Source organism: Spirillospora albida (assembly GCF_000718255.1).
GTDB classification, from domain to species: Bacteria; Actinomycetota; Actinomycetes; order Streptosporangiales; family Streptosporangiaceae; genus Spirillospora; species Spirillospora albida.
Genome location: NZ_JOFJ01000012.1, coordinates 171044 through 227157, shown reverse-complemented (window position 1 = coordinate 227157; position 56114 = coordinate 171044). Strand labels below are relative to the sequence as shown.

General features: G+C 72.2%; 51 protein-coding genes (2 of these 51 running past the window's edge). 25 read left to right on the top strand and 26 right to left on the bottom strand.

Annotated features, from left to right (window positions below):
* Positions 1 to 92 carry the 5' end (the start) of a DUF6153 family protein gene (locus IE99_RS0117295; RefSeq protein ID WP_030171355.1) on the bottom strand. The gene continues 265 nt to the left of window position 1, outside the view, so 92 of the gene's 357 nt are visible here — the first part of the coding sequence; its start codon is at positions 90 to 92; the stop codon falls past the left edge of the window.
* A gap of 103 nt (positions 93 to 195) precedes the next feature.
* Here IE99_RS0117295 and IE99_RS0117290 point away from each other — a divergent pair, with 103 nt between their 5' ends.
* Entirely contained in the window at positions 196 to 684 is a 489-nt protein-coding gene (locus IE99_RS0117290; RefSeq protein ID WP_030171353.1) for a DUF4396 domain-containing protein, read from the top strand.
* 21 nt (positions 685 to 705) lie between these two features.
* Here the strand turns inward: IE99_RS0117290 and IE99_RS0117285 are convergent, their stop codons facing one another.
* Entirely contained in the window at positions 706 to 2295 is a 1590-nt protein-coding gene (locus IE99_RS0117285; RefSeq protein WP_030171351.1) for an ABC transporter permease, read from the bottom strand.
* Complete coding sequence (locus IE99_RS0117280) at positions 2292 to 3176, bottom strand: ABC transporter ATP-binding protein (protein ID WP_211258832.1); 885 nt, start codon at positions 3174 to 3176, stop codon at positions 2292 to 2294. Before IE99_RS0117280 ends, IE99_RS0117285 begins: the two co-directional genes overlap by 4 nt.
* Positions 3177 to 3362: 186 nt before the next feature.
* On the opposite strand from IE99_RS0117280, the gene IE99_RS0117275 reads away from it, so the two are divergent.
* A complete protein-coding gene (locus tag IE99_RS0117275; RefSeq protein WP_030171347.1) occupies positions 3363 to 4589 on the top strand; it encodes a hypothetical protein in 1227 nt (408 codons plus the stop codon).
* 10 nt (positions 4590 to 4599) lie between these two features.
* Here the strand turns inward: IE99_RS0117275 and IE99_RS29325 are convergent, their stop codons facing one another.
* From IE99_RS29325 to IE99_RS0117250, 5 genes are all read right to left on the bottom strand, one after another.
* Complete coding sequence (locus tag IE99_RS29325) at positions 4600 to 5286, bottom strand: alpha/beta fold hydrolase (protein ID WP_051712602.1); 687 nt, start codon at positions 5284 to 5286, stop codon at positions 4600 to 4602.
* Positions 5287 to 5556: 270 nt separating this feature from the next.
* Positions 5557 to 6171 carry a hypothetical protein gene (locus IE99_RS29320; RefSeq protein WP_030171346.1) on the bottom strand — a complete coding sequence of 205 codons (615 nt, stop codon included), beginning with the start codon at positions 6169 to 6171 and terminating at the stop codon, positions 5557 to 5559.
* A 235-nt stretch (positions 6172 to 6406) separates the two neighbouring features.
* Complete coding sequence (locus IE99_RS0117260) at positions 6407 to 6955, bottom strand: carboxymuconolactone decarboxylase family protein (RefSeq protein ID WP_030171344.1); 549 nt, start codon at positions 6953 to 6955, stop codon at positions 6407 to 6409.
* A gap of 49 nt (positions 6956 to 7004) precedes the next feature.
* Positions 7005 to 7793, bottom strand: coding sequence for an SAM-dependent methyltransferase (locus tag IE99_RS0117255; protein WP_030171342.1), 789 nt, complete (start codon positions 7791 to 7793; stop codon positions 7005 to 7007).
* A gap of 61 nt (positions 7794 to 7854) precedes the next feature.
* Positions 7855 to 8592: a cellulose binding domain-containing protein gene (locus tag IE99_RS0117250; protein ID WP_030171339.1), complete on the bottom strand. Its 738-nt coding sequence runs from the start codon at positions 8590 to 8592 to the stop codon at positions 7855 to 7857.
* A 183-nt stretch (positions 8593 to 8775) separates the two neighbouring features.
* Here IE99_RS0117250 and IE99_RS0117245 point away from each other — a divergent pair, with 183 nt between their 5' ends.
* Together IE99_RS0117245 and IE99_RS0117240 are read left to right on the top strand one after the other, a co-directional pair.
* Positions 8776 to 9924 carry an acyl-CoA dehydrogenase family protein gene (locus IE99_RS0117245; protein ID WP_051712601.1) on the top strand — a complete coding sequence of 383 codons (1149 nt, stop codon included), beginning with the start codon at positions 8776 to 8778 and terminating at the stop codon, positions 9922 to 9924.
* Between the two features lie 2 nt (positions 9925 to 9926).
* Positions 9927 to 10475, top strand: coding sequence for a TetR/AcrR family transcriptional regulator (locus IE99_RS0117240; protein ID WP_169744444.1), 549 nt, complete (start codon positions 9927 to 9929; stop codon positions 10473 to 10475).
* Positions 10476 to 10478: 3 nt separating this feature from the next.
* On the opposite strand, the gene IE99_RS0117235 is transcribed toward IE99_RS0117240, so the two are convergent.
* Together IE99_RS0117235 and IE99_RS0117230 are read right to left on the bottom strand one after the other, a co-directional pair.
* Entirely contained in the window at positions 10479 to 11120 is a 642-nt protein-coding gene (locus IE99_RS0117235; protein WP_030171334.1) for a response regulator transcription factor, read from the bottom strand.
* A complete protein-coding gene (locus IE99_RS0117230) occupies positions 11111 to 12367 on the bottom strand; it encodes a sensor histidine kinase (RefSeq protein ID WP_030171332.1) in 1257 nt (418 codons plus the stop codon). The genes IE99_RS0117235 and IE99_RS0117230 overlap by 10 nt, the downstream gene beginning before the upstream one ends.
* 91 nt (positions 12368 to 12458) lie before the next feature.
* On the opposite strand from IE99_RS0117230, the gene IE99_RS0117225 reads away from it, so the two are divergent.
* Entirely contained in the window at positions 12459 to 12884 is a 426-nt protein-coding gene (locus IE99_RS0117225) for an MmcQ/YjbR family DNA-binding protein (RefSeq protein ID WP_030171331.1), read from the top strand.
* A gap of 247 nt (positions 12885 to 13131) precedes the next feature.
* A complete protein-coding gene (locus IE99_RS0117220; protein WP_051712599.1) occupies positions 13132 to 14964 on the top strand; it encodes an ABC transporter permease in 1833 nt (610 codons plus the stop codon).
* Here IE99_RS0117220 and IE99_RS0117215 read toward each other — a convergent pair.
* The 4 genes from IE99_RS0117215 to IE99_RS0117200 form a co-directional block, all read right to left on the bottom strand.
* Positions 14961 to 15257, bottom strand: coding sequence for a MoaD/ThiS family protein (locus IE99_RS0117215; RefSeq protein ID WP_030171328.1), 297 nt, complete (start codon positions 15255 to 15257; stop codon positions 14961 to 14963). The two genes, IE99_RS0117220 and IE99_RS0117215, sit on opposite strands and share 4 nt — an antisense overlap.
* On the bottom strand, positions 15254 to 16369 hold the full coding sequence (locus tag IE99_RS0117210; RefSeq protein WP_030171326.1) for a WD40/YVTN/BNR-like repeat-containing protein: 1116 nt from the start codon (positions 16367 to 16369) through the stop codon (positions 15254 to 15256). The genes IE99_RS0117215 and IE99_RS0117210 overlap by 4 nt, the downstream gene beginning before the upstream one ends.
* Before the next feature lie 114 nt (positions 16370 to 16483).
* Positions 16484 to 17875 carry an FAD-binding oxidoreductase gene (locus IE99_RS0117205; RefSeq protein ID WP_030171324.1) on the bottom strand — a complete coding sequence of 464 codons (1392 nt, stop codon included), beginning with the start codon at positions 17873 to 17875 and terminating at the stop codon, positions 16484 to 16486.
* A 185-nt stretch (positions 17876 to 18060) separates the two neighbouring features.
* Entirely contained in the window at positions 18061 to 18471 is a 411-nt protein-coding gene (locus tag IE99_RS0117200) for an organic hydroperoxide resistance protein (RefSeq protein ID WP_030171323.1), read from the bottom strand.
* Positions 18472 to 18549: 78 nt separating this feature from the next.
* Here IE99_RS0117200 and IE99_RS0117195 point away from each other — a divergent pair, with 78 nt between their 5' ends.
* The 4 genes from IE99_RS0117195 to IE99_RS0117180 all read left to right on the top strand — a co-directional run bounded on the left by IE99_RS0117195 (position 18550) and on the right by IE99_RS0117180 (position 22398).
* On the top strand, positions 18550 to 19119 hold the full coding sequence (locus tag IE99_RS0117195) for a TetR/AcrR family transcriptional regulator (RefSeq protein ID WP_030171321.1): 570 nt from the start codon (positions 18550 to 18552) through the stop codon (positions 19117 to 19119).
* A gap of 46 nt (positions 19120 to 19165) precedes the next feature.
* On the top strand, positions 19166 to 20098 hold the full coding sequence (locus tag IE99_RS0117190; protein WP_157610353.1) for a sulfotransferase family protein: 933 nt from the start codon (positions 19166 to 19168) through the stop codon (positions 20096 to 20098).
* A 144-nt stretch (positions 20099 to 20242) separates the two neighbouring features.
* Entirely contained in the window at positions 20243 to 20812 is a 570-nt protein-coding gene (locus IE99_RS0117185; protein ID WP_030171318.1) for a TerD family protein, read from the top strand.
* 5 nt (positions 20813 to 20817) lie between these two features.
* On the top strand, positions 20818 to 22398 hold the full coding sequence (locus IE99_RS0117180) for a TerD family protein (protein WP_030171316.1): 1581 nt from the start codon (positions 20818 to 20820) through the stop codon (positions 22396 to 22398).
* A gap of 39 nt (positions 22399 to 22437) precedes the next feature.
* On the opposite strand, the gene IE99_RS0117175 is transcribed toward IE99_RS0117180, so the two are convergent.
* Positions 22438 to 23238, bottom strand: a complete 801-nt coding sequence (locus IE99_RS0117175) for an SAM-dependent methyltransferase (RefSeq protein WP_030171312.1) — start codon at positions 23236 to 23238, stop codon at positions 22438 to 22440.
* A gap of 124 nt (positions 23239 to 23362) precedes the next feature.
* On the opposite strand from IE99_RS0117175, the gene IE99_RS0117170 reads away from it, so the two are divergent.
* The 4 genes from IE99_RS0117170 to IE99_RS0117155 all read left to right on the top strand — a co-directional run bounded on the left by IE99_RS0117170 (position 23363) and on the right by IE99_RS0117155 (position 28924).
* Entirely contained in the window at positions 23363 to 25888 is a 2526-nt protein-coding gene (locus IE99_RS0117170; RefSeq protein ID WP_030171306.1) for a molybdopterin-dependent oxidoreductase, read from the top strand.
* On the top strand, positions 25885 to 26814 hold the full coding sequence (locus IE99_RS0117165) for an FAD binding domain-containing protein (protein WP_030171287.1): 930 nt from the start codon (positions 25885 to 25887) through the stop codon (positions 26812 to 26814). Before IE99_RS0117170 ends, IE99_RS0117165 begins: the two co-directional genes overlap by 4 nt.
* A gap of 54 nt (positions 26815 to 26868) precedes the next feature.
* The gene (locus IE99_RS0117160) at positions 26869 to 27666 is read left to right on the top strand and encodes a maleylpyruvate isomerase family mycothiol-dependent enzyme (RefSeq protein ID WP_030171280.1); all 798 of its coding nucleotides are present in this window, start codon (positions 26869 to 26871) and stop codon (positions 27664 to 27666) included.
* Between the two features lie 82 nt (positions 27667 to 27748).
* Positions 27749 to 28924: a thiolase family protein gene (locus IE99_RS0117155; protein ID WP_030171278.1), complete on the top strand. Its 1176-nt coding sequence runs from the start codon at positions 27749 to 27751 to the stop codon at positions 28922 to 28924.
* Positions 28925 to 28948: 24 nt separating this feature from the next.
* Here IE99_RS0117155 and IE99_RS0117150 read toward each other — a convergent pair whose 3' ends face one another.
* Together IE99_RS0117150 and IE99_RS0117145 are read right to left on the bottom strand one after the other, a co-directional pair.
* Positions 28949 to 29608 carry a response regulator gene (locus IE99_RS0117150; protein WP_030171276.1) on the bottom strand — a complete coding sequence of 220 codons (660 nt, stop codon included), beginning with the start codon at positions 29606 to 29608 and terminating at the stop codon, positions 28949 to 28951.
* Positions 29605 to 30735 carry a sensor histidine kinase gene (locus tag IE99_RS0117145; protein WP_030171275.1) on the bottom strand — a complete coding sequence of 377 codons (1131 nt, stop codon included), beginning with the start codon at positions 30733 to 30735 and terminating at the stop codon, positions 29605 to 29607. Before IE99_RS0117145 ends, IE99_RS0117150 begins: the two co-directional genes overlap by 4 nt.
* Positions 30736 to 31013: 278 nt before the next feature.
* Between IE99_RS0117145 and IE99_RS0117140 the strand changes: the two genes are divergently transcribed.
* From IE99_RS0117140 to IE99_RS0117130, 3 genes are read left to right on the top strand one after another with little or no spacing between them, the layout of a single operon-like run.
* Positions 31014 to 32459, top strand: coding sequence for an MFS transporter (locus IE99_RS0117140; RefSeq protein WP_051712598.1), 1446 nt, complete (start codon positions 31014 to 31016; stop codon positions 32457 to 32459).
* Complete coding sequence (locus IE99_RS0117135) at positions 32456 to 34240, top strand: ABC transporter ATP-binding protein (RefSeq protein WP_030171270.1); 1785 nt, start codon at positions 32456 to 32458, stop codon at positions 34238 to 34240. Before IE99_RS0117140 ends, IE99_RS0117135 begins: the two co-directional genes overlap by 4 nt.
* Positions 34237 to 35967, top strand: coding sequence for an ABC transporter ATP-binding protein (locus IE99_RS0117130; protein ID WP_030171268.1), 1731 nt, complete (start codon positions 34237 to 34239; stop codon positions 35965 to 35967). Before IE99_RS0117135 ends, IE99_RS0117130 begins: the two co-directional genes overlap by 4 nt.
* A gap of 77 nt (positions 35968 to 36044) precedes the next feature.
* On the opposite strand, the gene ppk2 is transcribed toward IE99_RS0117130, so the two are convergent.
* On the bottom strand, positions 36045 to 36848 hold the full coding sequence (gene ppk2 / locus IE99_RS0117125; RefSeq protein ID WP_030171265.1) for a polyphosphate kinase 2: 804 nt from the start codon (positions 36846 to 36848) through the stop codon (positions 36045 to 36047).
* Between the two features lie 173 nt (positions 36849 to 37021).
* Here ppk2 and IE99_RS0117120 point away from each other — a divergent pair, with 173 nt between their 5' ends.
* The 5 genes from IE99_RS0117120 (at position 37022) to IE99_RS30400 (ending at position 42447) form a co-directional block, all read left to right on the top strand.
* On the top strand, positions 37022 to 38137 hold the full coding sequence (locus IE99_RS0117120) for a glycerate kinase (protein ID WP_030171261.1): 1116 nt from the start codon (positions 37022 to 37024) through the stop codon (positions 38135 to 38137).
* Between the two features lie 147 nt (positions 38138 to 38284).
* Positions 38285 to 39826 (top strand): polysaccharide deacetylase family protein, encoded by a 1542-nt coding sequence (locus IE99_RS30405; protein ID WP_157610351.1) that lies wholly within the window; start codon positions 38285 to 38287, stop codon positions 39824 to 39826.
* A 59-nt stretch (positions 39827 to 39885) separates the two neighbouring features.
* Positions 39886 to 40662, top strand: a complete 777-nt coding sequence (locus IE99_RS0117105; RefSeq protein ID WP_211258831.1) for an aldo/keto reductase — start codon at positions 39886 to 39888, stop codon at positions 40660 to 40662.
* 139 nt (positions 40663 to 40801) lie between these two features.
* Complete coding sequence (locus tag IE99_RS0117100; RefSeq protein WP_030171251.1) at positions 40802 to 41314, top strand: DUF4365 domain-containing protein; 513 nt, start codon at positions 40802 to 40804, stop codon at positions 41312 to 41314.
* Positions 41311 to 42447 (top strand): hypothetical protein, encoded by a 1137-nt coding sequence (locus tag IE99_RS30400; protein WP_051712595.1) that lies wholly within the window; start codon positions 41311 to 41313, stop codon positions 42445 to 42447. Before IE99_RS0117100 ends, IE99_RS30400 begins: the two co-directional genes overlap by 4 nt.
* Here the strand turns inward: IE99_RS30400 and drmC are convergent.
* The 5 genes from drmC to IE99_RS30390 all read right to left on the bottom strand — a co-directional run bounded on the left by drmC (position 42444) and on the right by IE99_RS30390 (position 49714).
* Positions 42444 to 43088 (bottom strand): DISARM system phospholipase D-like protein DrmC, encoded by a 645-nt coding sequence (gene drmC / locus IE99_RS0117090; protein WP_051712594.1) that lies wholly within the window; start codon positions 43086 to 43088, stop codon positions 42444 to 42446. The two genes, IE99_RS30400 and drmC, sit on opposite strands and share 4 nt — an antisense overlap.
* 156 nt (positions 43089 to 43244) lie before the next feature.
* Positions 43245 to 45083 (bottom strand): DUF1998 domain-containing protein, encoded by a 1839-nt coding sequence (gene drmB / locus IE99_RS0117085; RefSeq protein WP_030171242.1) that lies wholly within the window; start codon positions 45081 to 45083, stop codon positions 43245 to 43247.
* On the bottom strand, positions 45080 to 48484 hold the full coding sequence (gene drmA / locus IE99_RS0117080; protein WP_281176552.1) for a DISARM system helicase DrmA: 3405 nt from the start codon (positions 48482 to 48484) through the stop codon (positions 45080 to 45082). The genes drmB and drmA overlap by 4 nt, the downstream gene beginning before the upstream one ends.
* 85 nt (positions 48485 to 48569) lie before the next feature.
* Entirely contained in the window at positions 48570 to 48779 is a 210-nt protein-coding gene (locus IE99_RS0117070) for a DUF397 domain-containing protein (protein WP_030171236.1), read from the bottom strand.
* Positions 48776 to 49714, bottom strand: a complete 939-nt coding sequence (locus tag IE99_RS30390) for a helix-turn-helix domain-containing protein (RefSeq protein WP_169744443.1) — start codon at positions 49712 to 49714, stop codon at positions 48776 to 48778. The genes IE99_RS0117070 and IE99_RS30390 overlap by 4 nt, the downstream gene beginning before the upstream one ends.
* 312 nt (positions 49715 to 50026) lie before the next feature.
* Between IE99_RS30390 and IE99_RS0117060 the strand changes: the two genes are divergently transcribed.
* Complete coding sequence (locus tag IE99_RS0117060) at positions 50027 to 50623, top strand: hypothetical protein (protein ID WP_030171231.1); 597 nt, start codon at positions 50027 to 50029, stop codon at positions 50621 to 50623.
* 231 nt (positions 50624 to 50854) lie between these two features.
* Here IE99_RS0117060 and IE99_RS0117055 read toward each other — a convergent pair whose 3' ends face one another.
* Complete coding sequence (locus IE99_RS0117055) at positions 50855 to 51064, bottom strand: DUF397 domain-containing protein (protein WP_030171228.1); 210 nt, start codon at positions 51062 to 51064, stop codon at positions 50855 to 50857.
* The gene (locus IE99_RS0117050; protein WP_030171225.1) at positions 51061 to 51888 is read right to left on the bottom strand and encodes a helix-turn-helix domain-containing protein; all 828 of its coding nucleotides are present in this window, start codon (positions 51886 to 51888) and stop codon (positions 51061 to 51063) included. Before IE99_RS0117050 ends, IE99_RS0117055 begins: the two co-directional genes overlap by 4 nt.
* Before the next feature lie 161 nt (positions 51889 to 52049).
* Here IE99_RS0117050 and IE99_RS0117045 point away from each other — a divergent pair, with 161 nt between their 5' ends.
* Both IE99_RS0117045 and IE99_RS31930 read left to right on the top strand, forming a co-directional pair.
* Complete coding sequence (locus IE99_RS0117045; RefSeq protein WP_030171222.1) at positions 52050 to 52289, top strand: hypothetical protein; 240 nt, start codon at positions 52050 to 52052, stop codon at positions 52287 to 52289.
* Between the two features lie 107 nt (positions 52290 to 52396).
* Positions 52397 to 52696, top strand: coding sequence for a hypothetical protein (locus IE99_RS31930; protein ID WP_157610350.1), 300 nt, complete (start codon positions 52397 to 52399; stop codon positions 52694 to 52696).
* Positions 52697 to 52740: 44 nt separating this feature from the next.
* Here the strand turns inward: IE99_RS31930 and IE99_RS0117035 are convergent, their stop codons facing one another.
* Positions 52741 to 56114, bottom strand: the 3' portion of a protein-coding gene (locus tag IE99_RS0117035) for an Eco57I restriction-modification methylase domain-containing protein (protein WP_030171217.1). It continues 901 nt past the right edge of the window; 3374 of the gene's 4275 nt are visible here — the last part of the coding sequence; its start codon lies off the right edge, out of view — the gene reads right to left on this strand; the stop codon is at positions 52741 to 52743.

Here is a 56114-nt window from a genome sequence, read left to right as displayed (position 1 = left end):
ACGGGAACGCCGATCATCTCGACCGGGCTGGGCGCGGCCTGGAATCCGTGCATGACCAGCACGCAGAAGAGCAGCACCCATCCGAAGGGCATCGGCGTTCTCCCGGCCTGTGTGCGTCCCGGTCTCCGAGCTTAGAAGAAGCGAGGGGGCGCCGTGCCGGGCATACTCTGATCTTTAAGCGGCAGGGAGCGAGAGATGACCACGGACCACCCTGGAGACCACGGCGAGCACCACGGGCCGCCCCCCGCCGTTTCGTGGGCGATGGCGGCGCAGGCGACGCTGCACTGCCTGACCGGCTGCGCGATCGGCGAGGTCCTCGGCATGGTGATCGGGACGGCCCTCGGCTGGCCCGACCTGCCCACGATCGTCCTCGCGGTCGTCCTGGCGTTCGTGTTCGGCTACGCCCTGACGATGCGCGGCGTCCTGAAGGCGGGGCTGGCGTTCCGCGCCGCGCTCGGCGTCGCCCTGGCGGCGGACACCGTGTCGATCACCGTGATGGAGATCCTCGACAACGCCGTGATGGTCCTCGTCCCGGGCGCGATGGACGCGGGCCTGGCCGACCCCCTGTTCTGGGGCGCGCTCGCCTTCGCCTTCCTGGTCGCGTTCCTCCTCACCACGCCCCTGAACCGGTGGATGATCGGCCGGGGCAAGGGTCACGCGGTCGTCCACCGGTACCACCGCTGAGCCCCGGCCCGTCGCGGCCGGTCAGTCGCCGGTGAGGTCCCGGCGGGTGAAGAGGGCGTGTCCCACCAGGATGAAGGCCAGGGCCACGGCCGTCATCACGGCCGCCGCGACGGGCCGGTAAGGGGCGGCGGGAACGCTGGCCAGATGGTGGAACGGGGAGATCGACAGGATGGCGTCCGGCCAGTTGAGGCCGGGGCCGACCATCTCGATCAGGTAGGCGGTGACGGCGACGGCGGCCGACCCGGGGACGGTCAGGCGGGGGAAGGCGCCGTACAGCAGGACGGCCACTCCGCAGGCCAGCGCCACCACCGGGAGCGGGTTGAGGTTCGCGGCGAGAGTGTCGGCGAGGGAGACGTCCGCGCCGGAGGAGGCGGCGCCCGCCCACATCGCGACGGCCGCCGAGGTGGCGATCAGGACCGCCGCGGCCGCCGTGATCAGCAGGTGCCCGGACAGCCAGCGGCTTCGGGTGACCGGGCGCGCCAGGACGTGGTCCAGGCGTCCCGTCCCCTCCTCGTTCTGGGCCGCGCCGATCCGCCAGCACGTGAACAGGGCGATGAGCAGGCCGATGAGGATGCCCATGAGGCCGATGAAGCCGCCGGCGGCGTCGGCCTCGTCCCAGCCGATCGCCTCCAGGGTCTTCTGGTAGTTCGGGTCGTCCCTGATCAGGTCCAGGACGGTCGCGACCAGCGCGCCCGTCACGTAGGCGTAGGCGGCGACGCCCAGCAGCCAGCCGAGCAGCAGGCCGCGCGTGGTGCGCCACGCGAAGCCCGTCGGGCCGCCCAGGTACCGGAGCCGGGCACGGGCGTGGTCGGTGCCGGCGATCAGCGCGCCGCCGGTGTCGCGCAGGCGCCGCAGCCGGACGGCGGTCCCGAACAGGATCACCGGGGCGAGCAGCAGCACCAGCAGCGCCGGCCAGTTCGGGTCCCGGTAGGCGTGCAGTTCGTCCAGCCAGCCGAAGGGGGTCGCCCAGCGCAGCCCGCCGCGGGCGTCGGCGCTGTTCGCGGCCATGCGGAGCACGAAGAAGACGCCGAACGCGGCCGTCGCCACCGCGCTCACGCGGCGCCGGACGGGCAGCAGCTGCGCGGCGATGGCGGCGATCCCGGCGCAGGTCGCCCCGAATCCGGCGAGTCCCGCGCCGAACACGACCGAGCCGGTGACGCCGGTGCCGAGGGCGGTGAGGATGACCGCGGTGACGACGCCGAGCACGGCGAGGGCCGCGGCGACCACGGCGACCTGCAGCACGACGATGCGGGAGGCCCGGACGGGCGCCACCTGCATCAGCTCGGCCCGGCCCGACTCCTCCTCGCCGCGCAGCAGCCGCCCCGTGACGAGCATGGCCCAGATGCCGATGATGGCGGAGAGCATCCAGCCCGCGTCCCAGGCGACGAAGCCGCCCACGGTGTCGACGGCGTGCGGGACGCCCTGCAGCATCCGCAGGGCGGGTTCGTCGGACATCGCCACGAGCTTCGCGCGGGCGGCGTCGTCCGGGTAGGTGTTCTCGTAGGTGAGGGCCTCGACGAAGACGAAGAAGCCGATGACGAGCGCGAGCCAGAGGACGCCGCGCCTGATCAGCCGGGCGTTCAGCCGCGCGACGGCGGACGCGGCGCTCACCGGTCGGCCTCGTAGAAGCTGAGGAAGACCTCTTCCAGAGTGGGTTCGTGGCTGCGGAGCTTCAGCACGGAGCAGGAGCCGAGCCGGGCGAGCAGCGGGGCGGGCGGGCCGGTGACCGTCACCCGCACGATGCCGTCGATGGGGTCGACGGACGTCACGCCGGGCACGTCGGAGAGGTCGGGTGCCGGGCCGTCGAAGGTGACGTCGTAGACGGTGGAGCCGATGCCGCGCAGGTCGTCCAGGGTCGCGACCTGTACGAGGCGTCCTTCGCGGAGGATCGCCACCCGGTGGCAGACGTCCTGCACCTCGTCCAGGATGTGGGACGACAGCAGGACGGTCTGCCCGCGTTCGGCCGCCTCGCGCGCGAGCTTCTGGAACTCCTCCTCCATGAGCGGGTCGAGGCCGGACGTCGGCTCGTCCAGCAGGAGGACGTCGGGCCGCGTCATCAGCGCCGCGATGAGCGCGAGCTTCTGCCGGTTGCCCTTGGAGTAGGCGCGGGCGCGCCGGCCGGGGTCGAAGCGGAAGCGCTCGATCAGCTCGTCCCGGAACGGCACATCGACGCGTCCGGAGAGGTTGCCGAGGTAGGTGAGGGTCTCCATGCCGGTGAGCTGCGGCCAGACCGCGACGTCCCCAGCGACGTAGCCGAGGTGCCGGTGGGCGCGCGCGACGTCCTGGACCGGCACGTCCTTGACCCACGCCCGGCCCGCGGTCGCCCGGGCGAAGCCCAGCAGCATCCTGATCGTGGTCGACTTCCCCGCGCCGTTGGGACCGAGGAACCCGAAGATCTCCCCGGAGTGGACCTCGAGGTCGAGCCCGTCGACCGCGACCACCTTCCCGTAGTGCTTGGTCAGGCCTTCCGTCCGAATCGCCTCCGCGGCCACCGCACACCTCCTCACCGTCCCCGTTCCGACTCCAGCGGTACCGACGATACGGGTCGTGATCCCCACGCGCACGGGGACGCCGAGGATGATCGAACCGGCGTCCGGACAGACGATGCGGGGCAGATACTAGACAGTTGTCCAGGCAGGTGCCTAGGTTAGGGACGTCCCTACCGACGGGAGGATCCGATGCCCAGTCGCTACCACCATCTGAGCCGCGAGCAGCTGGCCGTCCTGGTGCCCGAGATGCTCCTGATCGGTCACCTGATCGACCGCGCCGGCATGCCCTTCTGCCTGGAGGCGTGGGGCGAGGAGCAGATGACGGAGATCGCCATCGAGGAGTGGGCGGGCGCCAGCCCGATCTACACCCGGCGGATGCAGAAGGCGCTGCGGTTCGAGGGCGACGACGTCCCCACCATCTTCAAGGGCATGCAGCTCGACATCGGGGCGCCTCCCCAGTTCATGGACTTCCGCTACAGCGTCACCGACCCCCTGCACGGCGCCTTCCACCTCGACCACTGCGGGGCGCTGCTGGACGTCGAGCCGATGGGCCCCGGCATGGTGAAGAACATGTGCCACGACATCGAAGACCCCACCTTCGACGCGACCGCCGTGGCCACCAACCCGAGGGCGCGGATGCGGCCGATCCACCGCCCGCCGCGCACCCCGGCGGACCGCCACCCCCACTGCGCCTGGACGGTCGAGATCGACCCCGCTTCTCCCGGCGTCGAACCGATCCCGGCGCTGGCCGTCAACCAGCGCTCGCACGCCGCCACACTCGTCCTGGACGACATCGACCCCGACCAGGACGGCCAGGCCGACTACAGCGGCCCCCTGGTCAGCGACCTGGACTTCGCGGCGTTCTCCCACTCGGCGCTGGTCCGCATGGCCGACGAGGTCGTGCTGCAGAACCATCTGCTCAACCTGTCGTTCCAGCTGGCCGTCCGGCAGCGGGCCGGGGACGACGAGGCGACCTTCCACCGCGTCGCGCTGCGCCAGCTCATCGGCCACGCCGGCGTCGCCGCCGAGCGCCTGCACCGGGCCCTCGGGCTGGGCACCGCCCCCGAGGACGCGGCCTACCTCATCGAGCTGCACCCCCTGGTGAACCCGCGGCCCTACGTCGAGCTCACCCGGGACGCCGCCACCATCACGATCTCACCGTCCCTCGCCCACGAGGACGGCGGCTGGCTGCCCCTGTGCACGCCGGACGAGCCGGACGCGCTGCGCGCCATCGTCCGCGCCGCCAACCCGTACCTGGACGTCGAGGTCACCGGCACCCCCGACACCTGGACGGCCCGAGTCGTCGAGACCGACACCGCCGCCCCCGAATCCGGCGAGGTGGCAGTGACGAAGTTCAGCAAGGGCGCGGCCTTCGCGTTCGAACCCCGGAGATCCCTCCCCCTCTTCGTCCGCTGACGCCCAGGGGTCAGGGGCGGGCGAGGGGGACCGCGGTCCAGGGCGGCGAAGACGCTCCCGATCTGGTTCGAGCGATGCACCGCCGCGGGGTCCGCGCCCGACGGCACCACCGTGCGGTCGAAGATCCGGGCCGCCCGCTCGCGTGCCGCGGCCTCGTCGAATCCCGCCCGGCCGGCCAAGTGCCGTCCCTGCTCCGCCGCGGCCGCCACCACCGACGTGCGGGGTCGGCCCAGTCCGGCTGCGGCGCCGACATGATGAGCTTCATCAGCTCCGGATCGTGGTCCGGGAGGTCGGCGTCCACCGGCCCCGGCGGGTTGGGCCGGGTCGCGATCAGGGTGAGCGCGGCCACCCGATCGGGGTGGTCGAGCGCCAGCAACTGCGCGATCCACCCGCCGACCCCGAACCCGGCCACGTGCGCGCGGGCCGGTCCGAGCGCCGTCAGCAGGCCCGCCGTGTCGGCGACCAGGTCGCGCAGGGTGTAGCCGGGCGCGTCCGGGTTGACGGTGGTGGACCGGCCGGTGTCGCGCAGGTCGTACCGGACGACTCGGCGCGGCGTGCGGGCCAGCCGCTCGCACAGCTCGTCCGGCCAGGTCAGCACTGTGTTGCCAATCAGCAAGACGGGCGGCGCGGTGGGCTCGCCGGAGGTCTGCATGCACAGTTCCACACCGTTCACGTGTACCAGGCGCTCGTCGTCCATGTTCGCTTCCTCCTCGTCCGTCCGGACCCCAGTGGTCCTTGATCTACCGACTCGGGTGCGGACGGGAACTCATCGGGCGCGAATGCCAGCTGCGGGCGCCTCGCCCTGGCGGCCGCCAAACATGTAAGTGGCTGGATCTCCGCATTGCTGGATCCTGGAAGGCGATCGGGGTATCCTCAGAAGCGACGCCAGCGGCCGTGGGCCGGTGGAAGTCGTGGAGCCAGGTGACCTGGGGCAGACCGGGAACCTGGCTCGGCGCGTTTCAGAGGGTCAGCAGTCCGTCCCGACCTCGAAGTCGAGGACGGCGTCCCCGAGCGCCTCCCTGTACATCCCCTCTCCCAGGCGTTCGGCTCGGCATGCGCCAGCCACGACATCGGCGACCCACAGTAGCGGCTCGCTGCTCCCGGCCACGTGCTCGACCCGGAACCGAGTCCCCTGAGGCAGCCAGTACCGCCGAGTGTGCTGCACGGTTTCAACGTCTCTCCTGTTCAGAACCGCTTGCCGCGCCTCCATGAACAGGTGACCGACGTCGAACCCGTGCAGTTGGACGATCAGCTCGGTCAGGCACTTGCCGCGAGCGCGTTCCTGCCTACGTGCAGGGACCGGCGAACCGACGGCGACCACGTGCAGCCCGCCGATATCGGCGACCGCCTGCGCTGCGTGCTCGCGCTCCCGGCGGTCCATCTCGGTCCAGTGGGCTTTGGGGGTGACGCGGTCGCCACGCAGCCGCCGCATCGATTCACGTGCGGACTCCATGGCTGTGGGCTCAATGACAGCTGCGGCAATGATGTAGAAGCCGTCGGAGTCCTTTTCCTGGAACGACTCGTCCGACCAGGCTGACCGCACGACGCTCGGAAGGTCGGCGCCGGTCGCCCTCTCGGTCATCGGCGCCCCTTCCCTGAACCCGTCGCGCTTAAAGGCAGCGATTCGCCACATGCTCTCAGGTGTCGAGCCAGTCGGGCGCGTAAACGGCAACAGCCCGGCTACGACCGCCGTGTCGCTCTCGGTCCGGCCTGGGCGTCGAGCTCGGCATTCGACTCGACGATGACGAGTCGGCCTTCGGCTTCCCTGATGGCCGCCCGGCAGGGCTGGGAGGAGAGCGCCGACCGGCGGGTGGCGGTCAGGGGCGGGTCAGGGCGCTTTTGTAGCCGTGGGTGGTGAGGCGTTTTGCTACTTCTGTGTAGATCGCGGGGTCTGGGGGGAGGGTGGTGCCCAGGCCGTCCACGTAGCGGTTGTACATGCAGAAGGCGGCGGCGATGAGGACGGTGTCGTGGATCTCCATGTCCGTCGCGCCCTCGGTGCGGGCGGCGGTGATGTGGGCGTCCGCGACCTCCCGGCCGCCTCGGGCGACGGCGGCGGCTATGCGCAGGAGGGCCTTCGTCTTGGGGGAGACGGAGGCCGCGTCCAGGTCGGCGTGGACCTGCTGGACGAGGTCTTCGCCGCCGGGAAGCTGGGCCGCGGCGCAGGCGCCGTGGGAGCCGGCGCAGAAGCGGCAGCCGTTCAGTTCGGAGACGTAGGACGCGATGAGCTCGCGGTCGCCTCGGCCCAGGGGGCTTTCGCCGCGCAGGAGCGTCTCGGCGAGGGCGACCAGGGGGCCGGCCGTCTCCGGGCGGAACGCCAGGAGGGACGGGAGGCCGGGAATCCGGTCGTCCAAAGCGATGTGCGGCACGAGGTCCCCCTGAACCGGACGGTTTTCCCTGATCCTGCCCCGTCGCCGGTCAGGCCGGTAGTTTTCTGGCGACGCCACAGAAAGTCATGGTCTCTTCGGGCTCGCCCCAGGGGTTGGGTTCCGGGCGCCAGCGCGGGCACGACACGACGCCGGGCTCGATGAGGTCCAGGCCGTCGAACAGGCCCTCGATCTCCTCGCGCGTCCGGGCCTTGATGGGGTTGGGCGTTCCGCTCTCGTTCCACACCTGGACGGCCTGGCGCGTCACCGGCACGTCGGCGCACGCGTGGGAGAGCGCGACGAAGCTGCCCGGGGCGAGGGCTCCGATGAGGTGGTCCAGGATGCGGCGGGCCTCGTCGTCGTCGGTGATGAGGTGCAGGAGGGCGAGCATCATGAGGCCGACCGGGCGCGAGAGGTCGAGGACGGCCGACGCCTCGTCGAGGATGCGGGCCGGGTCGCGGACGTCGGCGTCCACGTAGCTCGTCGCGCCCTCGGGTGAGCTGGTGAGGAGCGCCCGCGCGTGGGTCAGGACGAGCGGGTCGTTGTCGACGTAGACGATGCGGGAGCCCGGGGCGGCCCGCTGCGCGATCTCGTGGGTGTTGTCGGCGGTGGGGAGGCCGGTCCCGATGTCGAGGAACTGCCGGATGCCCTCGTCGGTCAGGTGCCGGACGCATCGGCCGAGGAACAGGCGGTCGGTCCGGGCCGCGGCGACGATGCCGGGCACCCTCCGTGCGACGGCCTCGCCCGCGCGGCGGTCCGCGTCGTAGTGGTCCTTGCCGCCGAGCCAGTAGTCCCAGACGCGTGCCGAGACGGGCCGGTCGGTCTGCAGGCGGTCGTCCATGACCCTCCCTCTGTCGCTCCTGGCAACTATCGCGTGCTTTCGCCGCGATTGTCACAGCGGGTCAGCCGCCGCAGGGGCGTCCGTTGAGGGTGCACTGGGCGGGGGCGCCGGCGTAGCCGCTCGCCTGGAAGCCGATGCTGATGCGGCCGCCGGGCGGGAGGTAGCCGCCGTGGCCGCCGAGGCGGGCGCCGTCGAAGAAGCCGCGGACACGTCCGCCGTCGGACCACGCCGAGGTGATCCGTCGGCCGGGGAAGTATGCGGACAGCCGCCAGTCCGAGACGGTCCGCCGGCTCTGGTTCACGACGGTCAGGGTGCCGACGAACCCCGACCCCCAGCTGTTGGACGTGTTGTAGGTGGCGACGAGGCCGCCGTCGGGCCTCGGAGGCCGCCGGGACGGGGTGGACGGCGGTGCGGACGGCCTGGGCGGCGTGGAGGGGGACGGCGCCGCCGTGGGGGATCCGGAGGCCGTCGCGGACGCCGACGGGGACGGCGAGGGAGAGGGCGACTTCTCCGGCTTCGCGGACTCGGAGGCGTGCGCGGCGCGCGGGGCCGCGAACCGCGTGGGCTCGGGCGTCGCGAGGCCGGCCGCCGCGCAGTCCTCGCCCAGGCAGGGGGCCGGGCGTTCCTCGTCGCCGACGGCGTAGGCGGTGAGCGCGATGACCGCGCCGACGGCCACGACGGCGGCGCCGATCACGCTGAGCCTCTCCGGCTCGTGGCCGCCGGTCCGTTCCGGCTTGGGACGGCGCCGCCGGCCGCCGCGGTGGGGGCGGCCCTCGCCGCCCGGCGTTCCCCCGTCCACCCCGCCACTCCGTTCGCTTCGCATGCGACGACCCTCGTCACTCGAGTCGCAAAAAGTGGGGGGAAATCTACCAGTTCGGAGCCCGAAGAGGGATCTCGCGGACGGATCCTCCCGGAATCGGGACCGACCCCCGCGCCGGCGCCCATGGACGCTTTCCATACCTTCAAGTATGGTCACCGTACTATGGAGTATGGAGATGAGATCGTCCAGCGGGTCCGCGCCCTGGCGCCGACGCTCGCCGAGCGCGCCCCCGCCGCCGAGGAGGCCCGGTCCCTGCCCGCCGAGACCATCGACGACCTGGCCGCGACCGGGCTGTTCGGCATGCTCGTGCCCAAGCGGTTCGGCGGCGCCGAACTCGGCATCGAGGCGATGGCGGCGGCGTGCCGCGAGATCGGCGCGGTCTGCGCGTCGACGGGCTGGCTGTCCGTCATCTACACGCTGCACAACTGGATGACGGGGCTCTTCCCCGAGCGGGCGCAGGAGGAGGTCTGGGCGGAACGCCCCTACGGGCTGATCCCGTGCGTCCTGGCGCCGACCGGCAAGGCCGAGCGCGTGGACGGAGGCCACCGCGTCAACGGCCGCTGGTCGTGGGCCAGCGGCGTCATGCACGCCGACCACGTCATGGTCATGGGCCTGGTCGTCGAGGACGGCGCGATCGAGCCGCGCCTGTTCCTCCTGCCCCGCGCGGACGTGACCGTCCACGACGTCTGGCACACCAGCGGCATGCGCGGCACCGGCAGCAACGACATCGAGGTCACGGACGTGTTCGTCCCGGCCCACCGCTCGGTGCCCCTCGCCGACCTGTCGGAGGGGCGCTCGCCCGGCTCCCGCACCAACCCGGGCGCCCTCTACCGCATCCCGCTCGTGCCGGTGTTCGCGCTGACCGGCGCGGCGCCCGTCCTCGGCATCGCCGAGGGGGTCCTCGCGCGGTTCGCCGAACGGATGCGGGGCCGCGTCATGGCCTACACCGGCGAGCGCCAGCGCGACCTGGTGACCGGCCAGATCCGGCTGGCGTCCGCGACCGCCGACCTGGCCGCCGCGCGGCTCCTGCTGGACGACGCGCTGCGCGGCCTGCCGTCCATCGAGGGGCTTGCGCGGCGCGCCCGCGCCCGCCTCGTCGCCGCGCACGTGGTCGCCACCGCCCGCCGGACGGTGAACGACCTCTGCTCGGCCGCCGGCGCGAGCGCCCAGTTCACCGGCTCGCCGTTCCAGCGCGCCCAGCGCGACATGAATACGATCTCGGGTCATGTGGTGTTCGACCCGGACGCGTCGTACGCCCTCTACGGCAAGATCGAACTGGGCCTGGAGCCGGGCCCGATGACCATGGTGTGACGGTGACGGTGACGGTGACGCAGAGGCAGACGCGGGTGGCCTGGATCGAGGCCGCCTACCGGGAACTCGCCCGAGCGGGGGAGCGCGGTGTGGCGATCACCGCGCTCGCCGCGCGCCTCGGCGTCACCAAGGGCAGCTTCTACTGGCATTTCAAGGACCGCACCGAACTGCTGCGCGCCCTCCTCGACCGCTGGGCGCACGAGCGGACGGACGAGATGCTGCGGATGTCGCTCGGCAGCACCGGCGACACCCGTGAACGGCTCCGCCGCATCCAGGCGCTGGGCCGCGAGGTCGCCCCCATCGACCGGGCGATGCGGCTGTGGGCCCAGCACGACAAGGACGCAGCGGAGGCCGTCCGGCAGGCCGACCGCGCCCTGCTCGCGCACATCGCCGCCTGCCTGGAGGAGCTGGACTTCACCCCCGAGGAGTCGCGCCTGCGCGCCCTCCTGATGCTCCGCACGTGGGCGGGCGGCTATCTCGTCCAGGGCCCTCCCGGCGACCTCGGCCCGGACCCGGACGCCCGGATGCTGGAGATCCTCCTGGCCCGCTGAGCCTCAGGCGCGCAGGTACGCCAGCACGGCCAGGACGCGGCGGTGGTCGTCGGCGGTGCCCGGCAGGTCGAGCTTCCGCAGGATGCCGCCGATGTGCTTGGCGACCGCCGCCTCGCTCACCGTCAGCGCGCGGGCGATCCCGGCGTTCGTCCGGCCCTGCGCCATCAGCCCCAGCACCTCGCTCTCCCGGCGCGTCAGCGCGGCGAGCGGGTCGCGGCGGCGCCGCAGCAGCAGCCGGACGACCTCCGGGTCGATGACCGCGCCGCCCGACGCGACCCGCTCCAGCGCGTCCCGGAAGTCGTCGATGTCGCCGATGCGGTCCTTCAGCAGGTAGCCGACGCCGCGCCCGCCGACCGAGCGGAACAGCTCGCCCGCGTAGGTGTGCTGGACGTACTGGCTGAGCACCAGCACCGCCGTTTCCGGACGCGCCTTCCGCACCTCGACCGCGGCGCGCAGCCCCTCGTCCGAGAAGCCGGGCGGCATGCGGACGTCGGTCAGCACCAGCTCGGGCGCGTGCTCCTCGGCCGCCGCGGTGAGGGCCCCCGCGTCCCCGACCGCCGCGACGACCGTGTGGCCGAACCGCGCGAGCAGGCCGATGAGGCCCTCCCGGAGCAGGACGCCGTCCTCGGCGAGGACTACCCGCACGGCACCTCCATGCGGAGCACGGTCGGCCCGCCGGCCGGGCTGGACAGCTCGAGCGCGCCGCCGACGACGGAGACGCGGTCGGCGAGCCCCGCGAGGCCGGTGCCCCGCGCGACCGCGGCGCCGCCGCGCCCGTCGTCGCCGACCACCACGACGACGGTGCCGTCCCGTTGTGAGGCCGTCACCCAGGCGGTGTCCGCCTCACCGTGCTTCGCGGCGTTCGCGAGGGCTTCGCAGATCGCGAAATAGAGGGCGCTCTCGACCGGGCCGGGGAGGCGCCCGGGGAGATCGAAGGCCACGTCGACGGGCAGGGGCGAGCGTCCGGCGAGCTCGTTGACGGCGGCCGGCAGCCCCCGGTCCGTCAGCACCTTCGGGTGGATGTCGTGGATGAGCTCGCGCAGCTCCGCCAGCACCACCTTCGCCTCCTCATGCGCCCTGGCGACCAGCTCCCCGGCCTCCGGCGCGCCGGCCGTCCGGGCGAGCCCGAGCGTCATCGTCAGCGCGACGAGCCGCTGCTGCGCGCCGTCGTGCAGGTCCCGTTCGATGCGGCGGCGCTCGGCCTCGAACGCGTCCACGAGCCGGGCCCGCGACCGTGTCAGCGCGTCCACCCGCGCGGCCAGCTCCGGCTCATGCGGCGCCACCGCCAGCGCCCGGACGAGCGCCCCCCGCGCCGCCGCGACGAGCGTCACCAGGTAGGCGCCGGCGACCAGCGCCGCCAGGCCGGCCGGCACCATCGTCCACGCCTGACCTTCGGTGAGCGTCCAGGACTTGAGGACGCGCACGTGCCCGTCGTCCACCAGAACGGGCGCGGCGAGCAGCGACACCGGCACGGCGACCCCGGCCACCAGCGCGGCCAGCTCCAGCGGCCACAGCACGGTCGCCGACAGCACCGCGAGCGCCAGCTCCCGCCACGTCGCCGGCTCCCGGTACCGCAGGACCAGCCAGGGCCACAGCCCCGGACGTCCCGGAGCGCGATGCGGGCCGGGCGCGGGCTCGCCGTCCACGAGCCGCAGCCGGACGCGCTCGAACACCCCCACCGGCACTCCGCACAAACCCAGCCCCACCAGAACCGGCACCCCGACCACCACGACGGCCGACACCGTCCCGACGGCGAGCGCCGCGCTCAGCAGCACCAGCTCGACCGCCCCGGCGACGCCCCCGGTCAGGAGGTAGGCGGCCGAGCGCCAGGGCCACCCGGACACCGGGAACCGCCGTTCCGCCAGTCCCTTCCACGCCGTCCGCGACCGCATGCCGTCGACCGTACAAGTGGGGCCCGCGCCCTTCGATCCGGCCGGCACCCTCTCGGAAGGTAGAACCAGCACTACCGCCTACGCTGAGGACATGCCGAACGACGAGGGACGGCCGGCCCGCGTTGAGGACGTGCACGAGCTGGCCCTGGCCATGCCGCACGTCACCGTCTACCCGGGCACCCAGGACAATCCGGTCTACCAGGTCGGCGGCAGGTCGTTCGTCTTCTTCCGCAACCCGCGCCCCGACGCGGTCGACCCCGAGACGGGCGAACGCTACCGGGACGTGATCGTGTTCTGGGTCCCGTCCGAGGGCGACAAGCAGGCCCTGGTGCAGGACGAGACGTCGCCGTTCTTCACCACGCCGCACTTCGACGGCCACCTCTCCGTCCTGCTGCGGGGGAGCCGCGTCGGCGAACTCACCCGCGCGGAACTGGCGGAGATCGTCCAGGACGCCTGGCTGTCGCGCGCGTCCGCCCGCCGGGCCAGAGCCTGGCTCGACGACCACCCCCCGAGCTGATCGCGCCGCGCGAGTCGCGAATGGACGACGCTCTGGAACCCGCTCGCCAAGGCGGTGTTCTCCACCACGCTGCCGGGAGGTAGAAGCAGGACCACCGCGAAGACGCCCGCAGGCACCAGTGCGGTACCCGCCGTCCGGCGGCTTGGCTGGACGGCATGGATGACGAGACGGTTCGGCCGGCACCGGACGAGCCGACCGGCGTGCCCGGGACCGTGGCCGCCGGTCCGGCGGACCCGGGGGCGGCCGCATGCTGAGGTTCGCGCTGCTCTCCGTCCGGGGGCGCCGGGTCGCGTTCGCGGGGTCGTTCACGGCCCTGGCCCTGGGCGTGTGCCTGATGGGGGCGATGGGGTCGGCGCTCGTGTCCGCGACCGGCCTCACCTCCGCCGGCGACACACAGATCATGCTCGGGACGGCAGGGGGCGTCTGCGGCTTCGTCGCGGTCTTCGTGGTGGCGTCCACGTCCGCACTGGCGGTCGCCCGGCGGCGGCGGGAGCTGGCGCTGCTGCGGGCGCTCGGCGCCACGTCCCGGCAGGTCCGGCGGATGCTGCTCGTCGAGGGCGTCGTCGTCGGCGCCGCCGCGGCCGCGCTGGGATGCGGGCTGAGCCCGGTGTGCGGGGCGCTGCTCGGCCGGTGGCTCGTCGGCCGGGGACTGGCGCCCGCCTCCTACACGGTCGGGGTGGCCCCGTGGCCACTGGTGCTCGCCTTCGCGGCCGGGCTGGTGATCTCCGTGCTGGGCGTGTGGGCCGCGTCCCGGCGTGCGGGGCGGATCCGTCCGGTGGAGGCTCTGCGGGACGCCGAGCTGGAGACCCGCGCGATGACCGCCGGTCGCTGGGCGATGGGCCTCGGCGGCGTCGTGTCCGCGCTGGCGATGACGGCCTCGGTGCTGGACGATCCGGGCGGCGCGACCAACCGCAAGCACTACATCCCCGTCACGATGCTGCTGATCGCGGGTGTCGCGTTCCTCGCCCCGGTTCTCGTCCCGCCGGTGGCCCGGGTGGTCGCATGGCCGTTGAGGAGGCTGAGCGGCGCGGGCGCGCTGGTCGTCCGGAGGAACGCCGTGAGCGCGGCCCGCCGCACCGCGTCCACCGCCGCGCCGGTCCTGGTGACCGTGGGGCTGGCGGCCTCCCTGCTCGGCGCGACGGCGAGCGTCGACGCGGCGAAGCGCGCCGAGCTGCGCGCCCAGCACCGCGCCGACTTCGTCGTGACCCCCGCCGCCGGGTCCACCCTCGACCGGGCGGTGGTCGGCGCGGTCATGGCGATTCCCGGCGCGGACGTCCTCGCCCGGACACCCACGACGCTCCACGTACCCGACGGCGACGCTCTCGTGAAGACCTCCGCGCAGGCCGTCACCCGGGCACCCGGCCTTCCCGTCGTGTCGGGCGATCCCACTCGCCTGGACGACGCCTCGATCATCGTCCCCGAGGAGTGGGAACGGGCGGTCGGCGACCGCGTGGACGTCCGGCGCGAAGACGGCGTCCACGCGGCCCTCACCGTCGTGGCCGTCGTGAAGACGGGCATCGGCGACGGCGGAGTCCTCGTCACCGAACGCCATGGGAACGGCCGTCCCACGATGATCGACGTGAGCCTCCGGCCCGGTACCGGTCCCGGTGTGCTCCACGCGGCCGTCCGCGATCTCGGCGCCCGCGCCGTCGCGACCGGCACATGGCTCAAAACGGCCGAGACCGAGTCCGGACGGCACAGCCGCCTCGGCATGTACATCGTGCTGGGCGCGGCCCTGCTCTACTGCGCCATGGCGATCGCGAACACGCTGCTGATGGCCGCCGCCGACCGGCGGCGTGACCAGGCCGCCCTGCGCCTGGCCGGGGCGACCCGCTGCCAGGTGCTCCTGATCACGGCCGCCGAGGCGCTCCTCGTGACGGCGATCGGCACGGTACTGGCGGCGCTCGCGTCGGCCGTCGCCCTGACCGGGGTGGTCGCGGGCCTGTACGGCCTCACGGGGCGCCTCACGATCGCGATCCCCTGGCTCCAGGTGGCGGGCATCGTGTTGGCCTGCGCCCTCACGGCCGTCCCGGCGGCCCTGCTCCCGGCCCGCCGCGCGGTGCGGTCCGTCCTCGCCTAGCCGCCGGCCATGGCGCCCACCACCAGGAACGGCTCCTTGCCGAGCGCGACCGCCTCCGGCAGGGCGGTGTCGGGCGGGTCGTGGGACAGATCCTCCTCGCAGGCGTAGTAGCGGACGAACGCGCGGCGCCGCAAAGTCCCGTGCTCCCGGATCGTCCCGCGCAGCACCGGGTACCGGGTTTCCAGCGCGTCCAGGACGGAGCCCAGCGTGGCCTCGCCCGGCACGTCCAGCAGCACCTCGCCCTCGACGTGGGCGAGGACCCGCAGGTGCGCGGGCAGCACGACGCGGATCACGGCAGTGTCTGGACTTCGACGGACAGGACGGCCGGCAGGTCGCGGACGATTGGCGCCCACGTGTCCCCGGCGTCGGCGGACGCGTACACCTGGCCGCCCGTCGTCCCGAAGTAGACGCCGCACGAGTCGAGGTCGTCCACGGCCATCGCGTCGCGCAGCACGTTGACGTAGCAGTGGCTCTGCGGCAGCCCCTTGGTCAGCGGCTCCCACTCGTTCCCGCCGGTCCGGCTGCGGTACACGCGCAGCCTCCCCTCCGGCGGGTAGTGCTCGGAGTCGCTCTTGATAGGGACGACGTAGACCGTGTCCGGCTCGTGGGCGTGGACGGCGATCGGGAACCCGAAGTCGCTCGGCAGGTCGCCGCTGATCTCGTGCCACGTCCCGCCCGCGTCGTCGCTGCGCATGACGTCCCAGTGCTTCTGCATGAACAGGACGTCGGGGCGCGACGGGTGCATCGCGATGCGGTGGACGCAGTGCCCGACCTCGGCGTCCGGGTCGGGGATGCCCTCGGTGCGCAGGCCCCGGTTCGCCGCGAGCCACGTCTTGCCGCCGTCGTCGGTGCGGAACACCCCGGCCGCCGAGATGGCCGCGTACATCCGGCCGTTCCGGACCGGGTCCCGGACGATCGTGTGCAGGCACATCCCGCCCGCGCCCGGCGCCCACGCCGGCCCGGACCCGTGCTCGCGCAGCCCCGGCAGCTCCTGCCAGGACGCCCCGCCGTCGGCGGACCGGAACAGCGCCGCGTCCTCGACCCCGGCGTACACCTCGTCCGGGTCGTCGGCGGCGGGCTCCAGGTGCCAGACCCGCTTGAACTCCCAGGGGCGCGGCGTCCCGTCGTACCACTGGTGCGTGCCGGGCACGCCCTCGTACGCGAACTCGTTGCCCATCGGGCGCCATGTCGCGCCGCCGTCGTCCGAGCGCTGGATCACCTGCCCGAACCAGCCGCCGGACTGCGACACGTACAGCCGCGACGGATCGGCGGGGGAGCCCGCCATGTGGTAGATCTCCCAGCCGCCGAAGTGCGGCCCGCTCACCTCCCAGCGCTCGCGCCTCCCGTCGGACGTGAGGACGAACGCGCCCTTCCGCGTGCCCACGAGCACCCGCACCCCGGTCATGATCGCTCCCTTCGATGGTCGGCATGCCTCACCACGGATAGGGACCGGCCCGGCCCGCGAAACTCATCGGCGTCCGCCGATCGGGTACTTCCCATGGCCGGCCGGGGCGAATCGTCAGCCGCCGGCGGGTGCGATGTTCTGGTTGACGTGGAAGACGTTCTCCGGGTCGTAGCGCCTCTTGATCTGCGCGAGCCGGTCGTAGTTGCCCCGGTAGGCGGCCTTCACCCTGTCCTGCCCCTCGTCCATCAGGAAGTTGACGTAGGCGCCGCCCGCCGACATGGGGTGCAGGGCCTCCCAGTAGTCCTTGGCCCACTGCGAGATCAGGCCCGCGTTGGCGGGGTCGGGGTCGACGCCCACGATGACGCCCGCCCAGCCGCCGTCCCGGTACGCGAACGCGGTCGCGTCGGACGGCACGCGCGCGGCGGCACCGTCGATCGGGTAGAGGTGCATGGTGGAGTGGCCGGTGGGCAGCCGCTCGCCGTGCTCGCGGTGGACATCGATGGCGGCGTCGGAGATCTCGTGGAAGACGTCCGCCCGCCAGTACCACTGGAGCCCGGCCGGGTAGAGGGCGTCGAAGGCGCTCTGCAGAACGGTGAACGGCATGCCGTGCAGGCCGTCCAGCAGCGGGCCGCCGTACGCCCGGACCGGTGCGAGGACCTCGGCGGCGCGGGCGTGCCGCCCGGTGTAGCACCAGACGATGCCGCACGCCTTCCGTCCCCAGAGCGCCTCAGGGAACGGCGCCGCGGGCGGGACGGTCAGCAGCCCGATCCAGCCGCTCAGCTCCTCCGGCAGGGTCGGCAGCAGGTCCCGGTACCAGCGCATGACGTCGCCCGCGTCCGCGATGTCGTACAGGACCGGGCCGCCGATGATCGTTCCGCCCTCTCCGATGTCGTGGCAGCGGAACGTGAAGGACGTGACGACGCCGAAGTTCCCGCCGCCGCCGCGCAGCGCCCAGAACAGGTCGGGGTGCGACTCGGCGCTCGCCTTCACGAACGAGCCGTCCGCGAGGACCACGTCCGCGGCGAGGAGGTTGTCGACGGTGAGGCCGAACCGCCGCGACAGGTAGCCGATGCCGCCGCCGAGCGTCAGCCCGCCGACGCCGGTGGACGCGAGGAACCCCGACGGCGTCGCCATGCCGAACGCGACGGTCGCGTGGTCGACGTCCCCCCAGGTGCAGCCGCCGTCCGCTCGGACGGTCCGCGCCTCGGGGTCGACGGTGGTACCGCGCATCGGCGACAGGTCGACGACCAGGGCGCCGTCCCACACCCCGAGCCCGGCCGCGTTGTGGCCGCCGCCCCGGACGGCGAGCTCGACGCCGTGCGCGCGGCCGAACCGCACGCAGGACACGACGTCGGCGGTGTCCCGGCAGCGGGCGACGGCCGCCGGCCGTTTGTCGATCATGCCGTTGTAGACGGCGCGCGCCTCGTCGTACCCGGCGTCCCCCGGACGGATCAGGTCGCCGCGGAGGGCGGCGGCCAGCTCGTCGTACGGTGCGGTGGCGGTCATGTGCATCCCCCTTGCGTTCCGTTCCCGGCGTCTGCGCGACGTCCGGCGCGCAGGCCGGCCGCTCGCGTCGGGGGGTGCGGGAACGGCCGGTACGGCATGCGGGCGAACGAGCCCTGGCCTGAGGCTGGCGATACCCGCGCGGGCCGGATCGATGCCCCTGCCGGGGGCCGCCGGTGCCGGGCGGCCTACTCGATGACGAGGTTGACGGGGATGTTGCCGCGGGTGGCGTTGGAGTAGGGGCACACCTGGTGGGTGGCCTCGAGCAGCGCGCGCCCCGCCTCCGCGCCGATGGTGTCGGGCAGTTCAACCCGCAGGGTCACGTCGAGCTGGAAGCCGCCCGCGCCGTTGGCGTCGAGCCCGACCTCGGCGGTGACCGACGCGTCCGAGACGTCCACCTTCTGCTGGCGCGCGACGAGCCGCAGGGCGCTGGCGAAGCAGGCTGCGTACCCGGCGGCGAACAGCTGCTCGGGGTTGGTGCCGACGCCGTTCCCGCCGAGCTCCTTCTGGAGGCCCAGGGCGACGTCGAGCTGCCCGTCGGAGGAGACGGCGCGCCCGTCGCGTCCGGCGGCGGTGGCGATGGCGGTGTAGAGGCTCATGGCACGACCCTTCGTATAGACAGACCTGTCTGTCTGTTCAGGCCGATAATAGACAGATCTGTCTGGTAACGTCAAGGCGTGCCCGCGCAGACGACGGAGCGCCGCCGCGAGAAGCCGGCGCGCGCCCGCATCCTCGACACCGCCACCCGGCTCTTCTACGCCGAGGGCGTCCACTCGGTCGGCATCGACCGCATCATCGCCGAGGCCGGCGTCGCCAAGGCGACCTTCTACAACCACTTCCCGGGCAAGGACGACCTCGTCCGGCACTACGTGACCGAGGAGAGCCTGCGCCAGCGGACCCTCACCGCCGGGCTCCCCGCCGCGCCTCCCCGCGACACACTGCACGCCCTCTTCGCGTACATGTGCGAGGTCGGCGGCAGCCCCGCCTACCGGGGCTGCCCCTTCGTCAACACGGCGGCGGAGTACCCCGACCCCGCGCACCCCGTCAGGCAGGCCATCGACGACCACCGCCGCTGGATGCGCGGCCTCTTCCACGACCTCCTGGTCGCCGACGGCCACCCCGACGCCGACCGCACCGCCGGCATCCTCATGCTCCTGCGGGACGGCCTGGTGGTCGGCTTCGACCTGGACGACCCGTCCGCCCTCCGCGCCACCGCCCGCGAGGCGGTCACCCGCGCCCTCCGCTAGGTGCACTCGGCTCCGGCGCTCGGCGGTGGGCGGGAGAATGGCGGGCATGGCACTTCCCGAGGCACGGGATCCGGCCGTGAGGTCGGTCTTCCTTGTCGGCACCCTGTTCTCCGGATCGACGCTCATCGGGCGCGATATGACCACGCGCATCGAGGACGCCCACTACGTCGGGGAGCTGAACAACTTCACGCAGCTGCCCGGGTTCAGCCATCCGACGTCCGGGCGGGAATGCGGCCCCTGCTCCCTGCTCGACCGGCCGTGCGGGCACTTCACACCGGCGCTCCGGGAACGGGTGTCGTACGACGACGTGCTCGGCATGCACCGGGATCTGGCGCGGTCGCTGGGCGTCCGGGTGATCATCGACGGGAGCAAGTACGTCGCGTGGCTGCGGCGCGCCGTCGAGCAGCGGGACGCGCGTGCGGCGGACCGGACGCGGATGAGCGCCATCGTCACCGTGCGGAACCCCGTCGCCTTCGCGATCAGCCACCGGAACCGGACGGGCGAACCGCTGTGGCTGGCGGCCGGCATCTGGCGGGACACCTATGTCGACGCCCTCCGCACCCTCAACACGTACGGGCTCCCGCACATGGTGCTGCGCTACGAGGACCACATGGCGGACCCCGGGTGCTCGCTGGAGCGCCTCGCCGCGTTCCTGCACCTGCCGCTGGAGGACGCGCCCGACACGACCGGGCTGCACGACACCGGCGGGAACTGGAGCTCGTTCGTCCCCTACCTCGGCAGGGGGCAGCTCGACGCGTTCATCGAGCGGCTCGACGGGGCGGCGCGGGCGGAGGCGGAGGCGTTCGTGAAGCACGCGCGGGCCTACTGGGACGACGCGAAGCCGAGGGAGGACACGCGCTGGTACGGGAGCCTCGCGGAGGGCGAGGTCAACGCGATCCTGAGCACTCCCGGGCTGAGCGACACGGCGGGCGTCCTCGGCTACAACCTCGCCGGCATCGTGCACAGGGCGGTCCTGTAGGCGGCGCGCGGCGGATGCGGGGTGACAAGGAGGTGGGCGGGCTGCCAGGCTTTCCCTGCACCTTGTTCGCCTTCTGGTGATAAGGATGCTTTCGGCCGGCGCTCTCGGGGAGCGCGGCCCAGGGGACACGAGGAGGCGACGGCTGTGACCGTCTCGATGGTGAAGGGCCAGCGGATCTCGCTGGAGAAGCCCGGCGGCGCGCTGCGCATGGTCCGGATGGGGCTGGGCTGGGACGCGGTGAAGAAGAAGGGCTTCTTCGGCTCCCGCGAGCGCGACATCGACCTCGACGCGTCCTGCGTGCTCTTCGCCGACGGGCGCCTCGCCGACGTGGTGTACTTCGGCAAGCTGGTGAGCGACGACGGGTCGGTCCGGCACACCGGGGACAACCTGACCGGCGCGGGCGACGGCGACGACGAGTCGGTGATCGTCGACCTGGGGCGGCTGCCCGTCCACATCAGCTCGCTGGTGTTCACCGTCAGCTCGTTCAACGGGCAGACGTTCGACGAGGTCGACAACGCCTTCTGCCGGCTGGTCGACGAGATGGGCGGCGGTGAGCTGGCCCGGTACACGCTGACCGGCGGGGGCGGCCACACCGCCATGGTGATGGCGCGGCTCTACCGGCACGGCGAGGTCTGGAAGATGAACGCGATCGGCGAGCCGTGCCACGGCCGGACGTTCGAGGACATGCTCCCGACGATCGCCGGCCTGGCCTGACGGCGATGCCCGAGCTCTCGCCCGGCGCCAACGCCGCGCTGCCCGCCCGGCGGGTGACCGCCACCGTGGCGTGCGCGGCGCCCGTGGACGTCAGCGCCCTGCTGGTGGGCGCCGACCTCCGCGTGCGCTCCGACGCCGACCTGGTGTTCTTCAACGCCCCGGAGGCGCCCGGCGTGCGCTGGAGCGACGGCGGCGGCCAGCGCGTCGACCTCGATGTGGACGCCGTCCCGCCGGACGTCCAGGCGGTGCTCATCGCGGTCAGCCTGACCGGGAGCGCCGGGTTCGGGACGGTCCCGCCGCCGCGGATCCGGCTCAGCGCCGGGAGTGATCCGGTGGCGTCGTTCACTGCGGCGGGGCTGGGCGAGGAGCGGGCGATCATCGGGCTGGAGGTCTACCGGCGGGCCGGATCGTGGAAGGTGCGCGCCGTCGGGCAGGGGTACGCGGGCGGGCTCGCCGAACTGCTGGAGGCCCACGGCGTCGACGTGGACGACCCCGGGGAGGAGGCCGCCCCGCCGCCGCCGCCCGGTCCGGGTGCGGGCCAGGCGGCTGCGCGGGGCGCGCCGCCGCCGTCCTCATCGGAGGTCGGCTACCTCGAACGGTGCTGGCTGGTCTGGGAGGACGCGAGCCGGTCGCTGGCCGCGTTCCGGTCGTCCACCGAGCACGCCCTCAACGTCCGCAACGACGAGGTCGGCGGCCGGGCGCCGCGCGGCCGGTTCGACCAGCTGATGGCGGCGGCCGACCAGCGGCTGAGGGCGGACGCCGCGCAGCTGCGCGAGGAGCTGGCCCGGGTGGAGCCGCACGTCGGGGTGGAGGCGGCGCCGTTCGACGCGCCGGCCTGGCTGACGTGGCGGCCGCGCACGGACGTGGCCGAGGGCGTATTGCTGGGTTGGCTGTCCACGGCGGAGATGCCCGATCTGCGGGTGCCGCTCGTCCTGCGGATGCCGTGGCGGGGCGGGATGTGGATCTCGCGCGGCCCGCTGCCCGGCGACGCGGCCGCCTACGCCTGGTCGCTGGTGACCCGGTTCATGGCGGCGGTCCCGCCGGGCCTCGCCGGGCTGGACGTGATCGACGCGGCGGGCCTGTCGGGCGCCGGCCGGCTGAACGCGCTCGATCCGTCGGGCGGGCTGCTGGGCGGCGGCGTGGCCACCGGGCCGGCCGCGGCGGAGCGGCTGCGGCGGCTGCTCGACCTGGTCGACCTGCGCCGGATCGGCGGCGGGGACGACGCGGCGGTGCCCGGCGGCGGCCCCCCGGTGCGGCTCGTGGTGATCATGGACGCGGGCGCCGCGCTGGAGGGCGAGCAGGCGCACCAGTTGCTGCGCCTGGTGGAGGACGGGCCGCGCGTCGGCGTCCCGGTGCTGCTGGTCGAGACGGACACCCGGGCTCCCGAGTCCGTGCTCGCGGTGCGCGTCCGGCAGTCCTGCAACAGCCTGCCGTCCGGCGAGGGCTCGGTCGGCGACGGGTGGGTGGGCATCGAGTGGACGCTCACCCCGGAGGTGCTCCCGGACGGCGGCGACGGCACCCGGCCGTCGGCGCTGCTGGCGCACGTGCTCGGCACGCATGCCCGCGGCATCGCGTCCTACGACTGAGCCGGGCCGTCCGGGGCGACGCGTCCGGTGCGGGGCGGCCTATTTGACGGCGACTCCGCCGTAGACCCAGGCGCCGCCGCTCGCGGCGGCCTCCTCGGCGTCCGGATGCCACCGGTTGACCTTGACCAGGCCGGGATCGACGAGCTCGAGCCCGTTGAAGAGGCGCAGGACGCGGTCGTGGTCGCGGAAGACCATGGGCGCCGAGGCGTTGCGGTAGGCGGCCTCGATGATCTGGACCTGGTCGGCGGGCCGGTCGTCCAGGGTGCTGTGGGACAGGACGAGGTGGCTGCCGGGAGCCATCCGGTCGGTGAAGGCGGCGACGATGCCGGCGGGGTCCTCGGCGTCGGTGATGAAGTGCAGCATGGCGTTGAAGATGACGCCGACCGGACGGTCGAAGTCGATGAGGCGGGCGACGGCGTCGGAGGCGAGCACGGTCCCGGGGTCGCGCATGTCGGCCTGGACGGCGGCGGTCCGCTGGTCGGAGGCCAGCAGGGCGCGGGCGTGCACGATGACCACGGGGTCGATGTCGACGTAGACGACGCGCGCGTCCGGGTGGTGGCGCTGGGCGATCTCGTGGACGTTGCCCTGGTTGGGGAGCCCGGCGCCGAGGTCGATGAACTGGTCGATGCCCTGTTCGGCGACGTGGGAGACGGCGCGGCCGAGGAAGCGGCGGTTGGCGCGCAGGGCCTCGACGCCGTCCGGGATGGACGCGATGAGGTGCTGGGCGAGCTCCCGGTCGGCGGCGAAATTGTCCTTTCCGCCGAGCACGTAGTCGTACATGCGCGCGACGTTCGGGGTGTCCGGATCGATGCCCTGGGGCACTTCGGGCTGATGCGACATCGGCGTCCTCATCTGGCGGGGATCAGGGAAATGATGGTAGTCGGCAAGATCATGCCAATGCGATGATTTGTACGGATTCCTGTGCCACGATGGGGCGATCATCGGCCGGGCGCATGGAGCGCGTATGGAATTCAGCGTCAACGGCAAGGTCGTCGACGTCGATGTCGAAACGACGGACACCGCGGCGGAACTGCTGCGGGAGCGCATGGGCCTGACCGGGACGAAGGTCGCGTGCGGCACCGGCGTGTGCGGGGCCTGCACCGTCCAGGTGGACGGGCGGACGGCGGCGGGCTGCCTGCTGCCCGCCGGGAGCCTGGCGGGACGCGAGGTCACGACCGTCGAGGGGCTCGGCGGCGACCATCCGGTGCAGCGGGCCTTCGCCGCGCACGACGCGCTGCAGTGCGGCTACTGCACGCCGGGCTTCGTGGTGGAGGCGGCGGCGTTCACGGACCGGTGGCGGGCCGAGCACGGCACGGCCGCGCCGTCCCGGGAGGAGATCGCGGAAGCGCTGTCGGGCCACCTGTGCCGCTGCGGGGCGTACGCGGGGATCTACGCGGCGGTGGCGGCGGCGTGCGCGGGGGAGCACGACGACCCCGAGGCGGCGGCACCCGCGCGCGTGGAGGCCGTCAGCAAGATCACCGGGGCGGCCCGGTACACCACGGACGTCGTCCTGGACGGCATGCTCGAAGGCGTGATCGTGCGGTCGCCGCACCCGCACGCGAAGGTCGGGGAGATCCGGTGCGACGGCCCCCTGGCGGAGCTGCTGCCGCCGGACCGCGTCGTCCGGTACGCGGGCCAGCCGGTGGCGGCGGTCGCGGCGCCCACCCGGGCCGAGGCGCTCGCGCTGGCGGCGCGGGTCGAGGTCGAGTACGCGGTGCTGCCCACGGTGCTGTCGTCGGACGACGAGACCGTCGTCTTCCCCACCAAGGAGATCCGCGAGACGGCGCCCCGCGCCAACGAGGGACCGCTCGCGAAGGCCGAATGGAACGGCAACGTCCGGGGCCCCGCCGCGATGAGCTGGCGCGCCCGGACCGCCGCGAAACGGATCGAAAGGGCGCGGAAGAACGGCGACCGGAATCTCGTCGAGGCCACCTATACGACGGGAGTGCAGGCCCACACCTGCATGGAGCCCCATTCCTGCGTCGCCCGCTGGAACGGCGGTGAACTGCGTCTGCACCTGTCCACCCAGGCGATGACCCGTGTCGCGGAACAGGCCGCGGAACGCTGGGGTCTCGGGCCGGGCCAGGTCCACATCGTGGCCGAGCACGTCGGCGGCGGTTTCGGCTCGAAGGTGAACGTCACCACCGATGTCGTCGCCGCGGTCGAGCTGGCCCGCCTGCACGAGGCGCCGGTCCGGGTCGTCCTCAGCCGGGCCGAGGAGATCGTGGACGGCGGCACCCGCCCCGGCACCCGCATCGACCTCGCCGTGCTCACCGGCGAGGACGGTGGGCTGGCCGCCTTCACCATGGACGCCCACGGTGACTCCGGCGTCTCCATCGGCTCCAACGCCGCCTGGCATTCGCGGTTCTTCTACGGCAACGCGCCCCGCCGGATCCGCGACTACGACCACATCACCAACCGCGCCCCCGGAATCCCGTTCCGCGGCCCCGGCCTGCCGCCGATGCTGTGGGCGCTGGAGCAGGCCGTGGACGAGACGGCGCTGCGCCGCGGCGAGGACCCCATCGCCCTGCGCCGCCGCTGGGACGGCAACCCCAAGCGCCGCGCCCTGTACGACCGGGTGTCCGAACTGCCCCTGTGGCGCGACCGGACGGACCCGGGCGTCGGACGCGTCCGACGCGGTGTGGGCGTCGCGGCGGCCAACTACATGTACTTCCTCGACCCCGGCACCAAGGTGTCGCTCACGGTCGAGCAGGGCACCGTCGTCGCCCGCATCGCCGCCTCGGACATCGGCACCGGCAGCCGCTCCGTGATCGCCGGCGTGGTCCGGTCGGCGCTCGACCTGGCGCCCGGACAGGTCCGCGTCGAACTCGGCCGCAGCGAGCACGCCTACGGGCCGTCCGCCGCGAGCAGCTGCTCCACCGCGTCCATCGCCCCGGCCGCCCAGGACGCGGCGCGCCGCCTGCGCAAGGCCCTGCGCGGCCACTCCCTCGCCGAGGCCGAAGGTCTCGAGGTCGTCGGCCGTCGGCCCCGCGACCGCCGCGGCTACGTCACCCCGTTCGCCCTCGACCATTTCGCCATCGGACGGGGCTTCTCGGGCGCCGTCGTCGTCACGGAGGTCGAGGTGGACACCCTCCTCGGCCGCGTCAGGCCGACCCGCGTCTGGTGCGGCATCGCCGCCGGTCACATCTACTCGCCCCGGCTGGCCCGCAGCCAGTGCGAGGGCGGCGTCATCCAGGGCATCGGCTACGCCCTGTTCGAGCAGCGCCAGGAGGACCCGGCGACCGCCACCGTCCTCACCGCGAACCTGGAGGACTACCGCATCCCCGGCATCGCGGACACCCCGGAGATCGACGTGCACTTCCACACCGAGGGCTGGGACCACGTGCCCGGACGCGGCGTCGGCATCGGTGAGATCTCCACCATGGCCGTCGCCGCCTCGATCGGCAACGCCGTCCGGCACGCCACCGGCCACCGCTTCCACGACCTGCCCATCCGGCCCGACCGGCTGCTGGAAGGGATCGCCGAATGACCGCCATCGAAGCCGCCCTGGAAGCCGCCGCCGAGGCCGTCCGCGCCACCGGCGGCGAACTGCGCGCGGGCGGAACCGACGTCATGACGCGCCCGGCCCGTCCCCTGGTGGACCTGCCCGCCGGCGCCGACCTGCACGGCATCACCTGGCGACCGGACGGCTCGGTCCGCGTCGGCGCCCTCACCACGATCACCGACCTGCTCGCGGACGCGCGCCTCACCGCGTCCTACCCGGCCCTCGCGGCCACGGCCGCCGCCATCGCCACCCCGCAGATCCGCAACGTCGCCACCGTCGGCGGCAACCTCCTTCAGCGCAACCGCTGCTGGTACCTGCGCACGCCCGGCTTCGCCTGTCACCAGAACGGCGGCGACACCTGCCCCGCCCGCGACGGCGCCCACCTCTACTCCGCCGTCGTCGACCAGGGCCCCTGCGTCGCGCCGCACCCGTCCACCCTGGCCCTGGCCCTTCTCGCCTACGCCGCCACCGCCGACGTCCACGGCCGCGCCCCGCTGGAGATCGCCGACCTGTACGGCGACGACCCCACCCGTGACCACGTCCTGGACTCCGCGGAGATCCTCCGGGCCGTCCACCTTCCCCCGCCGGTGTCCGGCGAACGGACCGCCTACCGCCGCGCCACCGCCCGCGAACGCGCCGAATGGCCCCTGGTGGAGGCCACCGTCCGCCTCACCCTGGACGGCGACACCATCACCACGGCCGCCGTCGCCGCGGGCGGCATAGCCCGCACGCCGCTCCTCCTCCCCGAGGTCGCCGAGGCACTCCACGGCGGTCCCGCCACCCCCGATGCCTTCGCCGCCGCCGCCGACCGCGCGACGGCCCGCTGCACGCCCCTGCCCCGGACCGCCTACAAGGTCCCCCTGCTCCACGCCACTCTGGTGGACGCCCTCACCGCCGCCTGCACCCCCTGAGCAGCCCGCATCGTGATCGGTACGCTGGGGCTCCCCCCACAGAAGGATGATCGGATGAGCGGCGAGATGCGGGCGAGCGCCGAGGCGTTCGAGCAGACGGTCCGGTCGACGCTCGCGCTGGCGGCGACGTTCGGCGACGAGGACTGGGAGCGTCCCACCGACTGTCCGGGCTGGACGGTGAAGGACCAGCTCTCGCACCTGGTGTCGGTGGAGGCGGCCCTGCTGGGCGATCCTCAGCCGGAGGCGGAGGTGCCGGAGTTCGAGCACGTCCGCAACGACTTCGCGCGGTTCCTGGAGGCGGGCGTGCACGTGCGGCGCCCGGTGCCGGGCCCGGAGGTGGCCGCCGAGCTGGCGGACGTCCTGGAGCGCAGGCTCGCCCAGCTGCCGGGCATCGACCCGGACGAGCCGACCGTGCTGCCGAACGGCAAGGAGGGCACCTACGCCCTGTTCGTCAAGTTCCGCGCGATGGACTGCTGGACGCATGAGCAGGACGTGCGGCGCGCGGTCGGCCGCCCCGGCAATCTGGACGCGCCCGCCGCGTCCTGCTTCTGGGACCTGCTCGGGGCCGGGCTGCCGCTGGTGGTCGCGCGCCGGGCGAAGGCCGCGCCGGGGCAGTCGGTGCTGTTCCGGATCTCCGGCCCGGTCGAGCACCGGAAGGCCGTGGTGGTCGACGCCGAGGGGCGCGGCGCGTGGGGCGAGCCGGACGCTCCGACCGCCCGGCTCGACATGGACTGGGAGACCTTCGTGCGGCTCGCGGCCGGGCGGTGCGGCCCGGACGCGGCGGACGTGCGGGTCGCGGGCGACGCGGAGCTCGCCGGCAGGGTGCTGTCCGCGATGGCCCTCACGCCCTGATCGATCCGGGGGGCGGTGTGCACGGTCACCGACTCGGGACGACGGCCGCGACGGGATGAGGCACCGCGGATAGCCTCCGTCCATGAGCTACCTGTACTCCGCCGTACGCACCCCCTTCGGACGGTTCAACGGCGCCCTGGCGGGCGTCCGCCCGGACGACCTGGCGGCGGGCGTGATCGGCGCGCTGCTGGAACGGGCGCCCCGGCTGGACCCGTCCGTGATCGGCGACGTCGTCTGGGGCAACGCGAACGGGGCGGGGGAGGAGAACCGCAACGTCGGCCGGATGGCGGCGCTGCTCGCCGGGCTGCCCACGAGCGTGCCGGGCGTGACCGTGAACCGGCTGTGCGGCTCCAGCCTGGACGCGGCGATGATCGGCTCCCGGACGATCGAGACCGGTGACGCCGACGTGGTCGTGGCCGGCGGCGTCGAGTCGATGACGCGGGCGCCGTGGGTGCTGCCGAAACCGGCCAAGGGGTTCCCGCCCGGCGACCTCGCCGCGGTGTCGACCACGCTCGGCTGGCGGCTGGTGAACCCGCGCATGCCGCGCGAGTGGACGGTGTCGCTCGGCGAGGCCAACGAGCGGCTCGGGGAGAAGCACGGCGTGAGCCGCGAGCGGCAGGACGCGTTCGCGCTGCGCTCCCACCGGCTGGCCGCCGCCGCATGGGACGAGGGCTTCTACGACGATCTGGTCGTTCCCACCGGGGGACTGGCGCGCGACGAGGGCATCCGCGCGGACGCGTCTCCGGAGAAGCTGGCCGGTCTCAAGCCGAGCTTCCGCGAGGACGGCACCATCACCGCCGGGAACGCCTCGCCGCTGAGCGACGGCGCCGCCGCCCTCCTGCTCGGTTCGGCCGCCGCCGCCGACCGGATCGGCCACGACCCCCTGGCGCGGATCGCCGGACGCGGCGCGTTCGCGCTCGACCCGCACGAGTTCGGCTACGCCCCGGTCGAGGCGGCCGGCCGCGCCCTCGCGCGGGCCCGGATCGGCTGGGACGACGTCGGCGCGGTGGAGCTCAACGAGGCGTTCGCCGTCCAGTCGGTGGTGTGCGTCGACGCCTGGCGGATCGACCCTGAGATCGTCAACACCCGGGGCGGCGCGATCGCGATCGGGCACCCGCTGGGAGCCAGCGGCGCCCGCGTCCTCGGCACCCTCGCGAAGGTGCTCCGCGAGCGCCGCGAGCGCTGGGGCGTCGCCGCGATCTGCATCGGTGTCGGCCAGGGCCTGGCCGTCGTCCTGGAGAACACCGAGGCCGCCTGACGGTCGCGCGGGCGCCGCGGGTGATCAGGCGTGGCGGGGGGTGACGAGGCCCGACTCGTAGGCGAGGACCACGAGCTGCGCGCGGTCCCTGGCACGCAGCTTGGTCATGGCCCGGCTGACGTGCGTCTTCGCGGTGGTCGGGCTGATCACCATCCGGGCGGCGATCTCGTCGTTGGACAGGCCGCGGGCCACCAGCGCGGTGACCTCGCGCTCGCGGTTGGTCAGCACGTCCAGCGCGTCGGCGGCGGGCTCGGGGCCGCGGGAGACGTACTCGGCGATCAGCCGGCGCGTGATCGCGGGGGACAGCAGCGCGTCGCCGCGGGCCGCGACCCGGACGCCCTGCAGCAGGTCGGCGGGCTCGGTGTCCTTGACCATGAATCCGCAGGCGCCGGCCCGCAGCGCGTCGAACACGTACTCGTCCAGGCCGAAGTTGGTGAGGATCACGACGTGGACGTCGCTCAGCCGGGCGTCCGCGACGATCCGCCGGGTCGCCTCGATGCCGTCCAGCACGGGCATCTGGACGTCGATGAGGGCGACGTCCGGGCGGTGCTCGACGGCGAGCGCGACGCCCTGCTCGCCGTTCGCCGCCTCGGCCACCACCTCGATGTCGTCCTCGTTCTCCAGCAGGGCGCGGAACCCGGCGCGGATCAGCGCCTGGTCGTCCACGAGCAGCACGCGGATCACGACGGCTCCGCCAGCGGAAGCTCGGCGCGCACGGTGAAGCCGCCCTCGGGACGGGGTTCGGCCCGCAGCCGGCCGCCGAGCGCCGCGACCCGCTCGCGCATGCCGAGCAGACCCGTTCCGGGCACGGGCGCCATGTCTGGGTCGGCCTTGCCGTCGTCGTCGACCTGGACGACCAGTGCCCCGTTCGCATGGTCGATCCGCACCTCCGCCGTCGCCGCGCCGGCGTGCCTGGAGGTGTTGGTGAGCGCTTCCTGGACGATCCGGTACGCCGCCCGGTCCACGTCGGCGGGCAGCTCCCGCCGCGCGCCGGAGACCGTCACCGTGACCGGCAGCCCGGTCGAGCGGGCCCGCTCCACCAGGTCGCCGAGCCGGTCGAGGCCGCTGGCCGGGGCCTCGCCGGGGTCGCGCAGCACCTCCAGGGTGGCGCGCAGCTCGCGCATGGCGTCGCCGCCCGCCTCCTGGATCGCCAGCAGCGCGGACGGCACGTCCTCGCCACGGCTGCGCGCCAGGTGGACGGCGACCCCGGCTTGGACCTTGATGACCGAGATGCTGTGGGTGAGCGAGTCGTGCAGTTCCCTGGCGATGCGCAGCCGCTCCTCGCCGGCGCGGCGCAGCGCCGCCTGCTCGCGGGTGCGCTCGGCCTCGGCGGCCCGCTGCTCGGCCTCCTCCAGGTACGCCTGCCGGTGCCGGGTCACCGTCGCCGCCACGCCGGCCGCGACGAACCAGCCGGCCAGCAGCGTGCTGCTCTGGAGGTCCCGCACGGACCCGTCCAGTCGGGGCAGGTTCACGGCCAGATCGGCGCCCAGGAAGACGGCGCTCGCCAGCACGCCGACCAGCCGGTGGCCGGCCCTGACCGCGGTGAACACCGCCACCATCACGGGATAGGCGACCACCGGGCCAGGCCGGGCGTGCACGCCGACCCCGAGCATGCAGACCGTGGCGACGAGCAGCGCCGCCAGAGGCGCCCGCCGCCAGGCGACGAGAGCCAGCGATCCGGCGAGCGCGCCCGCGACGTCCAGCGCGTTCGCGCCCGGCGTGGCCGCCACGATGGCCGTCACCAGAACGGCCATCACCACGGCGAGGAGGCCGTCCTGGACGAGGGGCCGCCACCGGTCCACGTAGCTCATTCATGCAGATTAGGGCGTTTCCCGTCGTACCTCCTCCCCCGCGCGGCGGAATGCCGGACTACTCCCCCCGCAGTAGAGGCGCCGACCGTACATCCCTGGTGGCGCCTGGAGGAGTCTTCCCCCGCACGATGACCACGGCACGTCGCGAACCGCATGATCTCGGCCATGCACACGCTTCGAAACACGGACGGACTGCACCGGGCGAGGCCCATGCGCCGCCGGCCACCAGGGCGACCGGAGCAGACGGCGGTCACGAGCGCGGCGGGGCGGGCCGAGCCGTGCTGACGGCCGGGGAGCGGACCCGGGCGCGCTCGGCCGTCCGGCCCGGGACGGCGCTCACCACGGTGGCCGTCGTGCAGTTCATGGTGTCGCTCGACCTGTCGGTCGTGAACGTCGGGCTCCCGCGGATCGGCGCCGGCCTCGGCTTCGGTGCGGCGGGCCTGACCTGGGTGATCCACGCCTACGCGCTCGCCTTCGGGGGGCTGCTCCTGCTGGGCGGCAAGGCCGCCGACCGGTACGGCCGCAAACGGCTCCTGCTGCTCGGGCTAAGCCTCTTCGGCCTCGCCTCGCTCGCTGGCGGGTTCGCCCAGGAACCGGGACATCTCGTCGCGGCCCGCGCCGCCCAGGGCGTCGGGGCCGCCGTGCTGGCCCCGGCGGCGCTCGCGCTGCTGGCCGCCACGTTCCCCGCGGGTAAGGCCCGCGTCCGCGCCTACGGGGTCTGGAGCGCGACGAACGCCGCCGGAGGGGCCCTGGGCGTCCTGATCGGCGGCCTGCTCACCGAGTACGCGAGCTGGCGGTGGGTGATGTTCGTGAACGTCCCGATGGCCGCGATCGCCCTGGCGCTGGCCTGGCGCGGCGTCGCCGACGGCCCGCCCGCCGCCCGCACCGGCCGCCCGGACGTGCTCGGCGCCGTCCTCGCCACGGCGGGCATGACCCTGCTGGTGTTCGGCGTCGTCCGCACCGACGAGTACGCGTGGACGTCACCCGCCACCCTGACGACCCTGACGGTCGCCGCCGCGCTGCTGGCCGCGTTCGTCCAGGTCGAGCGGACGACCCACCGCGAACCGCTGGTCCGGCTCGGGCTGTTCGCCAACCGCTCGGTCACCGGCGCGAACCTGTTCAACCTCCTGGTCGGCGCGGCGATGGCCTCGTCCTTCTACTTCGTGTCCCTTTACCTGCAGCACGTCCTCGGGACCGGGCCGGCACGGACAGGGCTCATGTTCGTGCCGTTCGCCCTGGCGATGATCGCCGGCTCCGTGCTCGCCGTGAAGCTCGGCTACCGCGTGCCCGCCCGGACGCTCCTGGTCCTCGGCGGGCTCCTGACCGCGGGCGGATTCGCCTGGCTCGGCCTGATCAGCCCGGACGGCGCCTACCTCACCGACATCCTCGGTCCCTCGCTCGTCGTCGGCACCGGCTTCGGGCTCTGCCTCGCCCCGGTCGTCTCGACCGCCACCACCGGTGTCGCGCCTGCCGAGGTCGGCACCGCGTCCGGCCTGCTCAACAGCTCCCGCCAACTCGGCGCCGCGCTCGGGCTCGCCGCCCTCGGTACCGCGGCGCAGCACCGGACCGGCGCCGTCGCCACGCCCGAGACCCTCAACGACGGCTACGCGCTCGGCCTGACGCTCGGCGCCGCGCTGCTCACCGCCGCCGCCCTCATCGCCTTCACCGTCCTGCGCCCGGCCGCCCCGGCCGCGGACCCGCACGCGCCGGCGGGACGGCGATGACCGCCACCGACATCGCCGAAACAGAGGAGCGGCCCGCGGCACCGGACGCGGGACCACGCCCGGCGGAGCTGCTGCGCCCCTACGGAGGGGGCTTCGCCGCCATCGTCGTCCTCCAGGTGATCGGTGCCGTCGCGGGCCTCGCACCGCTGCTGGCGGTCGCCGAACTGGGCCGCACCCTCCTGGCCACCGGCCCGATCGATCGCGGTCACGCCTGGGCCGCCGTGGCCGCGGGCGCGGCCGGCCTGTTCGTCCGGCTGCTCTGCACAAGTGGGTCGTCCTTCTTCGGGCACCTCCTCGACGCCCGGGTGCAGCTGTCGTTCCGCCGGCGGCTGGCCGCGCGCCTGGGGCGTGCGCCGATCGGCTGGCTCTCCCACCGCCGGACGGGCGAGCTGACGAAGGTCGTGGGGGCGGACGTGAGCGCCGTGCACCCGTTCATCGCCCACACCCCCGGCGAACTCGTCTCCGCGTTCGTCGTGCCGCTGGTGTCGCTGGCCTACCTGTTCGCCATCGACTGGCGGCTCACCCTCATCACGCTGGTGCCCGTCCTGCTGGCGGTGGCGCTCGTCCCGCTGATGATGACCCCGGCCCGGCTGCGCGAGCAGAAGCGGTTCGACGAGGCGATGGGCGGGATCTCGGACGCGGCCATCGAGTACGTCCAGGGCATCGCGGTGGTCAAGGCGTTCGGCGGGGGAGAGCGCGCCCACCGCAGGTTCGTCGCGGCGGCGGACGGCTTCGCCGACATCTTCTCCCGGATGGTGCGCGGCCTCGCCCCGCTCGGCGCGGCCATGCAGGTCGCGCTGTCGCCGCCGTTCGTCCTGCTGGCCGTGCTGACCGGCGGCACGGCACTGATCACGAACGGGTCCCTGGCCCCGACCGACCTCCTGCCGTTCCTGCTGCTCGGGCTGGGGCTGACCGCTCCGGTGGCGGCCCTCGGGCACGGCTTCGACGACATTCAGGCGGCCCGGCGCGCGGTCGGCCGGATCCGGGACGTCCTCGCCGTACGCGCGCTGCCGGAACCCGCCCACCCCGTCGTGCCGCAAGGGCACCGGGTGGAACTGCGCGACGTCCGGTTCGGCTACGAGCCCGGCCACGAGGTGCTGCGCGGAATCGACCTGGTTCTGGAGCCCGGGACCGTCACCGCGATCGTCGGGCCGTCGGGAAGCGGGAAGTCGACCCTCGTCCGGCTCCTGCCGCGCTTCTTCGACCCGACGCACGGCTCGGTCGTCCTGGGCGGCGCCGACCTGCGCGAGATCGGGACCCGCGACCTCTACCGCACGGTGTCCTTCGTCTTCCAGGACGTCCGCCTGCTGCGCGCGTCGGTCGCCGACAACATTGCGCTGGCGGCGCCGCACGCCGATCGCGACGCGATCACCAAGGCCGCGCGGCTCGCGCACATCCACGAGCGGATCCTCGAGCTGCCGCGCGGCTACGACACGGTCCTCGGCCGGGAGGCCGGCCTGTCGGGCGGTGAGGCGCAGCGGCTGTCGATCGCCCGCGCGCTGCTCACCGGCACGCCCGTCCTCGTCCTGGACGAGGCGACCGCCTTCGCCGACCCGCTCACCGAGCAGGCGGTGCGCCAGGCCCTGACGGCGGCGAAGGGCGACCGGACGATCCTGGTGATCGCCCACCGCCTGGAGACGATCGCCGACGCCGACACCGTCGTGATGCTGGCGGACGGAGCGATCGCCGAACGCGGGGCCCCCGCCGACCTGCTGGCACGGAACGGAAGATTCGCCGCGTTCTGGCGATCGATCGCGACCCGAGGAGACGAGCTCCGGTGATCCCCCTGCTGCTGCGCGTTCTCGGTCACGAGTACGCCCGTCCCGTACGCCGCACCGTGGCCCTGATGACGGCGACCGCCGTGGTCGAGGGCCTGTCCTGCGCACTGCTGGTCCCCGTGCTGCGGGAACTGTTCGGGGACAGCCCCGCGGACGCCCGCCCCTGGCTGGTCGCCTTCGGCGCCGCGGTCGCCGTCTACGCGGTGCTCCGCTACATCAGCGACCTGTCCGGGTTCCGCTCGGCGGTCTCGCTGCTGCACGGCATGTACCACCGGCTGGGCGACCACCTTGCCCGGCTGCCGATCGGCTGGTACGGGCCGGACCGCGTCGGGGAGGTGTCGGTCCTGGCCGGCCAGGGCGTCCTCCAAGCCCTCAGTGTGATCGCGCACCTGCTGGCGCCGTCGGTCTCCGCCGTCGCGACGCCCCTGACGATCGTCGCCGTGATGCTCGCCTTCAACTGGCAGATGGGCCTCGCCGCGCTGATCGCCGTCCCGGCCGTGGCCGCGATCCAGATCTGGACGGGACGCCTGATGGCCGCGTCCGACACCGAACCGGGCGAACGCGACCGCGAGGCGACCGGCCGCGTCATCGAGTACCTCCAGGCCCAGCCGGTCCTGCGCGCAGGCGGCCGGACCGCCGAACGCTTCGACCTGCTCGACGACGCGCTGCGGGACGTCGAGCGCGCGTCCCGCCGTACCGTGCTCGCGGCGGTGCCCGGCGCGCTGGGCCTGGCACTCGCGGTGCAGACCGCGTTCACCGGCCTGCTGATCCTGGGTGCCCACCTCGCGCTCGGCGGCGGCATCGGCGCGGCCGAACTCCTGGCGACCCTGGTGCTGGCCGCCCGCTGCGCCGATCCGCTGCTCTCCCTTTCCGAGATCGGCGGCCGGCTGCGCAGCACCCGCTCCGAACTGGCCAGGCTCGACGCCCTCCTGCGCACCGAGCCGCTCCCGGAACCCGCCGACCCCGTCCGGCCGCGCCACCACGGCCTGGAGTTCGACTCCGTCGCCTTCCGCCACGGCGACCGCACGGTGATCGACGGCCTGTCGTTTTCGTTGCCCGAGGGACGGCGGCTCGCGATCGTCGGACCGTCCGGCGCGGGCAAGAGCACGCTGCTCCAACTGCTCGCCCGCTTCCACGACGTGGACGAAGGCGCGGTGCGCATAGGAGGCGTGGACGTACGCGATATGAGCACGGAAGACCTGATGGCCCGGATCGCGATCGTCTTCCAGGACGTCTACCTCTTCGACGACACGATCGAGGAGAACGTCCGCCTGGGCCGCCCCGGCGCCACCCCGGCCGAGGTCCGCGCGGCGGCGACCGCGGCGGGACTGGACGAGGTGATCGAGCGGCTGCCCACCGGATGGGCGACCGAGGTCGGCGAGGGCGGCGCAGCGCTGTCGGGCGGCGAACGCCAGCGCGTCTCGATCGCCCGCGCCCTGATGAAGGACGCCCCCATCGTCCTGCTGGACGAGGTCACCTCCGCCCTCGACCCGTTGAACGAGGCCGCCGTGCACAACGGCATCGAGCGCCTGATGGCGGGCCGCACGGTGGTGGTCGTGACGCACCGCCTGGGGACGACCCGGCACGCCGACCGCATCATCTACCTGGACCGAGGCCGGATCCTGGAACAGGGCAACCACGACGAACTACTGCGGCACGCCGGCCGCTACGCCGATTACTGGAACGTCTCCCTCACAGGCGCGTCGGCCGCCGAAACCCCGAGGCCGTGACGAACGAGGCGATCCGGGCGGGGGTGGCCGCCCGGACGGTGCGACGGTCCCTCGGTCTCAGCGTGTGGTTCTCCGCTTCATCGGGTCAAGGTCGCGGAATGGTCGGGGACGTAGGACTGCATGTCGCGCGGCGACCGCTCATACCCCTTGGACGGCGGGCGCTCGGGCAGCCGGAGCGGCTCGCGGTGGACGGGCCGGTACGGGATCGTCGAGAGCAGATGGGCGATCATGTTGATGCGGGCGCGCCGCTTGTCCTCGCTCTCCACGACGTACCACGGCGCCTCGGGCGTGTCGGTGTGGAGCATCATCGCGTCCTTCGCCTGGGAGTACTCCTCCCAGCGGGTGATGGACTCCAGGTCCATCCGGGAGAGCTTCCAGCGGCGCATGGGGTCGTCGAGGCGGCTCTGGAACCGGCGCTCCTGCTCGGCGTCGCTCACGGAGAACCAGTACTTGCGCAGCAGGATGCCGTCCTCGACCAGGAGGCGCTCGAAGATCGGGCACTGGCGGAGGAAGCGCATGTACTCGTGCTTGGTGCAAAAGCCCATGACGTGCTCGACACCGGCCCGGTTGTACCAGGAGCGGTCGAACAGCACGATCTCCCCGGCGGCGGGCAGGTGCTCGACATAGCGCTGGAAATACCACTGGGTGCGCTCGCGGTCGGTCGGCGCCGGCAGCGCGACGATGCGGGCGACGCGCGGGTTGAGGTACTCGGTGACCCGCTTGATGGTGCTGCCCTTACCGGCCGCGTCGCGTCCCTCGAACACCACGACCACGCGCGCGCCCTCGGTGCGCACCCACTCCTGTAACTCCACCAGCTGCGCCTGCAACCGGTACAGCTCCCGCTCGTAGAGCTCCCGGGGCAGTCGTTTCACCTTGCTCATCAGCGTCCAGTCTCCCCGACTCCTGTTCGGTCCGGCCTCGGGGCCGGTGGGTTCAGCCTGGCCCTCCGAAGCCCGGAAGACCAGACCCCCGCGCGCCGTGAACCGTTACAGGGATCATGGAGGCGCGGACGCCGCCGGCGCGGCGGGCCGTCCGGTCCGTGGAGGAGGGTGCGATGTCCGTGGTGGTGTGCCTCGACAAGTTCCGGGGCTCGGCGACGGCCGCCCAGGCGTGCGCGTGGCTCGCGGCGGGCATCAGGGCCGCGGGTCCGGGCGTCCCGGTCGTCGAACGTCCGCTCGCCGACGGCGGGGAGGGGACCGTCGAGGCGCTGGCCGCCGCGGGCTACTCCCTCGTCCGCGCCGACGTCATGGGTCCGGTCGCGGGCATGACCGTGTCGGCGGCGATCGCCGTCCGCGGTTCCCGGGCCGTCGTGGAGCTCGCCCAGGCGTCGGGCCTCGCCCTGATCCCCGGGGGAGCGCCCCTCACCGCCACCACCTACGGGACGGGCCAGCTCGTCCGCGCGGCGCTCGACCTCGGCTGCACGCAGATCGTCCTCGCCGTCGGCGGCAGTGCCACCACCGACGGCGGGGCCGGGCTGCTGACCGCCCTCGGCGCGAGCGTCCGGGACGCATCCGGCGCACCGCTGCCGCCGGGCGGCGGCCACCTGGCCGACGCCGCCTCGCTCGACCTGTCGGGCCTCGACCCCCGCGTGCCGTCCGTCGACGTCGTCCTGGCGAGCGACGTCGACAACCCCCTCCTCGGCCCGGACGGCGCCGCCCGGGTCTTCGGCCCCCAGAAGGGGGCCGGTCCCGCGCAGATCGAAAGGCTCGAAGCGGGCCTCGCAAGATTCGCCGACCTCATGACCGCCCGCACAGGAAAGGACCACACGGCCACCCCGGGGGCGGGTGCCGCGGGAGGCACGGGCTTCGCCGCCCTGGCCGCCCTGGCCGCCCGCCCGCAGCAGGGCTCCGCCTTCATGCTGGACGAGCTGGACCTGCCCGGCCTCCTGCGAGGCGCCGCCCTGTGCGTGGTCGGCGAAGGCCGCTTCGACGGCCAGTCCCTGCGCGGCAAGGCCCCCTGCGCCGCCGCTTCCCTGGCGAGCCGGGCGCACGTCCCCGTGACCCTGGTGGCGGGTGAGATCGCCCTCCCGGAGCCCGATCTGGCCTCCCTGGGCATCACCGCCGCCCACTCCCTCCTCGACGTGGCCGAGACCCCGAGAGCGGCCTTCGAGCGGACCGAGGCGCTGCTGCACGCGATCGGCGAGCGCATCGGATCGGACCTCACCCGCTGAGGCGGGCCGAATCCTGAGATGTCTGGACTTTCGCCCCCTCATCACCGTTCACGTCGAGAGAGATCCTTGAAGTCCTCGACGAGGACGGTGGTCTCCATGAAGCGTGTCGCCGCGATGCTCACAGCGGCCCTCCTCCCCTCTACGCTGATGGCCGCTCTCCCTGCCGGCGCGTCCGGCCCGCCGGCGGCATCCGCCCTGACGGCCGCACCGGCGGATGTGCCCACGCACGTCCCCGGAATCGCGGGCTGGCCGAACGGCAAGGGGTTCGACGTCGTCTACCGGGCATCGACCGAGAAGATCGCCTTCCGCCGCCTCGTCGACGGCGCCTGGTCCGCCCCGATCGACCTCGGAGGCCGCCTGGTCGGCGGAGCGGCGATCACCTTCGCCGGCGGAAGGCCGCACGTCTTCGGGCGCGGCACGGACGGGCAACTGTGGCAGCGCGTGCGGGTCAGCGGCACCTGGCAGGCGTGGACCAAGGTGGGCGGCCTGGTCCTGTCGTCGGCACCGGCCGCGGCCGGAAGGCCCGATGGGCGCATCGACGTGTTCGCCCGCGACGCGGCCGACCGCCTGCAGACCCGGACCTACACCCCCGGCACCGGGTGGGGCGCGTGGACGTCGCTCGGCGGAACCCTCAACAGCGCACCCGCGGTGATCATGACGGGCCCCGACAGCCTGCGGGTCGTGGCGACGCACCAGGACTCCACCGTCCGGACCCGCACTTTGTCGGGCGGCACCTGGTCCGACTGGGCCTCGCTCGGCGGACGCACCTACAGCGCACCGGCGGTGGCGGCGGACCCGGCGGCGGGCCGCACCTGGGTCGCCATCCGGGACGCCGAGACCAACCGGCTGCACCTGCGGACCCTGTCCGGCACCTGGTCCGCCTGGCAGGTCATGGGCGGACGCCACATCGACGGGCCCGCCGCCTCCTTCACCGGGGGCAAGGCCGCCGTCATCGTCCGAGGCCGGGACGGGGCCCTGTGGGCCCGGACCGTCACCGGCACCACCTGGTCGGCGGAGACGCGGGCCTGGGTGCCCGGACCCCCCTACGCCGTTCCCTCCGCGCTGCGCGGCAAGAACGTCACCCGGATCTCCACCACGGCCAAGGTCGCGGCGCTCACCTTCGACTGCGCCTGGAGCGCCGCCGGCGTCCCCTCGATCCGGGCGACCCTGCAGCGCGAGAACGTCCCGGCCACGTTCTTCCTGGTCGGCGACTTCGCGCGGATGTTCCCCGTGAACGCCAACCGGCTGACCGCGTCGGGGTTCCTCATCGGCAACCACTCCGACAACCACCCGAACTTCACCAAGATCAGTGACGTCACGGCGCGCACCGAGATCACCGGCGCCCGCACCGCGATCCTCAACGGCAACGGCGCCGAGCCGCGGCCGCTGTTCCGGTTCCCCTACGGCGCCTACACCGCGTCCGACGTCACCCTGGTCAACGGGCAGGGCTACATCCCCGTCGGATGGACCGTCGACTCGCTCGGCTGGAAGGGCACCTCCGGGGGCCAGACGGCCGCCAAGGTCGCCGCCCGGGTGCTGGCGGCCGCCAAGCCCGGCATGATCGTGCTGATGCACGTCGGCGACAACCCCGACGACGGCACCACCCTCGACGCCGACGCGCTCCCCGCGATCATCAAGGGCCTCCGCGACCGCGGCTACACCTTCACCACGCTCGACGCCCTCTACTGAACCGGCCCGAGATCACCTGGCTCCGCATGCCGGGACGGTCCAAGGGCAGAATGCCGAGTATGGCTCGCACTGTGAATCTTCCCGGTGGCACGGAACTGCCGCTGATCGGTTTCGGCACCTGGCAGCTGAGGGACACGACGGCCTACGAGACGGTGCGTGCGGCACTGGAGATCGGCTACCGGCACATCGACACCGCGACCCTGTACAAGAACGAATCGGAGGTCGGCGGCGCCGTCAAGGACAGCGGCGTCGACCGCGAGCAGATCTTCATCACCACCAAGCTGCGCCCGCAGGACGCGCGGCACGCCCGCCGCGCCCTGGAGTCGAGCCTCCGGCAGCTCGGCACCGGCTACGTGGACCTCTGGCTGATCCACTGGCCGACCGACCGGGACGCGCTCGTCCCGACATGGCAGGAGCTGCTGTCGGCCAAGGAGGCGGGACTGACCCGCAACGTCGGCGTCAGCAACTACAGCCCGGCCGAGATCGACCTGCTGACCGACGCCACCGGCCAGCGGCCGGCGGTCAACCAGATCCCGTGGAGCCCGGCGCAGCACGACCCGGCCCTGCTGGACGAGCACCGCCGCCGCGGCGTGGTCGTCGAGGGCTACAGCGGCCTCAAGAACACCGACCTGAACGACCCCGTCCTCACCGAGATCGCCCAGCGCCATGCCGTCACCCCCGCGCAGGTAGTCCTGCGCTGGCACCTGGAGCACGACATCGTGATCCTCCCCAGGTCCTCGCGCAGAGAACGCATCGCCGCCAACTTCGATCTGGACGGCTTCGCCCTCACCCCCGAAGACGTCACCGCGATAGACGCCCTGACCCGAACCGGCTGACCCCCGGGCCACGCCGGATGTCCGAAAGCGGAACCATCGGCGCGATCATCCATTCTTTGGCCGTCGTGCCGTACTACGGTAAGTGTGTTCGGACGACAGGTGGTCCGGTCGGGACCGATGAGGCTCTGGGAGGTCGGCGCTGGCACTCGACCATAACAATCACCAGGGGAAGTTCGGGGAGGCTTTCGTCCGGACGGTCGCGGCGGCGTCCGGACTTCTCGTTTCGCAACCGGATCCCGATTATGACGGCGTGGATTTCTCCTTCAAGTACCCAGGTGCCCGGGGAACGAAGTACCGGCCGCAGATCGACGTGCAGGTCAAGTCGTGGCGCGACGCGGCCGGGGCGGGGGACGCCTGGGGCTACCGGATGAAGGCCAGGCATTTCAACCAGCTGGCCGGCGCTTTCGACATCCCCCGGTTCCTGTTCCTGGTCGTGGTGCCGAGGGACGTCCGCGCCTACACTCTGGCCGATGACCGGTGCCTCAAGGTCTTCCGGGCCTGCTACTGGGCTTCTTTCAGCGGCGTCCAGCCCGCCTGGGAGACCCCTGGGGACAAGGAGCTCAAGGTCGAGGTCCCGAAGCGGAACCTGCTCACCGCCGAATCGCTGCTGGGGCTCATGACCAGGCCGACGGCGGAGCTGGAGGCATCATGACCGCCGACGACGACCTGCGCCGCACTCTTTCCGCTCTGCCTCCCGAGGACGTCCGGGCCTATCTCTCCAACAATGGCTGGGCGCCCTATGACCGGATCGGGTCGTCGCGCCTGTGGGCGGTGACCGAGGGGGAAAGCGACTTCGAGGCCGTCGTTCCGCAGGACCGGGATGCGCGGGACTACGAACTGCGCATGATCAACCTGCTCCAGACTTTGACCGAGGCGGAGAGGCGGCCGCGCGGGCAGATCCTCCGGGATCTCACGACCGTCAACGTCGACCGCAACCATCTCCGGACGCAGCCGCCGACTCCGTCGGGCAGCATTTCCGTGGCGGACGGAGCGGCGGCCTATGAAGGCGTCAGGGAACTGCTCATCGCCGGCGCGTACGCGGTGCTGAGCGAGCCCGCCGTCCGCCTTCCGAACCGCAAGCCCGCCCAGGTCGAGGACTTTCCGAAAAGGGCGCGGCTGGGGCCCGCGGAGGCGGGCAGCTACATCATCTCGATCGAGGTCCCTTTGGAGGGCGAGGACGGCGCGCTGTTCAGCGTCGCCCAGCCTTTCGGCCGGAGGGTCATGCTGCGGCTCTACGGCGCGATCCAGGCCGCGCACGCGGCGGCGAACGAGGCCCTGGAGTCGTCCGAGCTCGATCCGTTCAGCGACCGGGTCGGTGAGGGGATCTCCGCGCAGCTGTGCAGGGCGCTGGGCCGGTTCGCCGGCACGGAGCAGGAGCATCCCTTCGAGATGCGGTTCGCCTGGGCGCTGCGGACGCCGACCGGCATCGCGACGCCGCCGGTCCGGTTCGACGAGTCCATGGCCTCGGTCCTCGCCCAGGCGGGTGAGGATCTGGGTGAGGGGGAGCGGGTCGACCGTGACGCCGTGGTCGTCGGGACGGTCTGGCGGACGCAGCGGGCGCGGCCGACCGACGATGGCTGGATCATCGTCCGGGGGTCCAACACCGCGAGCCAGGACCGACGGAGGCGGCTGGTGTGGGTGCCGCTGGCGCCGCAGGATTTCAACAAGGCCCTGCAGGCCAGCCGGGACGGCCGTCCGGTCGGGATCGCCGGCACCCTGGCCCGTTCGGGCAAGCGCACGGAGTTCAAGGACGTCCGCGGCTTCTCGATCGTCGACGCGGACTAGCGCGGAACCGGTTCCAGGGGGCCGCGGCCGGGGCGCATCAGGGCGCGGAAGTGGCCGGCCATGCGCCGCACCGCGGACGGGTCGCGGACGATGGCGCCGAGCTCGATGTTGTCGCCGAGCGCGCGGTCGGTGAGGTTGGCGCTGCCGAGGAAGGCGACCCGGTCGTCCGCCGCGACGAGCTTGGCGTGCAGGGCCGCGCGGGACCCGCCGGACGCCGGGCGGTGCCGGGCGGGCCAGGTCCAGAAGGTGGCCGAGTCGCGGAGGGCGGCGAAGGCCGTGGCCGCTCCGGTCCCCCTGAGGGCTCCGCCCTCCTGGCGGGGGCTCTCCAGCACGAGGTCGATCCGGACGCCCCGCGCCGCGGCGTCCTCGAGCTCGCGGACGACCTCGCGTACGCCGAAGGCGGCGAAGCTCACCACGAGCAGGGCCGACCGGCTGTCCCTGATGATCTCGGTGACGACGGCTCCGGTGAGCCTGACCGCCGGGTGCTCGCTCAGCGGCCCGCTCACGACGACGTCGGTCTGCCGCCCGGCGTGCCGGGCGTGCAGGACGGCCCCGGTCTCCAGCGCGAGGGCGACGGCCTCGCCCGGCGGGCACGGCGCGGCCTCGCGCCACGCGCCACGCGCGCGCGAGGCGGGCGGCACGGCCGCCGACCGCGAAACCGGGGGCGGCGTCGATGAGCCGCGCTTCGAGGTCGGCGCCCGGTGCGCGGCGGCCGCGCAGCACGCGCGCCCACGCCTCGACGTGCGCCGGGGGCAGCTCCTCGGCCAGCCCGGCGATCGCGTGGGCGAAGTCCGGGGTCACCGGGCGAGGAAGCCGATGTCGGCGTCGGTGACCGTATCCACGAGGAGGGCGCGGTCGAGGTAGTGGTTGCCGTGCTCGCAGGACGTCTCGGCGGCGAACAGGCAGGCGTGGCAGGCGGCGCCGAAGAGGCGGCCGTGCGGGCGCGGGTCGTGCTGGGCGCAGAGCGGGTCGGAGCTGCACAGCCGGGCCGCGTCGAGCGCCTGGACGATGAGGTCGCCGAGCCGGTCGCGGCGGCCGAGCGACACGAGGCCGCCGAACGTCCCTTCGCTGTCGGGCGCCGCGGTGTAGAGCAGGATGCCCGCCATGGGACGCTCGCCGGAGCGGGCGTAGATCCGTTCGGCGATGCCCGAGGCGTTGTAGCCGCATTCCAGCGCGAACTGCCGGATGAGGACGTGCGCGAAGGTGTGCAGGAGGACGTAGCGCATGCCGGGCCAGTCGCCCGGCGACATCTTCCGCTGCGCGCGCCAGCGCTCGTGCCCGAGTTGCAGGGTGCGCTGCCGGTCCAGGACCTCCGGCCGCCGCTCCCACGCGGCGATCCTGTCCTCGTGGAAGCGCAGCAGGATTCCCTCGCCGCGCGTCTCGGCGCAGGGGACCCAGGTCGGGGCCTCCCGGGACAGCCGGACGCGCCGGTTCGTGTCGGTCGCCTGGACGTCCCATTCCGGCGCGTCGATGCGGGTGAACCCGTAGAGGGCGGACACCCGCCGCAGCCGGGGCGCGAGGACGACCTCCCGCAGCCAGGAGCGCGTCGTCTGCGGCGCCTTCTCCTTGCGGATGGTGAAGTCGGGGAGGTCGACCGGGTCGGGGCGGGTCAGCGCCTCCCATTCGGGGGTGTCGAGGTCGCGCTCGTCGGCGGGTTCGTCGTCGTCGGCCTCGGTCGCCCGCCGGCGCACCGCCCGCAGGACCTTCTCGACGCCGAAGGATTCGAGGTCCTGCCAGCACGTGAACTCGACGAGCAGCTTCGCGGCGGTCTCGTCGGGCATCGGGACGATCAGGCTGAGCTGCCCCCAGTTGTCGATGACCTTCTGGGCGAGCTCGTCGTCCGCGCGGGGGAGCGTGAAGGCCCGCAGCTGCATCGCGAACCACGAGTTGGTCGCGCCGAGGCCGAGGGTGCGGGTCGGTTCCCCGCACTCGCTGAAGGACGCGAGGTGCGGGTCGCGTCCCCGGCAGGCGGGCAGCCGCCGCCACGCCTCGGGGCCGAGGGCGGGCGCCATGGACCGCCCGCCCGATCTGGTCTTTCCGCACGAGCAGCTCACGTACACGTTCGCGGCCTCGCCGGTCGTGCCGCGCTCCTGGAGCTTCAGGGTGTGCTCCCCGCCTTCGGGGACGGCGCCGCCGTGCACGTAGAACATCCAGGGGAAGTCGTCGAGGTGGCCGCGCTCGCAGGCCAGGACGAACCGCGCCGGCACGACGATCGGCCGGTTCCCGCCGCGCCCCCGGCATTCGTGGATGTACCTGATGCGCTCAGGCGAGTAGGAGTGCGGCAGCAGCTTGAACAGGCCGCTCTCCACGGGGGCGAGCTTGTTGCAGGCCGAGCAGCGCAGCCAGCGGGGGAACAGCCGCACGGGGACGCCGACGCGGCTCCATTCGGCGAACGGGTCGCTGGTCTCGGGGATGTGCGGCGGGGTGCGGAGCGCCTCGACCTGGTCGCCCAGTTCCCTGCGCACGGCGGCGAGCAGCCGGTCCTCGCGGACGGGGGCGGACCTGGCGAGGTCCCAGTCGTCCAGCCCGCCGATGACGACGGACAGGTTCGGCAGGTCGGCGACGGCGCCGACCCCGAAGGTGTGCAGGAGCTGGTTGGGCCGCAGTTCGCCGACCCGTAGCGGCTGGACCGTCATGGGGTCGCTCCGTCCTCGTGGTCGGTGCCGTCGTCGCCGGTGTCGACCGGGACGTGCGGGGGCTCGTCGACGATCGAGGTCCCGTCGTCCTCGGGGAGCAGCAGCAGCCTGATGCCCGGTTCCACGTCGCGCAGCGAGGTGGGGCACGTCATCGGCCTCCACTTGCCCTCTTCCGGGCGGTGGAGCAGGCCCGCGATGTCGCCGCCGTGGCCGAGGGGCTTGTCGTAGGCGAGCCTTCGGCCGGGGATCAGGCGCGCCCGGTGCCAGTGGTCGAGCCGCGCGTCGAGCAGGTGCTCGACGGCCCGTCCGACGGAGTTGTCGCCGGTGACGTCGGTCGCGCGCCGCCGCACCGATCGGACGACGTGGTCGGCGAGGCTGTTGTTCCGGTCGAACGCCGCCGCCTTCAGGTTGCCGTTGTAGGACAGCTCCAGGTCGCGGACCAGGGACATCAGGACTCCGGTCAGCCCGCGGTCCACGGCCCGTTCGGCGAACGGCGTGACCGACAGCGCCTCCACGTGCTGGTAGATCGTCTGGTGGAAGTGCTCGAACGCCTCGTAGTGGGAGAGGTCCCGGGGGCGGGCCCAGTTGAAGACGGTGAGGACGAGGCCGGGCGCGGCCCGCCCGACGCGGCTCGTCGCCTGGATGTACTCGGCGGTCGACTTCGGCTGGTTCGCCACGGCCATCACCCCGAGCCGGGACACGTCCACCCCGACCGCGATCATGTTGGTGGCGAGCAGCACGTCGATGGGGCGGCGCTCGCCCTTCGCCCGGCCCGGCCCGAACGGCACCTTGAGGTGCTTGAGCACGTCGGGGATCTGCTGGGACGACAGCCGCGAGGTCAGTTCCTGGGGCAGCGGGTCGTGGCGTTTGGCGAGTCCGCGCTCGTCGGCGCGCATCAGCCGGGTGGACACGTCGTCCTCGACGAGCCGCCGCATCCCCGCGAGGTCGCGGAGGCTGTTGAAGTAGCCGACGAGGGTCATGTACGGGTCGGTGACCTCGTTCTCGCCGTACTTGGTGTGCAGGGCCTGCGCGGCGCCCAGCACCGCGACGTACACGCGGATGAGGGTGGACTTCAGCCGGGTGCCGTGCGCGCAGATGCCGACGTAGCGCCGGCCGGGCGCGTATCCGGGCGCGGCGGGGTCGGTGGGGCGCTGCCGGGCGAAGAAGCCGTCGCCGATGTCGACGCCGGGCGGGGGGAACAGTTCGGTGCGCCGGTCGAACAGGGCGCCGATCTGCTTCTCGGCGCGGCGGATCGTCGCGGTGGACGCGACGACCTTCGGCCTGACCTGCCGCCCCTTGTCGGGTTCCCAGGTCGCCAGCTTGTCGACGGCGGTCTCGTACAGGCCCACCATCGAGCCGAGCGGCCCGGAGATCAGGTGCAGCTCGTCCTGGATGATCAGGTCGGGTGGGCGCAGGGGGCCGACCGGGACGAGCCGCGCGGCGGGCGCGTCGCCCTTCGCGGGGTGGGGGGCCGTGGTCCCGGACAGCTCCCACTCGGCGTTCTGGACGTCCTCGGTGACGTAGCCGTGCCGTTCGCACCGGTGGGCGACGCGGCCGAACAGGGCGGCGGTCTCGCCCTTCCAGGCGAGCTGCGCGAACTTGTCGACGGTGCCGATGATGAGGCCCGGCAGCAGCCGGTAGACCTCTTCGTCGACAACCACGACCGGGATGCCTTCGGGGCCGAGGGTCGGCCCGAACGGGCAGAACGCGTCCGGGCAGACGACGGTCGTGCGGCGCCGGACCGTGTCGACGTGGACGTCCCGGCCGGGCTCGATCCTGCTGCCGCACCACGGGCAGTTCGTGAGCTGGTGGGGGGAGCCCTGCCTCACCACCGGCCGCCGCTTGTCGTTCCTGTGCTGCTTCAGCCATTCGGCGGCCTGGTCGGTGCGGTTCGGCGTCACCCGGGCGCCGACCCACAGGCCGATCCGGAACGGTTCGCCGCCCCAGGTCGCCTCGTCGTCGCGGCGGAGCGTCTCGCACGCGCAGATCAGTGCCGTGGCCCGCTGGAACTGCTGGATCGTCAGCAGCCGCAGCGTGTACCGCATGATGACGGCGACACCGGCGCCCGGGTCGAGTCCGCCCAGCGCGGGCTGGAGCCGGCGGACGGCGAGGGTGAACGCGGTCAGCCCGAGGTACGCCTCGGTCTTGCCGCCACCCGTGGGGAACCACAGCAGGTCGGCCAGCGCGGCGTGCCCGCCGGACCGCTCCTCGTGCGCGGGGTCGGCGAGGGAGGGCAGGTTCAGCAGGACGAACGCGAGCTGGAAGGGCCGCCAGCTCCGGTTCCTCGGCACGTCGACGGCCGCGACGGCGTCGGCGAGCGGCCGGTCGGGGTCCTTCTCCCGGATGTCGGCGGCCATCGTGTGGACGCGCTGGAGGTGCATCGCCCGGTTGGCGAACGCGAACGCGCGGCGGGCCGCCGGGTCGTCCAGCAGCCGGATGCCCGCCTCGATCCGGTCGGCGGCGCGCGACGCCTTGCGCAGCGTCTCGTCCACTTCCGCCGTGTAGCCGGCCAGGTGCCGGCCGGGATCGGAGAGGCCGGCGCGCTGCCGGTCGATCCAGGCGCGGTATCCGGTGACCAGCGGCATCAGCGCGCCCCGCAGGTCGCCGGCGGGGCCGCTCGCCAGGCCCGCGAGGTCGCTCATGTCGAGCACGAGGTCGGCGAGCTCGGGCAGGTCGGGGTCGGTCCGCACGTCCGGGACGCCGGTGGCGGGGACCTCGTGGTCGGGGACGGCCACCGTCTCGACGCGGACGGCGCGCATCGGGTCGTCCGGCGACGGCGTGACCGCGACGCCGGTGCCGTGCCCGACGGCGAACTCGGGCGTGAACCGGTACGCCATCATCAGGCGCTTCTGCTCGGCCTTGTCGGCGCCGTCGCCGCCGCTGACGGCGGCGGGCCGGGGCAGGAACGCCGCCGCGCCGCCGGGGGCGGCCACGCTCATGCGGACCTGGAACATCCAGGCGGAGTCGGGCAGGTGGGACGGCTTGGCCCTGCCGTTCACCAGGAACACCGACACGAGCCAGTTGCCGTCGAGCAGCCGGGCCCGGCCGCTCACCACGACCTCCGGGTGCTCGGCGGTGAGCCGTTCCGGATCGAGGAGCCCTTCCCGGAGCTTCAGGTGAGCGGATCCGCGTTCGGGGACGCGGCGCCACACCGGCCTCTGGGTTTCCTGATCCTCGGAGTAGACGCGCTCGTGGTAGGCCCAGTCGGCTTCGATCACGAGTTCCTGGACGTCACCGGAGACGTACAGGGTGCATCCGAGCGACGACGGGGCCAGGCTGACGGTGTTGGGCGCGTTGTGGTCGCGGTCGTCCTCGCCGTGGTCGCCGCCGCCCCCGTCGGCCTTCTCGTCCTGCTGGTCGGGCTCGATGACCTCGCCGTCGGGCGCGAGCCGCCCGAGGATGTAGCGGTCGGTGGGCCGCTCCGTGAACTCCTCGGCCTCGCTCCGCCGCCATCGATCGACAATCGGGCTGGACGCCCAAGGCCGATCAGCTGAGGTCGTGCCGCCCCGCCTTGATCATGCCGGTGAACGCCGCCCAGGTCTCGGCATCAAAGGTCAGCATGGGGCCATCAGGATTCTTCGAGTCGCGGACGGCCACTGCGGGTGCCGACGCCGCAACTTCAACGCACTCGCCTCCGCTGCTACCGCTGTAGCTGCTCGTGCGCCATGTCTCGAACACCTGGCCCGACACGCTCATAGGCTCTCCACCACTTCGTGCAACAGTTCCAGAGACTGGTCTGCGGACAGTGCAGCTCCCCTGATCAGGTTGAAGGCTAGCGTGTGCCCCCGAACCTCACGAGGGTCCTCGGAGAGATGACCCGACGTGTGCCCTTCAACGTAGACGGCATCCGGGCCCTGATCGAAGCCGAGGATGGTGAAGGCCCCCATGTTGCCTTGGTAAGCGCCCTTGCTCATCGGGACGATCTGCAAGGTCACCCGGGGATCGTCTGCCAGGTGAATCAGGTGATCGAGCTGCTCCTTCATGACCGCACGGCCACCGGTCAGGCGCCGTAGTACGGCTTCGTCGATGACGATGGAGATCTGTGCGAGTTCCGGGCGCTCGAAGATCTCTTGGCGAGCGAGTCGTGTCGCAAGAAGATCTTCCGCTTCCTCGGCCCTGCGTCCCACAAGGAGGACCTCACGTGCATAGGCCGGTGTCTGGAAAAGGCCATGCAGAACCATGCCCGCGAAGATGTTCAAGATTGATGCCCTGGCCTCCCGGTCTACGTACCCGGGAAAACCAGGCGGACCTGCCAGGTGCTTGCCCTCTCGCTTGATCTCGGTCCACATGGTGTGGAAGGTGCGAGCCGGCATCCTGAAGAAGGTGTCGAGATCGTCGGATGTCGCCTCGGATGGGGGCTTTTCGCAGGTCTCCAGCTTTTCGATCCATCCAGGCGAGCAGCCGAGTGCCTCGGCGAGTCTGACGCGCGAGAGCGACGCGCCCTCCCGACAAGAGCGCAACAGCGCGGCGTACGCCCTGATCAGTGGGTCGCGCGTGAAGTCACCGGCGTCAGAGGACATGTGGACGACCACTTCCTGTGCGACCTGAGGGCGGCGGTCGGTGGGTGACCAGCTCAGGTGGGGGCGAATAGAATCCTTGGCGTGTAGTCGAATCGTAACTCGCTGCAGCAATCCGGGCATGGTAGTCCGACGAACGGTTGATGTGAGGGGCCGGTGGACGCAGAAGCACACAACGGCGACCAGGTCCTCAGCCAACTACGCGCAGACTTCGCGTCTCACGGACGTCAGCCGTCCGTCAACCGGCGCTTTCCGCGTCTGCGGATCAGAGTGAGGTGCTCGCAGTGCTCGGCTCTGAGAACCCCTTTGGGCGACTGCTGAAAAGTGATCCAGACCGGTGAAGTGGTCCAAAACGCTGCCGTTCGAACTTCATGGGTGAGACGCTTCCGGCTGCATGTGGGCGTAAAAGCCGACTGGAGGACCAGGATGGATGCCGGAGACTGGATCGCCCTGGGCGTGGGCACCGCGTCAGTGATGATCGCCATCGTGGCTCTGCGCTACTCGCGTTCCTCTGCCGCATCCAGTGCGAGATCGGCGGCGGCCGGGCAGGACTCGGCCCAGGCGGCCGAGCGCTCCGCGCAGAAGGCCGAGCGGCTCTCGGACATTGAGACTGAGCGGCGGCACGAGCACCTGGCACCAGAGCATCCCGGCGAGATCGTCGCCGATCAAGAGCGTCGCGACGGGCACGCTTCGCTCTTCGGCGAGATCACGGTCAAGCGTGCTTACCGGGTTCAAGCGTTCGCTGAATCGGGGGGATCGACGTCGCCGATCTCCGGCCTTCCCACGCTTCTGGAGCCATACGTCCCTCACCGCTTCCACATCGAGCACATGCCGGAGGGGCGGGGGATCCCACGAACTGAACGCGTGCTGTTCAAGTTCTGGCCGCCGGTCGAGGGAGTGGACGGCGACGCACCGTGGACGTGCCCCTGCGGGCGGCCGACCGGTCAGGACACCAACCGTGATGGACATTGGGAGCATCGCATTCCGGTCACTCGCGCCGACCCGACGCAGAACCTCTGGTGAGGCTTTCCGCCCTGGTGAGTGCTCTTTGAGAAGACGACCGACCTCTCGAACGGCCGATCGGGGTCCTTCGCCCGCATGTAGGCGGCCATCGTGTGGACCCGCTGGAGGTGCATCGGCCGGTTGGCGAAGGCGCGGCGGGCCGCCGGGTCGTCCAGCAGCCGCATGCCGTCTCGATCCGGTCGGCCGCTCCGCCGCCATCGATCGACAATCGGGCTGGACGCCCAAGGCCGATCAGCTGAGGTCGTGCCGCCCCGCCTTGATCATGCCGGTGAACGCCGCCCAGCTCTGAATGCCGAAGGAGAGCACAGGGCCGCCGGGATCCTTGGAATCCCGGACGGCGACCCGCGGGCTGAGCGCTGCGACTTCCACGCACTCACCGCCGGTGTCACCGCTGCGACTACTCTTGCGCCAGTTAGGACGTCCCTGGCCTTCCCCGGTCATAGGTCCTCCGCGATCGCGTGCAGCAGTTCAAGGGATTGATCCGCGGACAGCGCCGCAGCCCTGATCATGTTGAAGCGTAGCGCGTGGGCACGCACTTCACGGTGCTCCTGGAAGAGGTGACCGGCCGTATGCCCTTCCACGTAGACCACGTCGGGTCTCTCCTCGAACCCGAGTGTTGTGAAAGCCCCCATTGTCCCGGGGTACGCGCCGGTGCTGGATGGAACAATCTGCAGGGCGATCCGTGGATCGCATGCCATGGTGGCCAGGTGCGCGATTTGCTCCTTCATCACTGCGGGGCCTCCCGTGGGACGTCGGAGAACGCCCTCGTCTATCACGATCATGACTTGCGACAGTCTTCGCCGCTCAAAAATCTCTTGTCTGCTCAGTCGAGCGGTGACCTGTTCTTCCATCTCGTGCGCCCCGCGACTCGTGGCCAGTACCGCGCGCGCATAGTCCGGTGTCTGGAACAGACCGTGCAGCACCAGCGCAGCGAAGATGTGCAGAACTGAAGCCTCGGCTTCCCGCCGTACGTACTCCTGGAAGCCAGGTGGACCTGCCAGTTGCTTGCCCTCCTTCTTTATCTCGGTCCACATGGTGTGGAAGGTGCGAGCCGGGATCTTGAAGAAGGTGTCGAGATCGTCGGACGTCGCCTCGGATGGGGGCTTTTCGCAGGTCTCCAGCTTTTCGATCCATCCCGGCGAGCAGCCGAGTGCCTCGGCGAGCCTGGCTCGCGAGAGCGAGGCGCCCTCCCGGTAGGAGCGCAACAGGGCGGCGTACGCCCTGATCAGTGGGTCGCGCGTGAAGTCACCGGCGTCAGAGGACATGTGGACGACCTCTTCCTGTGCGATTCGGAGCACGGCGGTCGATGGGACGACCTGCTCAGGTGGGGGGTGGATGGGGGGCCATTGGTGTGTAGTCGGATCGTAACTCGCTGCATCAAGCTGAGCATGGTAATCCGATGAACGACCAATGCGAGGCCGCCCGAATGGACACAGAAGCACACAATGACGACCGGGTTCTCAGTCAGCTCCGCGCGGACTTCACCGGACACCGGATCTGGCGATCGGTCCGATGGGACGGAAGCCTCGGCGCCTGGGTGGCGACCCTGCACGACCCTGCGGCCGGCGTCGACGCCACCATCTTGAAGGACACGGCGGCGGAGCTGCGCGAGGCGCTCCTCCAAGAGCGCGCCAGGGCGGTCGCCAAGCGACTCAGCCGGTCATGACAAGGGGCATGCGTCGGCATCGTCTCCGGCCGTGGCAGCCGAACAGCAGCCGGCCGAAGGCGGCGCCCTTGATCGGCTCGGCTTCCCAGTCTCCGTCATCGGCCCCGATGGCGACGGAGGTCTACCTGGGTGAACTCGCTCTGATCCTGAAAAACAAGGGTTGGACGACGATCCCGCAGTTTCACCGATCGCCTCAAAGCATTCGCGTCATCGACGCGCGAGTGCCGAGCATCGGTGAATCGGTCATGCTCACCTCGCCCCCGAAGGTGCCATCGGTCGAGCAGGTCCCGTGGTTCAAGTCCTCGACGGGCGTACTCTTCGCTCCGTGCACGGAACCGGTGAGAGCAGCCGAAGCGATCCACTTCCTGTTGACGCCGTGGGTCACCATTGCCCTGAAAGCGCGATGATCCGCGACTCTCGTCAATGATTGCGGCTTCCGTCTCGCGAGGCGTCAGAACAACGTGTCGGGAGGCGCGAACAGCGCATCTTCTACCGACCCCTGCGACTCGGCAGGAGCCTTTGAGTTAGGTGCACGCTTCGGAGTTCGCTTCTTCGGGGTGTGCAGCCCCTTCTCCTGCTCCTGCTGATACCGGTAGTGGTTCAAGGCCAACAGCTTGTCGAGCACATCAAGCTGCGCCTGCGGGCTGATCGTGAACCGCACACCTTGCCGGGTCTCGTGAAACCCATGACCAAGATCGATCTCCCGCCACGAAGGTAGCGGCGCGGACGCGACCCGCGCCTCGAACTCCCGAATCCCCGGCTCCCGCTCCTCATCAAGCGCATAAGCCTCCCGAACGGCCTCATCGACCTCAACATGAATCTGCCTCAGGCGTTCGATATCGGAGCTTAGAGCAATTGGGTCATTCGTTAGGTTGTATACGGAAGTCAGGCCAGGGTGGGTATCCTTCCTTCCTTTCAAGACATCACGTCGGTGGGCGTGTAGGTCGAATCCGATTTGTTCCATCTCTTCTGTTGGAGAGGGGAAAGGAAATTTCTCAAAACCGTCCGTGGGCGTGTACCTTGAATCAGTTCTTAGTGTTGATTCACCTTTTACTGTCCACCACATAAAGTGCATGGAACTTGACAGAAGAGCCAGGTCGCCATATTTGTCTGTGGCGATGACTACTAGTGCCTCACTCATGATTTGATCGGGTGTGGTGAAGGCCGGCATGCCTGTCCGGCTGACTCTCGCAATAGCCAGCACGCGGTCAAGAGTGCGAAGTGCTTCTCGCAGGGCAGGTCGCTTGTCGGCGTACTGCCACCAACGTTGCGGTAGCGGATTTCGCAGAACGTACGTTCCGTCATCGCGTTTGCGTTGTCGTTCCGGGCGGACTTTATTTTCTATTATGGAAAATATTTCTGGGTATTTCTGGGCGCGTTCAAGTGGCCAGTCATTAAAGTCGATTACCCAACGACTGGCTGATGAATCCCAGCGCTGATTCAAGTCTTCACCGGTCAGATAGGGACGGAGAACGTCCTTATTATTGGGGTTTTGGGCTAGAAGTGTGCGCGCTTCTTGAATCGTTAGAATGAAGCCCTTTCCAAGGATGATCGACCCCTGGAATGCCCTATCGCTGTTTGCTGCAAGCCGGTAAGGATTCCCGGTTACCCGAGATATCGGGTTGAGTGAGGTGGTGATGGCCGGGACCCTGCTGCCGTTCAGCACTCGAACTTCGTCTGCAGGTGCGTGCCCTGCCCATAGTAGTGATACTTCTAGTGAAGCCGTCCCTGGCCATGGCTGCGACTTGGCGGCCCGATAGATGTCCCAGCCTTGATCGGCCGCTTGATCTAGTCCGACCTCTTTGCTGTCACCTTGGGCAATGGTGTTCGTTGTAATAAGTCCAATTCTGCCCAATGGTGCAAGATCTAGGCATCGCAGCAAGAAATACGAGCACAAGTCTGCACTGCCGCGCTGATTTCGTGCAACCCAGTAGATGATATATTCGCGGACGTCCTCGCCAATACGGCCTGTCAGCTTCTTCCCGCCGATGAAGGGCGGGTTGCCGACGACGGCGTCGAAGCCGCCGCGTCCCATGACCTCGGGGAATTCCAGGGGCCAGTGCAGGGGCCGAATCGGCTCCTTGCGCGGGCCTTGAAGCATGGGGGTGATGAGTTCGCGGACGTCCTTGGCGGCGAGTTCGGATTCCTCCTGGAGCGCCATCAGGTCCGCGCTTCCGGCCCATCCGTGCAGGAGCGCGTCGAGGCGCGTGCCGTATTCGTCCGGGTCGACGTTCTCGTCTTCGAGGGAGCGCAGCGCGGCGGCGACGGCGGCCAGAGCCTTGTCCACGTCCTCGGCGAGGGAGGCGAGGCGCCGTTCGTAGTGGTCCTCGTCGTGCTCGTCCGCGTCCTCCCAGTGGGGGCGGCGGTTCTGCTTCTTGTCGATCGCGGCGGTGAGCGCGGCGGCCACGACGGCGTCGGCGGCGAAGCGCAGGTCGTCCACCAGCCGGTCGGCCAGGGCGAGCTTCCTCGCCAGTTCCTCGCCGTGGACGGCGTCGCGGACGGGCTCCGCCTCGATCTGGCGGCGCAGCCGCTCGACCTGGTCCACGATCACCTGCGTGGTGTCGGTGAGGGTGTTGGTGAGGCGCCCGTGGACCCGGTAGCCCTCCTGCGGATCCAGGTGGAAGGCGAGGAGCTGGTCGATCGACGTCAGGCCCACCAGGGAGTCGCCGGTGCGCAGGGCGTGGTCCAGGAAGGAGAACGGCTTGTCCTTGGCGAGGGTCACCAGCCACATCGACAGCTTCGCCAGCTCCACCGCCATCTCGTCGCGGTCCACGCCGTAGACGCAGCGGGCGGCGACGCGGCGGCGGGCCTCCAGGACGAGGTCCTCGCGGTCGTGACCCGGGCCGACCGCCGTCCGGACGTCCTCGGGGAGGCCGTCGCGCTCCCAGGCGTCCATGACCCGTTCGGCCAGGTAGCGGCATGCGGACACCAGGAACGCGCCCGACCCCATCGCCGGGTCGAGGACCTTCAGGTCGAGCAGCTCGTCCGCCGACTTGGCGTGCCAGGCGGCGCGCTCGGCGCCCTCGGCGGGGCCGGGGGAGAAGCAGAGCGGCGCGAGGGTGTGCTCGACGACCTCGTCGGCGAGCTCGCGGGGCGTGTAGTGGGTGCCGGTCGAGCGCCGGTCGCCGACCCGGGTGATGATGAGCGAGCCGGCCGGGAACACCGCCGGACGGCCCCGCAGGTCCTTCTCGTACAGGCCCCAGAAGCGCAGCGCTCGGGCCGCGAGGTCGTGGTCGTTGTCGCAGGCGGCGTCCAGCCGCCCGACATCGGCCTGCGCGGGCTCGGCGGCGAGGGCCCTGGTGAGCTGGGACGGCGTCGCGCCGCTCCGCTCCGCCAGCCGCTCCATGAACTCCTCGCCCTCGGCGGCCGCCTCCAGCTCCGACAGGGGGACCTTCGCCTCCTGCTTGCCGATGAGCCGCACGTACGGCTCGCCGGTGACCGTGCAGGAGAACTCCAGCAGGCCCTCGTAGACGTGGCCGATCTGCTCGACGCCGAGGCCCTTGTACGACAGGCGCTCCCCGCGCTTCTTCAGGAACAGCAGCGCCTCGAGGATCGCGTGCACCACCAGGTCCGAGACGGGGAGGTCCTCCAGCCAGGGGAAGCGTTCGGGATCGAAGAGCCGCCCGCCGTACGGAGGGGTGCGCATCGCGTCGTGCTGGGATCCGCCGTGCACCGCGCGGAACGTGGCGATCAGCCGGGGCCACGCGGCCGACCTGCGGTCGCCGACCCCGGCGCCGTGCCGGGAGCGGTCGTCCTCCAACTGGTCGAACAGCTTCCCGACCGAGTACGAGAGGTCGTACAGGCGGGTGCCGACCGGCATCAGCC

Excerpts from the sequence above, each read along its gene's own strand:
- IE99_RS29325 (WP_051712602.1), bottom strand. The coding sequence starts at position 5,286 with ATGGACGACGAGCGCCTGGTACACGTGAACGGTGTGGAACTGTGCATG.
- IE99_RS0117145 (WP_030171275.1), bottom strand. The coding sequence starts at position 30,735 with ATGAGCTACGTGGACCGGTGGCGGCCCCTCGTCCAGGACGGCCTCCTC.
- IE99_RS31930 (WP_157610350.1), top strand. The coding sequence starts at position 52,397 with ATGGCGACGGAGGTCTACCTGGGTGAACTCGCTCTGATCCTGAAAAAC.
- IE99_RS0117245 (WP_051712601.1), top strand. The coding sequence starts at position 8,776 with ATGGAGTATGGAGATGAGATCGTCCAGCGGGTCCGCGCCCTGGCGCCG.
- IE99_RS0117290 (WP_030171353.1), top strand. The coding sequence starts at position 196 with ATGACCACGGACCACCCTGGAGACCACGGCGAGCACCACGGGCCGCCC.
- IE99_RS0117070 (WP_030171236.1), bottom strand. The coding sequence starts at position 48,779 with ATGAGCGTGTCGGGCCAGGTGTTCGAGACATGGCGCACGAGCAGCTAC.
- IE99_RS0117170 (WP_030171306.1), top strand. The coding sequence starts at position 23,363 with ATGGAATTCAGCGTCAACGGCAAGGTCGTCGACGTCGATGTCGAAACG.
- IE99_RS0117155 (WP_030171278.1), top strand. The coding sequence starts at position 27,749 with ATGAGCTACCTGTACTCCGCCGTACGCACCCCCTTCGGACGGTTCAAC.
- IE99_RS29320 (WP_030171346.1), bottom strand. The coding sequence starts at position 6,171 with ATGACCGAGAGGGCGACCGGCGCCGACCTTCCGAGCGTCGTGCGGTCA.
- IE99_RS30400 (WP_051712595.1), top strand. The coding sequence starts at position 41,311 with ATGACCGCCGACGACGACCTGCGCCGCACTCTTTCCGCTCTGCCTCCC.
- IE99_RS0117255 (WP_030171342.1), bottom strand. The coding sequence starts at position 7,793 with ATGGACGACCGCCTGCAGACCGACCGGCCCGTCTCGGCACGCGTCTGG.
- IE99_RS0117165 (WP_030171287.1), top strand. The coding sequence starts at position 25,885 with ATGACCGCCATCGAAGCCGCCCTGGAAGCCGCCGCCGAGGCCGTCCGC.
- drmB (WP_030171242.1), bottom strand. The coding sequence starts at position 45,083 with ATGACGGTCCAGCCGCTACGGGTCGGCGAACTGCGGCCCAACCAGCTC.
- IE99_RS0117190 (WP_157610353.1), top strand. The coding sequence starts at position 19,166 with ATGGCACTTCCCGAGGCACGGGATCCGGCCGTGAGGTCGGTCTTCCTT.
- IE99_RS30405 (WP_157610351.1), top strand. The coding sequence starts at position 38,285 with ATGGCCGCTCTCCCTGCCGGCGCGTCCGGCCCGCCGGCGGCATCCGCC.
- IE99_RS0117135 (WP_030171270.1), top strand. The coding sequence starts at position 32,456 with ATGACCGCCACCGACATCGCCGAAACAGAGGAGCGGCCCGCGGCACCG.
- IE99_RS0117275 (WP_030171347.1), top strand. The coding sequence starts at position 3,363 with ATGCCCAGTCGCTACCACCATCTGAGCCGCGAGCAGCTGGCCGTCCTG.
- IE99_RS0117055 (WP_030171228.1), bottom strand. The coding sequence starts at position 51,064 with ATGACCGGGGAAGGCCAGGGACGTCCTAACTGGCGCAAGAGTAGTCGC.
- IE99_RS0117045 (WP_030171222.1), top strand. The coding sequence starts at position 52,050 with ATGGACACAGAAGCACACAATGACGACCGGGTTCTCAGTCAGCTCCGC.
- IE99_RS0117060 (WP_030171231.1), top strand. The coding sequence starts at position 50,027 with ATGGATGCCGGAGACTGGATCGCCCTGGGCGTGGGCACCGCGTCAGTG.
- ppk2 (WP_030171265.1), bottom strand. The coding sequence starts at position 36,848 with ATGAGCAAGGTGAAACGACTGCCCCGGGAGCTCTACGAGCGGGAGCTG.
- IE99_RS0117200 (WP_030171323.1), bottom strand. The coding sequence starts at position 18,471 with ATGAGCCTCTACACCGCCATCGCCACCGCCGCCGGACGCGACGGGCGC.
- IE99_RS0117105 (WP_211258831.1), top strand. The coding sequence starts at position 39,886 with ATGGCTCGCACTGTGAATCTTCCCGGTGGCACGGAACTGCCGCTGATC.
- IE99_RS0117120 (WP_030171261.1), top strand. The coding sequence starts at position 37,022 with ATGTCCGTGGTGGTGTGCCTCGACAAGTTCCGGGGCTCGGCGACGGCC.
- IE99_RS0117225 (WP_030171331.1), top strand. The coding sequence starts at position 12,459 with ATGCCGAACGACGAGGGACGGCCGGCCCGCGTTGAGGACGTGCACGAG.
- IE99_RS0117180 (WP_030171316.1), top strand. The coding sequence starts at position 20,818 with ATGCCCGAGCTCTCGCCCGGCGCCAACGCCGCGCTGCCCGCCCGGCGG.
- IE99_RS0117050 (WP_030171225.1), bottom strand. The coding sequence starts at position 51,888 with ATGTCCTCTGACGCCGGTGACTTCACGCGCGACCCACTGATCAGGGCG.
- IE99_RS0117230 (WP_030171332.1), bottom strand. The coding sequence starts at position 12,367 with ATGCGGTCGCGGACGGCGTGGAAGGGACTGGCGGAACGGCGGTTCCCG.
- IE99_RS0117210 (WP_030171326.1), bottom strand. The coding sequence starts at position 16,369 with ATGACCGGGGTGCGGGTGCTCGTGGGCACGCGGAAGGGCGCGTTCGTC.
- IE99_RS0117175 (WP_030171312.1), bottom strand. The coding sequence starts at position 23,238 with ATGTCGCATCAGCCCGAAGTGCCCCAGGGCATCGATCCGGACACCCCG.
- IE99_RS0117160 (WP_030171280.1), top strand. The coding sequence starts at position 26,869 with ATGAGCGGCGAGATGCGGGCGAGCGCCGAGGCGTTCGAGCAGACGGTC.
- IE99_RS0117220 (WP_051712599.1), top strand. The coding sequence starts at position 13,132 with ATGCTGAGGTTCGCGCTGCTCTCCGTCCGGGGGCGCCGGGTCGCGTTC.
- IE99_RS0117205 (WP_030171324.1), bottom strand. The coding sequence starts at position 17,875 with ATGACCGCCACCGCACCGTACGACGAGCTGGCCGCCGCCCTCCGCGGC.